General features: G+C 71.5%; 49 protein-coding genes, 2 pseudogenes and 1 riboswitch (2 of these 52 cut by a window edge). Of the genes and pseudogenes, 14 read left to right on the forward strand and 37 right to left on the reverse strand.

Features of this window, described 5'->3' with window-relative positions; all coding sequences use genetic code 11:
- Positions 1-103, reverse strand: the start of a protein-coding gene (locus QFZ58_RS11570; protein ID WP_307124840.1) for a 2-hydroxyacid dehydrogenase. 848 nt of this gene lie to the left of the window's left edge; 103 of the gene's 951 nt are visible here — the first part of the coding sequence; its start codon is at positions 101-103; the stop codon falls past the left edge of the window.
- A gap of 96 nt (positions 104-199) precedes the next feature.
- Here QFZ58_RS11570 and QFZ58_RS11575 point away from each other — a divergent pair, with 96 nt between their 5' ends.
- On the forward strand, positions 200-1,192 hold the full coding sequence (locus tag QFZ58_RS11575) for an aldo/keto reductase (protein WP_307124841.1): 993 nt from the start codon (positions 200-202) through the stop codon (positions 1,190-1,192).
- A 102-nt stretch (positions 1,193-1,294) separates the two neighbouring features.
- Positions 1,295-2,503, forward strand: coding sequence for a sorbosone dehydrogenase family protein (locus tag QFZ58_RS11580; RefSeq protein ID WP_307124842.1), 1,209 nt, complete (start codon positions 1,295-1,297; stop codon positions 2,501-2,503).
- 119 nt (positions 2,504-2,622) lie between these two features.
- On the opposite strand, the gene QFZ58_RS11585 is transcribed toward QFZ58_RS11580, so the two are convergent.
- The 15 genes from QFZ58_RS11585 to QFZ58_RS11655 form a co-directional block, all read right to left on the reverse strand.
- Complete coding sequence (locus QFZ58_RS11585; RefSeq protein WP_307124843.1) at positions 2,623-5,679, reverse strand: AAA family ATPase; 3,057 nt, start codon at positions 5,677-5,679, stop codon at positions 2,623-2,625.
- Positions 5,680-5,732: 53 nt separating this feature from the next.
- A complete protein-coding gene (locus QFZ58_RS11590) occupies positions 5,733-5,918 on the reverse strand; it encodes a hypothetical protein (protein ID WP_307124844.1) in 186 nt (61 codons plus the stop codon).
- A gap of 181 nt (positions 5,919-6,099) precedes the next feature.
- The gene (locus QFZ58_RS11595) at positions 6,100-6,759 is read right to left on the reverse strand and encodes a hypothetical protein (protein ID WP_307124845.1); all 660 of its coding nucleotides are present in this window, start codon (positions 6,757-6,759) and stop codon (positions 6,100-6,102) included.
- A gap of 64 nt (positions 6,760-6,823) precedes the next feature.
- Positions 6,824-7,375, reverse strand: a complete 552-nt coding sequence (locus QFZ58_RS11600; RefSeq protein ID WP_307124846.1) for a GNAT family N-acetyltransferase — start codon at positions 7,373-7,375, stop codon at positions 6,824-6,826.
- A gap of 317 nt (positions 7,376-7,692) precedes the next feature.
- Positions 7,693-9,801 carry a phosphocholine-specific phospholipase C gene (locus QFZ58_RS11605; RefSeq protein ID WP_307124847.1) on the reverse strand — a complete coding sequence of 703 codons (2,109 nt, stop codon included), beginning with the start codon at positions 9,799-9,801 and terminating at the stop codon, positions 7,693-7,695.
- Positions 9,802-9,938: 137 nt separating this feature from the next.
- Positions 9,939-11,177: an SLC13 family permease gene (locus tag QFZ58_RS11610; RefSeq protein WP_373428655.1), complete on the reverse strand. Its 1,239-nt coding sequence runs from the start codon at positions 11,175-11,177 to the stop codon at positions 9,939-9,941.
- Between the two features lie 186 nt (positions 11,178-11,363).
- Positions 11,364-12,872 carry an Asp-tRNA(Asn)/Glu-tRNA(Gln) amidotransferase subunit GatB gene (gene gatB, locus QFZ58_RS11615; RefSeq protein ID WP_307124848.1) on the reverse strand — a complete coding sequence of 503 codons (1,509 nt, stop codon included), beginning with the start codon at positions 12,870-12,872 and terminating at the stop codon, positions 11,364-11,366.
- Between the two features lie 17 nt (positions 12,873-12,889).
- Entirely contained in the window at positions 12,890-13,132 is a 243-nt protein-coding gene (locus QFZ58_RS11620) for a hypothetical protein (protein ID WP_136329351.1), read from the reverse strand.
- The gene (gatA, locus tag QFZ58_RS11625) at positions 13,129-14,631 is read right to left on the reverse strand and encodes an Asp-tRNA(Asn)/Glu-tRNA(Gln) amidotransferase subunit GatA (RefSeq protein ID WP_307124849.1); all 1,503 of its coding nucleotides are present in this window, start codon (positions 14,629-14,631) and stop codon (positions 13,129-13,131) included. The genes QFZ58_RS11620 and gatA overlap by 4 nt, the downstream gene beginning before the upstream one ends.
- 5 nt (positions 14,632-14,636) lie before the next feature.
- Positions 14,637-14,933 carry an Asp-tRNA(Asn)/Glu-tRNA(Gln) amidotransferase subunit GatC gene (gene gatC / locus QFZ58_RS11630; protein WP_014048481.1) on the reverse strand — a complete coding sequence of 99 codons (297 nt, stop codon included), beginning with the start codon at positions 14,931-14,933 and terminating at the stop codon, positions 14,637-14,639.
- Between the two features lie 310 nt (positions 14,934-15,243).
- Positions 15,244-17,388, reverse strand: coding sequence for a bifunctional diguanylate cyclase/phosphodiesterase (locus QFZ58_RS11635; protein WP_307124850.1), 2,145 nt, complete (start codon positions 17,386-17,388; stop codon positions 15,244-15,246).
- Between the two features lie 456 nt (positions 17,389-17,844).
- Positions 17,845-20,043, reverse strand: coding sequence for an NAD-dependent DNA ligase LigA (ligA, locus tag QFZ58_RS11640; RefSeq protein WP_307124851.1), 2,199 nt, complete (start codon positions 20,041-20,043; stop codon positions 17,845-17,847).
- A gap of 30 nt (positions 20,044-20,073) precedes the next feature.
- Positions 20,074-21,099 carry a methionine synthase gene (locus QFZ58_RS11645; RefSeq protein WP_307124852.1) on the reverse strand — a complete coding sequence of 342 codons (1,026 nt, stop codon included), beginning with the start codon at positions 21,097-21,099 and terminating at the stop codon, positions 20,074-20,076.
- Positions 21,100-21,242: 143 nt separating this feature from the next.
- Positions 21,243-21,932 carry an SDR family oxidoreductase gene (locus QFZ58_RS11650; RefSeq protein WP_307124853.1) on the reverse strand — a complete coding sequence of 230 codons (690 nt, stop codon included), beginning with the start codon at positions 21,930-21,932 and terminating at the stop codon, positions 21,243-21,245.
- A 15-nt stretch (positions 21,933-21,947) separates the two neighbouring features.
- Entirely contained in the window at positions 21,948-22,487 is a 540-nt protein-coding gene (locus QFZ58_RS11655) for a TIGR00730 family Rossman fold protein (RefSeq protein ID WP_307124854.1), read from the reverse strand.
- A gap of 75 nt (positions 22,488-22,562) precedes the next feature.
- On the opposite strand from QFZ58_RS11655, the gene QFZ58_RS11660 reads away from it, so the two are divergent.
- The gene (locus QFZ58_RS11660; protein ID WP_307124855.1) at positions 22,563-22,898 is read left to right on the forward strand and encodes a DUF427 domain-containing protein; all 336 of its coding nucleotides are present in this window, start codon (positions 22,563-22,565) and stop codon (positions 22,896-22,898) included.
- 84 nt (positions 22,899-22,982) lie between these two features.
- Entirely contained in the window at positions 22,983-23,795 is an 813-nt protein-coding gene (locus tag QFZ58_RS11665; RefSeq protein WP_307124856.1) for an alpha/beta fold hydrolase, read from the forward strand.
- Between the two features lie 124 nt (positions 23,796-23,919).
- Here the strand turns inward: QFZ58_RS11665 and mnmA are convergent, their stop codons facing one another.
- A complete protein-coding gene (gene mnmA / locus QFZ58_RS11670) occupies positions 23,920-25,056 on the reverse strand; it encodes a tRNA 2-thiouridine(34) synthase MnmA (protein WP_307124857.1) in 1,137 nt (378 codons plus the stop codon).
- A 61-nt stretch (positions 25,057-25,117) separates the two neighbouring features.
- Here mnmA and QFZ58_RS11675 point away from each other — a divergent pair, with 61 nt between their 5' ends.
- A complete protein-coding gene (locus QFZ58_RS11675; protein ID WP_307124858.1) occupies positions 25,118-25,789 on the forward strand; it encodes an N-acetylmuramoyl-L-alanine amidase in 672 nt (223 codons plus the stop codon).
- 38 nt (positions 25,790-25,827) lie between these two features.
- Here QFZ58_RS11675 and QFZ58_RS11680 read toward each other — a convergent pair whose 3' ends face one another.
- The 3 genes from QFZ58_RS11680 to QFZ58_RS11690 all read right to left on the reverse strand — a co-directional run bounded on the left by QFZ58_RS11680 (position 25,828) and on the right by QFZ58_RS11690 (position 27,750).
- Positions 25,828-26,997 (reverse strand): cysteine desulfurase family protein, encoded by a 1,170-nt coding sequence (locus QFZ58_RS11680; protein WP_307124859.1) that lies wholly within the window; start codon positions 26,995-26,997, stop codon positions 25,828-25,830.
- A gap of 189 nt (positions 26,998-27,186) precedes the next feature.
- A complete protein-coding gene (locus QFZ58_RS11685) occupies positions 27,187-27,558 on the reverse strand; it encodes a DUF4190 domain-containing protein (protein WP_307124860.1) in 372 nt (123 codons plus the stop codon).
- Between the two features lie 36 nt (positions 27,559-27,594).
- On the reverse strand, positions 27,595-27,750 hold the full coding sequence (locus QFZ58_RS11690) for a hypothetical protein (RefSeq protein WP_307124861.1): 156 nt from the start codon (positions 27,748-27,750) through the stop codon (positions 27,595-27,597).
- A 106-nt stretch (positions 27,751-27,856) separates the two neighbouring features.
- Between QFZ58_RS11690 and QFZ58_RS11695 the strand changes: the two genes are divergently transcribed.
- Positions 27,857-28,480, forward strand: coding sequence for a TetR family transcriptional regulator (locus QFZ58_RS11695; RefSeq protein ID WP_307124862.1), 624 nt, complete (start codon positions 27,857-27,859; stop codon positions 28,478-28,480).
- A gap of 352 nt (positions 28,481-28,832) precedes the next feature.
- Here the strand turns inward: QFZ58_RS11695 and QFZ58_RS11700 are convergent, their stop codons facing one another.
- The 10 genes from QFZ58_RS11700 to QFZ58_RS11745 form a co-directional block, all read right to left on the reverse strand.
- The gene (locus QFZ58_RS11700) at positions 28,833-29,699 is read right to left on the reverse strand and encodes a thioesterase family protein (RefSeq protein WP_307124863.1); all 867 of its coding nucleotides are present in this window, start codon (positions 29,697-29,699) and stop codon (positions 28,833-28,835) included.
- 51 nt (positions 29,700-29,750) lie between these two features.
- Positions 29,751-30,422, reverse strand: a complete 672-nt coding sequence (locus QFZ58_RS11705; protein WP_307124864.1) for a trimeric intracellular cation channel family protein — start codon at positions 30,420-30,422, stop codon at positions 29,751-29,753.
- A 19-nt stretch (positions 30,423-30,441) separates the two neighbouring features.
- Positions 30,442-32,103 (reverse strand): ABC transporter ATP-binding protein, encoded by a 1,662-nt coding sequence (locus QFZ58_RS11710; protein ID WP_307128830.1) that lies wholly within the window; start codon positions 32,101-32,103, stop codon positions 30,442-30,444.
- 5 nt (positions 32,104-32,108) lie between these two features.
- Positions 32,109-33,218, reverse strand: a complete 1,110-nt coding sequence (locus QFZ58_RS11715; RefSeq protein ID WP_307124865.1) for an ABC transporter ATP-binding protein — start codon at positions 33,216-33,218, stop codon at positions 32,109-32,111.
- Complete coding sequence (locus QFZ58_RS11720; RefSeq protein ID WP_307124866.1) at positions 33,215-34,204, reverse strand: ABC transporter permease; 990 nt, start codon at positions 34,202-34,204, stop codon at positions 33,215-33,217. Before QFZ58_RS11720 ends, QFZ58_RS11715 begins: the two co-directional genes overlap by 4 nt.
- 91 nt (positions 34,205-34,295) lie before the next feature.
- Positions 34,296-36,059 carry an ABC transporter substrate-binding protein gene (locus QFZ58_RS11725; RefSeq protein ID WP_307124867.1) on the reverse strand — a complete coding sequence of 588 codons (1,764 nt, stop codon included), beginning with the start codon at positions 36,057-36,059 and terminating at the stop codon, positions 34,296-34,298.
- 44 nt (positions 36,060-36,103) lie between these two features.
- Positions 36,104-37,096: an ABC transporter permease gene (locus QFZ58_RS11730; RefSeq protein WP_307124868.1), complete on the reverse strand. Its 993-nt coding sequence runs from the start codon at positions 37,094-37,096 to the stop codon at positions 36,104-36,106.
- 376 nt (positions 37,097-37,472) lie between these two features.
- Positions 37,473-38,261: an enhanced serine sensitivity protein SseB C-terminal domain-containing protein gene (locus tag QFZ58_RS11735; RefSeq protein ID WP_307124869.1), complete on the reverse strand. Its 789-nt coding sequence runs from the start codon at positions 38,259-38,261 to the stop codon at positions 37,473-37,475.
- A gap of 142 nt (positions 38,262-38,403) precedes the next feature.
- The gene (locus QFZ58_RS11740; RefSeq protein ID WP_307124870.1) at positions 38,404-39,198 is read right to left on the reverse strand and encodes an enhanced serine sensitivity protein SseB; all 795 of its coding nucleotides are present in this window, start codon (positions 39,196-39,198) and stop codon (positions 38,404-38,406) included.
- A 156-nt stretch (positions 39,199-39,354) separates the two neighbouring features.
- Complete coding sequence (locus tag QFZ58_RS11745) at positions 39,355-40,029, reverse strand: AAA family ATPase (protein WP_307124871.1); 675 nt, start codon at positions 40,027-40,029, stop codon at positions 39,355-39,357.
- A gap of 176 nt (positions 40,030-40,205) precedes the next feature.
- Positions 40,206-40,303, forward strand: a riboswitch (glycine riboswitch).
- 170 nt (positions 40,304-40,473) lie between these two features.
- Here QFZ58_RS11745 and gcvT point away from each other — a divergent pair.
- The 4 genes and pseudogenes from gcvT to QFZ58_RS11765 all read left to right on the forward strand — a co-directional run bounded on the left by gcvT (position 40,474) and on the right by QFZ58_RS11765 (position 44,898).
- Complete coding sequence (gcvT, locus tag QFZ58_RS11750) at positions 40,474-41,610, forward strand: glycine cleavage system aminomethyltransferase GcvT (protein ID WP_307124872.1); 1,137 nt, start codon at positions 40,474-40,476, stop codon at positions 41,608-41,610.
- 89 nt (positions 41,611-41,699) lie between these two features.
- A complete protein-coding gene (gcvH, locus tag QFZ58_RS11755; RefSeq protein WP_266748730.1) occupies positions 41,700-42,077 on the forward strand; it encodes a glycine cleavage system protein GcvH in 378 nt (125 codons plus the stop codon).
- An 18-nt stretch (positions 42,078-42,095) separates the two neighbouring features.
- Positions 42,096-43,355, forward strand: a complete 1,260-nt coding sequence (gene glyA / locus QFZ58_RS11760; protein WP_307124873.1) for a serine hydroxymethyltransferase — start codon at positions 42,096-42,098, stop codon at positions 43,353-43,355.
- A 156-nt stretch (positions 43,356-43,511) separates the two neighbouring features.
- Positions 43,512-44,898: pseudogene (locus QFZ58_RS11765) on the forward strand (L-serine ammonia-lyase).
- Between the two features lie 159 nt (positions 44,899-45,057).
- Here QFZ58_RS11765 and QFZ58_RS11770 read toward each other — a convergent pair.
- The gene (locus QFZ58_RS11770) at positions 45,058-46,431 is read right to left on the reverse strand and encodes a cellulase family glycosylhydrolase (protein WP_307124874.1); all 1,374 of its coding nucleotides are present in this window, start codon (positions 46,429-46,431) and stop codon (positions 45,058-45,060) included.
- 682 nt (positions 46,432-47,113) lie between these two features.
- Here QFZ58_RS11770 and QFZ58_RS11775 point away from each other — a divergent pair.
- From QFZ58_RS11775 to QFZ58_RS11790, 4 genes and pseudogenes are all read left to right on the forward strand, one after another.
- Positions 47,114-48,136, forward strand: a complete 1,023-nt coding sequence (locus tag QFZ58_RS11775) for a LacI family DNA-binding transcriptional regulator (protein WP_307124875.1) — start codon at positions 47,114-47,116, stop codon at positions 48,134-48,136.
- A gap of 781 nt (positions 48,137-48,917) precedes the next feature.
- Positions 48,918-50,048, forward strand: coding sequence for a lytic polysaccharide monooxygenase (locus QFZ58_RS11780; protein ID WP_307124876.1), 1,131 nt, complete (start codon positions 48,918-48,920; stop codon positions 50,046-50,048).
- Between the two features lie 120 nt (positions 50,049-50,168).
- A pseudogene (locus QFZ58_RS11785) lies at positions 50,169-50,662 on the forward strand (ABC transporter ATP-binding protein); the annotation flags it as partial.
- A gap of 638 nt (positions 50,663-51,300) precedes the next feature.
- Positions 51,301-52,278 carry a terpene synthase family protein gene (locus tag QFZ58_RS11790; protein ID WP_307124877.1) on the forward strand — a complete coding sequence of 326 codons (978 nt, stop codon included), beginning with the start codon at positions 51,301-51,303 and terminating at the stop codon, positions 52,276-52,278.
- Between the two features lie 208 nt (positions 52,279-52,486).
- Here QFZ58_RS11790 and QFZ58_RS11795 read toward each other — a convergent pair whose 3' ends face one another.
- The 6 genes from QFZ58_RS11795 to QFZ58_RS11820 all read right to left on the reverse strand — a co-directional run.
- Entirely contained in the window at positions 52,487-52,702 is a 216-nt protein-coding gene (locus QFZ58_RS11795; RefSeq protein WP_307124878.1) for an EF-hand domain-containing protein, read from the reverse strand.
- A 116-nt stretch (positions 52,703-52,818) separates the two neighbouring features.
- A complete protein-coding gene (locus tag QFZ58_RS11800; protein ID WP_307128831.1) occupies positions 52,819-54,003 on the reverse strand; it encodes a hypothetical protein in 1,185 nt (394 codons plus the stop codon).
- The gene (locus QFZ58_RS11805; protein WP_307124879.1) at positions 54,003-54,812 is read right to left on the reverse strand and encodes a polysaccharide deacetylase family protein; all 810 of its coding nucleotides are present in this window, start codon (positions 54,810-54,812) and stop codon (positions 54,003-54,005) included. The genes QFZ58_RS11800 and QFZ58_RS11805 overlap by 1 nt, the downstream gene beginning before the upstream one ends.
- 376 nt (positions 54,813-55,188) lie before the next feature.
- Positions 55,189-55,704 carry an ATP-binding protein gene (locus QFZ58_RS11810; protein ID WP_307124880.1) on the reverse strand — a complete coding sequence of 172 codons (516 nt, stop codon included), beginning with the start codon at positions 55,702-55,704 and terminating at the stop codon, positions 55,189-55,191.
- A gap of 251 nt (positions 55,705-55,955) precedes the next feature.
- The gene (locus QFZ58_RS11815; protein WP_307124881.1) at positions 55,956-56,723 is read right to left on the reverse strand and encodes an enoyl-CoA hydratase/isomerase family protein; all 768 of its coding nucleotides are present in this window, start codon (positions 56,721-56,723) and stop codon (positions 55,956-55,958) included.
- 269 nt (positions 56,724-56,992) lie between these two features.
- Positions 56,993-57,236 carry the final stretch of an Ig-like domain-containing protein gene (locus QFZ58_RS11820; protein WP_307124882.1) on the reverse strand. The gene runs 1,010 nt beyond the window's last position, so the window shows 244 of its 1,254 coding nt (coding positions 1,011-1,254); its start codon lies beyond the right edge, outside the window — the gene reads right to left on this strand; it ends in the stop codon at positions 56,993-56,995.

Consider the following 57,236-nt stretch of genomic DNA (forward strand, 5'->3'; position numbering starts at 1 on the left):
CCCGGCCGCCGTCCCAGAAACGGTAGTTGAGACCCTCGGGGAGCCCGTCGATCTCATCCGCCGCGATGGGCAGCCACACGTCGTTCGCAGGTGTCGAAGTCATGGTCAGGAGGCTATGCGAAGGGCGCGAGGCGGCAGAGGTTACTTTTGGGGTGCGGTGTGGTCCCGTGATCATGGGGCCGAGGGAGGGTTCGGGGAGTTGGAGCGCAGGACTATCGGTGCGGCGGCGCTCGCCGTCGGCGCGGTCGGGCTGGGCTGTATGCCGATGAACTGGGCCTACAGCACGTCGCAGCAGCGTGGTGACCGTTCGCTGCGGACGGTGCACGCCGCGCTGGACGCGGGTGTCCAGCTGCTCGACACGGCGGACATGTACGGCCCCTTCACCAACGAGCTGCTGGTCGGGCGCGCACTCAAGGGACGCCGGTCCGAGGCCTTCCTGTCCACCAAGTGCGGGCTGCTGGTGGGTGATCAGCACGTCGTCGCCAACGGGCGCCCCGGTTACGTGCGCCGGGCCTGCGACGCCTCGCTGCGGCGGCTGCAGACCGACGTGATCGATCTCTACCAACTGCACCGGGCCGACCCCGAGGTACCGGTGGAGGAGACCTGGGGTGCGATGGCGGACCTGGTCACCGCGGGCAAGGTGCGGGCCCTCGGCCTGTGTGCCGTGGGCGCGCGCGCCGGACGCAGGCCCGGGGCCAGGACGCACGACACCACCCTGCGCCAACTGGAGCGGGTGCAGCAGGTGTTCCCCGTCAGCGCCGTGCAGGCCGAACTCTCCGTGTGGTCGCCCGATGCGCTGGAGGACCTGCTGCCGTGGTGTGCGGCCCGGGGTGTGGGGGTGCTGGCCGCCATGCCACTGGGGAGCGGGTACCTGACGGGGACGCTGAAGCCGGGGCACGGATTCGAACCGGACGACCCGCGCGCCAGGCACCCGCGCTTCACCGCGGAGATGATGGCCGCCAACCAGCCGGTGGTGGCGGGCCTGCGGCGGATCGCGGAACGGCACGGCGCGACCCCGGCTCAGGTGGCGCTGGCCTGGGTGCTGCGGCAGGGCCGCCACGTGGTGCCCGTGCCCGGTGCGAAGCAGGAGCGGTGGGCCGTCGAGAACGCCGGGGCGGCAGAGCTCGTCCTCACGGACCGGGACGTGGCGGAGATCGCCGGGCTGCCGAGGGCCCGCGAGTCCTGGGACTGATCCCGGACGCGACGCCCGCGGGACAATGGGCGAAGACCGGGGCCCTGGGCGGAGCGGCAGTGTAAGAACAGTGGTCGGGCTACCGTCGAAAGGATCTCTGCTGTGCGCGGTGCTGCGTTCGGATCGGTGCGAACTCCTGTGGTGCGCAAGGGGGTGGTGGCCGTGCTCGCCTCGGCCTCCCTGCTGCTCTCCGCCTGCTCGGCCGACGGTGGCCCGGGGCCCCGCGAAGGGCACTCCCCGCCCCCGGCGAGTGCCGCGGCGACTCCCTCGGTGAGCGCCTCGCCGAGCCCGCCGGCCGACCGGCCGCCGGCCAAGGGCTCGGTGGACGTGGTGTCGGTCCTCACGGAGGACCTTGCCTCACCGTGGGGGCTGGCAGCGCTGCCCGGGGGTGACCTGCTGGTGACCTCGCGCGACGAGGCGACGGTCAGCCGGATCGACGGCGAGACCGGGAAGAAGACGGTGCTGGGTTCCGTACCCGGGGTGGCACCGGCCGGCGAGGGCGGGTTGCTCGGCGTGGCCGTCGGCCCGGCGTACGGCGCGGACCACCAGGTGTACGTCTACTTCACCACCGAGTCGGACAACCGCATCGCCCGCCTGCAGTACGACGAGGCGAAACCGGCCGGTCAGCAGCTCGGCGCTCCGGACACCATTCTGCGGGGCATCCCGAAGGGCACCATCCACAACGGCGGGCGGATCGCGTTCGGTCCCGACCGCATGCTGTACGCGGGCACGGGTGAGACGGGAGACACGGGACTCGCCCAGGACAGGAAGTCCCTGGCGGGCAAGATCCTGCGGATGACACCCGACGGCGAGCCGGTGCACGGCAACCCGGAAGCCGACTCGGTGGTGTACACGTACGGGCACCGCAACGTGCAGGGGCTGGCCTGGGACGGGCAGAAGCGCCTCTGGGCCTCCGAGTTCGGCCAGGACACCTGGGACGAGCTGAATGCCGTCGAGCCGGGCGGCAACTACGGCTGGCCGGACGTCGAGGGCAAGGGGGACGATGCCTCGTTCGTCGACCCCGCAGCACAGTGGAAGACGTCCGAGGCGTCCCCGAGCGGAATCGCCTACGCCGAGGGCTCCATCTGGATGGCGGGGCTGCGCGGGGAGCGGCTCTGGCGGATTCCGCTGTCGGGCACGGACAAGGAACCTCTGGCGGCGCCCCAGGCGTTCCTGGAGGGGACGTACGGCAGGCTGCGCACGGTCCTCGCCGCGGGCGGCGACCGGCTGTGGCTTGTCACCGGCAACACGGACGGCCGCGGCACCCCGAAGACGGGCGACGACCGGATTCTGCTGCTGAAGGTGCGTTGAGGCTTCCGAAGGTGCGTCGGGCTGCTGACGGTGCTCGGGCTGTCGAAGACGCGTTGAGGCTGCTGGAGGCGCGCCGAGGCCGCCCCGGCCCGGCCCGGCCGGGGTGAGCTTCCCCGCTCTCAGCCCACCGGGTACAGCCGGAAGCGGTGGGCGAGCGCTGCCGCCTCGCCCCGGCTGGAGACGTTCAGCTTGCCCAGGATGTTGGAGACGTGCACGCTCGCGGTCTTGGGCGAGATGTACAGCTCCTCCGCGATCCTCCGGTTGGTGTAGCCGGCGGCGACCAGCCGGTGCACCTCGCGTTCCCGTGACGTCAGGCCGAACGACTCGGCCGCGTCCACCCCCGGGGCCGGTGCGGCGGCTCCGGGCCCCTCGGATGTGGCCCGGCCGTCGCCTGCGGCGGCCTCGGTGAGCTCGATCCGGGCGCGCCCCGCCAGCAGTTCGAGGCTCTCCACGAGCGGCCGGGCCCCGATCCGCTCGGCCACCGCGTGCGCCGCGCGCAGGAGTGACGCCGCCGGGCCCCTGTCGCCGGTGCCGGTGAGGACCGCCTCCGCCCAGCGGTGCCGGATCACAGCCAGCTCGTAGGGGCGCTCGAGCGGGGCGAAGGCCTCGGCGGCCCGGGACCAGTCGTCCGGGGTGTCCGCACCCTCGGCCCGGGCCAGTTCCGCCTCGACCAGCACACCGTGGGCCGCCCATACGGGGACGAGCATCGGCAGCCGCTTCAGGTGTCCGCGGATCCGCGCCAGGATCGCCGGCCGCCCGGCATCCATGGCGGGCAGACCCCGCGCGTCGGCCTCGATCGCGGCCGCCATGTGCAGCAGCGGCAGGGCGTAACGCTGCGTGCCGGGCGGGAAGCCCTCGTCGGACAGCGCTTCGAACGCGGCCCGCGCCTCGGCGAGCCGGCCCTGCTGGGCGGCGATGGCCATGGTGTGCCGGACCGGGTTGATCAGGTGCTGGGGCTGCGGGTCGTGCAGGCCCAGGAGACGTCGGTTGAGGGCCAGCTGCTCCTCCGCCTCGGCGATGTCACCGCGCGCGAGGGCGAGTTCGGCGCGACGTGAGGCGAGCAGCCCGTCGGTCTTGCGGGAGCGCGACAGCGGAACTGCGGCGTCGAGGGCCGCACGGGCCTCGTTCCAGCGTCCCAGGGAGAAGTACGACTGCGCCAGGTTGGCCCGGACCCACGCCCCGGAGTCGGGCAGGCCGTGGGCCTGGCATATCGCGACGCCGTGCTCGGCGGCGGCCACCGCTGCCAGGGACCGGCCCGTGGATTCGAGCGAGGAGGGCAGATTGATGCCGGCCCGGCCCATCACTCCCACCAGGTGCAGCTCTTCGGCGCGGTCGCGGACGGCGTACATCTCGGCCAGGCCCTCCTCGACCCCGCCCGCGTCGATGGTGAGCCAGCCACGGGTGAGCCGGGCGTGCAGCTCGATGTGCTCGTCGCCGACGAGCTGGGCGTACTCCACGGCCCGGTCGGCCGCGGCGAGCGAATCGGGTCCGGGCCGGTGCAGGGCGCCCCAGCTCGCGACGTTGGCCAGGACGTCGGCGTGCACGGCGGAGGGGGCCATACCGCGCACGAGCTCCTGGGCGGTGGCCAGTTCATGCCATCCGTCACCCCGGGACAGGTTCTGCGTCAGGAGGGAGCGCTGCACCCAGAACCACGCGGCGCGCAGCGGGTCCGTGTTCGTGTCCAGGACGCGCAGGGCCTTCTTGGCGATGGCCAGGGCCCGTTCGCGGTCGCCGCCGACGCGTGCGGCGACCGTGGCCTCGGCCATCAGGTCGAGGTAGCCCAGCGGTGGCATGTCCGACTCGCAACCGCAGCCCGGGTAGGCCTCGGCGTAGTCGAGGGGCCGCAGCGTGGCGCGCACGTCCTGTGGTACGTCGTCCCAGAGCTCCATGGCCCGCTCCAGCAGCCGCAGTTGCTCGGTGTAGGCGTAACGCCGGCGGGCCTCGACGGCTGCCCGGAGCACGGCGGGCAGCGCCCGCGCCGCGTCGTGCGCGGCGTACCAGTAGCTCGCCAGCCGTGCCGCGCTCTCGTCGGTGCGGACGAGGGAGGGGTCCGCCTCCAGCGCTTCGGCGTAGCGGCGGTTGAGGCGGGTGCGTTCGCCGGGCAGCAGGTCGTCGCTGACGGCCTCGCGGACCAGGGAGTGCCGGAAGCGGTACCCCTCGGAGTCCGGCGCGGGAAGCAGCAGGTTGGCGCCGACGGCGACCCGTAGCGCGGCGTCGAGTTCGTCCTCGGCCAGGCCGGCGACGGCTGCCAGCAGCCGGTGCTCGACGGTGGAACCGCCCTCGGCGACGACCCGGGCGATCCGCTGGGCGTCCTCCGGCAGCGCCTCGACGCGTACGAGGAGGAGGTCGCGCAGCGAGTCGGAGAGCCCGGAGCTGTCGCCGCAGCACTCCACGCTGCGGGCGAGCTCCTCGACGAAGAAGGCGTTGCCGTCCGAGCGGTCGAAGATGTCGTCGACCAGGGCGGCCTCGGGGGTGGCGGCGAGGATGCCGGTGAGCTGACGGCCGACCTCCGCCCGGCTGAACCGGTCGAGCTCGACGCGCCGGACCGTGCGGAGCCGGTCCAGCTCGGCGAGGAGCGGGCGCAGGGGATGGCGGCGGTGGACGTCGTCGGCGCGGTACGTACCGATCACGACGAGCCGGCCACTGCGCAGCGTACGGAAGAGATAGGCGAGCAGGTTGCGTGTGGAGGCGTCGGCCCAGTGCAGGTCCTCCAGGACGAGGACGAGGGTACGGGCGGCGCAGACGCGTTCCAGCAACCGGGCCGCCAGTTCGAAGAGGCGCGCTGTGCCGTGCTCGTCGCCCGGCGCCCGGCCGGCCTCGCCCAGTTCGGGCAGCAGCCGGGCAAGTTCGCCCTCCTGGCCCGCCAGCGCCTCGGCGAACTCCTCGGGCAGCGTGCGGCGCAGGGCGCGGAGCGCCGTGGAGAACGGGGCATAGGGCAGGCCGTCCGCCCCGATCTCCACGCAACCGCCGACCGCCACGACGGCCTCGCGCCGGCAGGCCGCCGTGAGGAACTCCTCGACCAGCCGGGTCTTGCCGACCCCCGCCTCACCACCGATGAGCAGCGCCTGCGGTTCCCCGGAACACGCGCGGACGAGAGCGTCTGTCAGTACGGCCAGTTCACCGGCTCGGCCGACGAAGACGGGGCTGACGGTGTTGGTCTCCACAGCGCCGAGCATCGCATACGGGTGCGACACCGTGGTGGTGGCCGCCGCAGGACGCGGGTACACCGCTACGCGGCGCGCGTGAAACGGTCCCGGCGCCCGCTCACCCGCCCCTCCGTGTCGTCGCGTCCGGCGAGGCGGGCGGCGCGGCGGACGGCCCGGCGGGTGACCAGCGCCTCGCGGACGGTGCGCTCGTGGTCGGCCCGGCGGATGAGTTCGGCGACGTTGAGCTGGTGCAGTTCGTAGTGGTACACGGTCTTCTCCCTGATGGCCGGCCCCGGTCGGGGCCACGGCTCCTTGCCGTGACTCCGACTCTCGTCCGCCAGAGGGTGCCGCCGCATCAGGCGTGTGCCGCATTCTCTGCGGCGTGAGGGCCTTAGGCCCGGTCGGCGGATGCCTTAGGGCCTCAGGCCTTAGGGCCTCAGGCCTCAGGCCTCAGCCGCCTGCGTTGGGGAGGGAGACGATGAGGTCGAGGTACATGCCCGCGGAGATCAGCACACCGAGCACACCGAGCGCGACGCCGGCCAGGGCGACGGAGCGGATCCAGCCGGGCCGCGGGCGCCCGGCGGGGGCACCGAACGCGGGCCGTACCAGGACGAGGACTCCGATCAGCAGGGCCAGCAGGGCGAAGAGGCCGTTGACGAGAGCGGTGCTGTGCCAGGCGTCGCCGTAGATCTCGGAGATCTGCTGGGCCGCGCTGCCGCCGCCCGATGTCTTGATCTGCCCGATCAGGGTTTCGCGCTCGGCCGCGACCCGGCCGGTCCAGGCCCCGGAGAGGGACACGATGCCGAGGCCGGCGGCGACGACGGCCGCCGCGCCCGAGCCGGACCCGGTGGAGGCCGCGGCCTCGGCCTCGTCGTAGGGGTCCGGCCCCAGGTCCTCGTCCTCGGTGGCGTCGCCCTCGGTGGCGTCGTCCTGCGGGGCTACCGCGCCCGGGGCGTCGGTGGCCTTGGTCGAGCGCGGTGCGGCGTGCGCGTCCGTCACCGTCCTCTTGTCCTCGGTCGCGTCCTTGGTGACGTTCTCGGTGGGCTCCTCGGTGACGTCTGCGGTGGCGTCGTCGGTGGCGGGAGAGGTCGTGGAGGGGGTGGTCTTCATGCGTCGCACGCTAGGGGCCCCGTATGAGAACCCCCTTAAGACCGGCCCCGATCGGCGTGCGGTCTCAGCGCCGCGCGCGCCACTCCTCGGCCAGTACGGCCCAGATCTCCTCGTCGTGCCGCACGCCGTGGTGCAGGTACGCCTGGCGCAGCACGCCCTCGCGTGTCATGCCGAGCCGCTCGGCCGCCGCGGTGCTGCGGGTGTTGGCGGCGGACGCCCTCCACTCCACGCGGCGCATGCCGCGCACGTCGAAGGCCCAGTCGATCAGCCGGCGGGACGCGCGGTTGACCAGACCCCGGCCCTGCCCGGCCGGCTCCAGCCAGACGCCGATCTCGCAGGTGCCGCTCTCCGCCTCGAACACCCGGAACAGGACGCCACCGACGAGAGTGCCGTCGAGCCAGATCCCGTGGATGCGTCCGGTGTCCGCGGCCTGTTTGTCCGCGTACCTGCGCAGAAGCGCCCGGGCGCTGTCGAGGTCCGTGGCGGCGGCTGCGAAGGGGATCCAGGGGTCGACGAGGCCGCGCGCCCGGTCCATGTGGGCGAGGAACTCCGCCGCCTGCCAGGGTTCCAGCGGGCGCAGCTGCGCCCCGTCGTCGCCCAGGGATATCGCGAACATGGCGCTCTTCTCCTCGCGGAGGCGCACGCGTTGCGCGACGGGCCGGTCCGCGTCGCCGGTGCGCTCCCCCTGGATCGTGGCACGGGCTGCCGGCGGCCCGGCTGTGCGATGGGGAAGGACAGCAGCAGGAGCAGGCAGCCGGGACACTTCTCCGGAATCCGGCGGGGCGACTTCCGGAGAGCCTGTCATGGCCTGAGAAGGCTCACTGCGCCGACCGGCGGCTGTGGTCCTCGCCCCTTTCGTGGCCATGGTCACACTGCTGGAAGCCTCACCTCGCGCCCCGCAGTCGCTCCCCTCTCCCCGCCGCCCCGGCCGGGTCAGCCCGAGACGCTCGCCCTGCCGTTCTCGATGTGTCCCATCAGCCGGCGCCGGAAGGAGGCCTCGCCCTCGGCCGTCACCGCGAGGTCGTACCAGCCGTGCGCGTCGGCAGCCGAGTGCACGACCGTGCGGCTGCGTCCCGGCTTCACCGTGATCCTCCGGCTCCAGCCCCGCAGGTCGTCCTCGTCGGCGTACCCCAGTGGGCGCACGGTGAAGGTCAGCGACCGCCTGCCGTTGTTCCGCAGCGTCAGGTGCAGGTCGCGCTCGTGGGCGTCGATGCGGGAGAAGAGCTCGGCGCCGCCGTCGACGCCCCCTTCGAACTCCCGCCGGAAGCCGTTCGGCCCGGTCACGGTGAAGCGGTACCCCTCGCCGGTCAGCGGCAGCGTCCACTGCGCGGTGCCCCGGACGTCCCGGTGCTGCGGAGCGGGGAACTCGTTCGCGTAGGGGTAGAGCGTGAAGTGCGCGGAGGACCGGCCGGTGTTGCGGAGGGCCACCCGCAGTTCTCCGCCCACGCGCCTCGCCTGCGCGTCCGGCTGGTAGGGCAGGGGCCTGGCCGGGCGGGTCCCCGGCTCCTGGGCGGGCATGTGCTGGACGGCAGGCGGCTCCGGTTGCCAGCGTCCGCCGAACGGCGGGATCGCGGCGGGATGCTCCGTCTCCGGCTGCCGCCGTGCCCGGGTGAAGTCGAAGGCCGAGGTGAGGTCGCCGGTGACCTGGCGTCGCCAGTCGCCGATGTTGGGCTCCTTCACCCCGGTCCAGCGCTCCAGGAGGCGGATCACGGAGGTGTGGTCGAAGACCTCCGAACAGACGTACCCGCCGACCGTCCACGGCGAGACCACCAGCAGGGGCACCCGCACCCCGAGCCCCGTGGGCTTGCCCTCCCACTGCTCCTCGGTGACCTCGGCGGGGGCGACCGGCGGCGGGACGTGGTCGAAGAAGCCGTCGTTCTCGTCGTAGTTGATGAGGACCACGGTGCGCCGCCACACGTCGGGGTGCCGGCCGAGGGCGTCCAGGACCTTGTAGACGACCGTCGCGCTGTGCGCAGGCGAGGAGACGCTCGGGTGCTCGGAGTCCACCGCCGAGGGGACCAGGTAGGAGACCTCGGGCAGCGTCCCCGCCGCCACGTCCTTGGCGAACTCGTCGGCGAGTGTGCCCGACTCGACCCGGCGCAGCCCTCGTTCGAACAGGCTGCGCTCGGCCGCCGTCAGCGTGGCCACGCCCTCCTCCAGCAGGCCCAGCAGCCGCTCCCGCTCACCCGCCCCCTCCGCGTCGCGCACGGTCGCGTAGAAGGACTCCATGTAGGTGTGGCCGCCGGTCCTCACCAGCGCCTTGCGGGCGATGGCCTTGAAGGTGGTGAAGAACTCGATCTGGTTGTCGGTGAAGTTCTCCCACTCGGTGTACGTCCTCCAGCTCCGCCCGGCCTTCTCCAGCCGCTCCGCGTAGGTGCCCCAGTCGTATCCGGGGTGAGTGCCCTCGTCGTACGCGTCGTTGCCCACGGCCCGCCCGCCGCCTGGCTCGTCCCCCGTCCTGCCGCTCCACAGGTGGTTGCGGTTCGGGCTGGTGGAGGAGTGGATCGAGGAGTGGTAGGCGTCGCAGACGGTGAAGGTGTCCGCGAGTTCGTAGTGCAGCGGGATGTCGCGGCGGTCGTAGTACGCCATGGTCGCGGCCGTCTTCGCGGTGACCCAGCCGTTCATCCAGCCCCCGGCCCAGGCCTCGGCCCCACCTCTCCAGGAGTGGTCGAGGGCCCCGATGTACTGCAGGTCCTGCCGCTGCTTCTCCGCCGCCTCGCGCACCGGGAACGGCAGCACGGTGCTGCCCGCCGGCCCGGGCTGCGCGAAGACCGGCCTCCCGGAGGGCAGTTCGATCGCGTTGCGGTCGCCGAAGCCGCGTACCCCGCGCAGGCTACCGAAGTAGTGGTCGAAGGAGCGGTTCTCCTGCATCAGGATCACCACGTGCTCGATGGCGTCCAGCCCCGCCCCGCCGGGCCCTGCGGCAGGCTGGGCGGCGATCGCGGCCTGGAGCGACGGGGGCAGGAACGACCCCGCCGCCGCGGCCCCGAGCGCCCCGCCGCCGAGCGCGAAGAGCCGACGCCGTGTCATGTCCGTGGTCAAGTGAGCCTCCCGGTTCCGTTCCTACGGCGGGAAACTAGTCACGTCGGATGGCGGCGGGAAGACCGCCGTAGGGCCTGACGGTGAACGTCCGGCAGGCCGTGACGGGCAGTTCGGGCAGCCCCCGGCCGGGTCGTTCGTCACACCCCGATGACGCGCAGGGCCCCCCACAGCGCGACCGTCGACACCCCGAGCGTCGCCGGGACCGTCAGCAGCCCGAGCCGGGTGAAGTCACCGAGCTCGACGTCGGTGCCGTGGGCGTGCAGGATGCGGCGCCACAGCAGGGTCGCCAGGGAGCCGACGTACGTGAGGTTCGGGCCGATGTTCACCCCGATGAGTGCGGCGAGCAGTGGTCCTGGGCCCGCCGCCGCGACGACCGGGAGCAGCGCGAGGACGGCGGGCAGGTTGTTGATCAGGTTGGCCAGCACGGCGGCCACCGCCGCCACCGCCAGCAGTTCGGGCAGTGAGGAACCGTCCGGCAGGAGTTCGCCGATGCCGGTGCCCAGCCCATGGTCGACGAATGCCTTGACCACTACGCCCAAGGCCAGCACGAAGAGGCAGAACAGCAGGTTGGCCGATCGCACCACGCCCCTGACCGTCGTCCTGCGCTGCCCCAGCGCCCGGACCGCGAGCACCGCGGCACCGGCCAGCGCCGCCCACAGCGGCTCGGCGCCCGCGAAGGAGGCGATCACGAAGCCGGTCAGGGTCAGGAGGAGGACGACGAGCGTGAAGACCGGGACGCCGGGCCGGTTCTCCTCCGGCTCCGGCGGATGCGCCCCGGCCGCCAGGTCGGCGGCGAACACCCGGCGGAAGATCACGTATTCGACGGTGACGGCGGCCAGCCAGGGCAGGGCCATGAGCGCGGCGAAGCGGGTGAAGGAGAGCCCGCTCGCGGCGAACGCGAGCAGATTGGTCAGGTTGGAGACCGGGAGCAGCAGGGACGCCGAGTTGGCCAGGTGCGCACAGGCGTAGACGTGCGGCCGGGGGCGGGCGCCGACGCGGACGGCGGTCGCGAGGACGACGGGGGTCAGCAGGACGACCGTGGCGTCCAGGCTCAGCACGGCGGTGATCCCCGCGGCGACGACGAAGACCCCGCCGAGCAGGGGCCCGGTCCGGCCGCCGCAGGCCCGTGCGACCAGGTCCCCGGCCGCCGCGAAGAGCCCCTCGTCGGCGCACAGCTGGGCCAGGACCAGGATGGCGGCGAGAAAGCCGACCACCGGCAGCAGGCTCTCGATCTGTGCCATGGCCTCGTCGAACGGCACCGCACCGGCCAGGACGACCAGGACCGCGGCCGGTACCGCCACCGCCGCCTCCGGCCACCCTCGGGGGCGTGCGACGGCGAACGCCAGCACGGCGAGGAGCAGCGCGACGGAGAGGATCCCGGCAGCGACGGTGTTCAGCGGAGGCTCCGGAGCGGCAGAGGTGGTGGGGGCGGGATGGGGAGTGAGAGCGGCGCGGGCCGGGGAAAGCGATGCGCGGGGCGAGAGCCGTGCGAGTGAGTGACACGGTGAAAAAGGGGCGGCGCACCCGGATCACGGATGCGCCGCCCCCAGGGCCTGGCAGGATCAGCCCTCGACGCCGAGCTTCTCCAGGATCAGCTCGCGCACGCGCGCCGCGTCCGCCTGACCACGGGTGGCCTTCATGACGGCACCGACGAGCGCGCCGGCCGCGGCGACCTTGCCGCCGCGGATCTTGTCGGCGATGGCCGCGTTGGCGGCGATCGCCTCGTCGACGGCCGTACCGAGTGCGCCCTCGTCGGAGACGACCTTCAGGCCGCGCTTCTCGACCACGGTGTCCGGGTCGCCCTCGCCCGCGAGGACACCCTCGAGGACCTGGCGTGCCAGCTTGTCGTTGAGGTCACCGGAGGCGACGAGCTCGGCCACCCGGGCGACCTGCGCCGGGGTGACCGGCAGTTCGTCGAGGCTGCGGCCGGTCTCGTTGGCGTTGCGGGCGAGCTCGCCCATCCACCACTTGCGGGCCTGGTCGGAGGGGGCGCCCGCGTCGGTCGTGGCGACGATCAGGTCGACCGCGCCCGCGTTGAGGATGGACTGCATGTCGTGCTCGTTGACACCCCACTCCTCCTTCAGCCGCTTGCGGCGCAGCCGGGGCAGCTCGGGAAGCCCCTTGCGGAGCTCCTCGACCCACTCGCGGGACGGCGCGACCGGTACGAGGTCCGGCTCGGGGAAGTAGCGGTAGTCCTCGGCGTTGTCCTTGATGCGGCCGGCCGTGGTGGAGCCGTCCTCCTCGTGGAAGTGCCGGGTCTCCTGCACGATGGTCCCGCCGGCGTTCAGCACCGCGGCGTGACGCTGGATCTCGAAGCGGGCGGCACGCTCGACGGAGCGCAGCGAGTTGACGTTCTTCGTCTCGGAGCGCGTGCCGAACGCCTCGCGGCCGTGCGGGCGCAGCGACAGGTTGACGTCGCAGCGCATCTGGCCCATTTCCATCCGGGCTTCCGAGACACCGAGCGCCTTGATGAGCTCGCGGAGCTCGGCGACGTACGCCTTGGCGACCTCGGGGGCGCGTGTGCCGGCTCCCTCGATCGGCTTGGTGACGATCTCGATGAGCGGGATGCCCGCACGGTTGTAGTCGAGCAGCGAGTGGGAGGCGCCGTGGATGCGGCCGGTGGCACCGCCGACGTGCGTCGACTTGCCGGTGTCCTCCTCCATGTGGGCGCGCTCGATCTGCACGCGGAAGATCTCGCCGTCCTCCAGCTGGACGTCCAGATAGCCGTCGAAGGCGATCGGCTCGTCGTACTGCGAGGTCTGGAAGTTCTTCGGCATGTCCGGATAGAAGTAGTTCTTCCGGGCGAAGCGGCACCACTCGGCGATCTCGCAGTTCAGCGCGAGGCCGATCTTGATGGCGGACTCGACGCCGATCTCGTTGACGACCGGGAGCGCGCCCGGCAGCCCGAGGCAGACCGGGCAGGTCTGCGAGTTCGCGTCCTGCTTGAGCTCGGTGGAGCACCCGCAGAACATCTTGGTCTTGGTGCCGAGCTCCACATGGACCTCGAGGCCCATGACGGGGTCGTACGTCGCGAGGGCATCCTCGTACGACTCCAGGTCGATGACAGTCACGATGAAAACTTTCCCTCTCAGCCCAGCAGGACGTCGTCGTCGCCGAGACGCTTGAGCTCGCGGTAGAGGATCGCGAGTCCGGTCACGATCGCGGCGGCGGATACGGCGGCGTCGATCAGCCGCAGCGTGTCGTTGTCCTGGCGGGCCATCCTCGCCTGCTTGACGACGCTGAGCGCGCCGAAGGCGGTGGTGCCCAGGGACACGTACACGCCGGACTTGGACTTCTTGAAGTTCTTGGCCTTCTTAGCCATTGCGCTCATAGTGACGGAGCCTCCTCAAGCAGCGGGTGCCCCCACTTTTCCACGAAAGCGGCCTCGACGGCGGCTCCGACCTTGTAGAGCCGGTCGTCCTTCATGGCGGGGGCGATGATCTGCAGCCCGACCGGCAGGCCGTCCTCCGGGGCCAGGCCGCAGGGCAGCGACATGGCGGAGTTGCCGGCGAGGTTGGTCGGAATGGTGCACAGGTCCGCGAGGTACATCGCCATCGGGTCGTCGGCGCGCTCGCCGATCGGGAAGGCGGTGGTGGGCGTCGTCGGCGAGACGATGACGTCCACCTGCTCGAACGCCTTCTCGAAGTCCTGGGTGATGAGGGTGCGGACCTTCTGCGCCGAACCGTAGTACGCGTCGTAGTAGCCGGAGCTGAGCGCGTACGTACCGAGGATGATGCGGCGCTTGACCTCGTCGCCGAAACCGGCCTCGCGGGTGAGCGCGGTGACGTCCTCCGCGGACCGCGTGCCGTCGTCGCCGACCCGCAGGCCGTAACGCATGGCGTCGAAGCGGGCCAGGTTCGAGGAGCACTCGGACGGCGCGATCAGGTAGTACGCCGAGAGGGCGAGGTCGAAGGACGGGCAGTCCAGCTCGACGACCGTGGCACCGAGGGACTTCAGCAGCTCGACCGACTCGTTGAACCGCTGGACGACCCCGGCCTGGTAGCCCTCGCCGGAGAACTGCTTGACGACGCCGACGCGCATGCCCTGGACGGAGCCGTTGCGCGCCGCCTCGACGACCGGCGGGACCGGGGCGTCGATGGACGTCGAGTCGAGCGGGTCGTGTCCGCCGATGACCTCGTGCAGCAGCGCCGCGTCCAGGACCGTACGGGCGCAGGGGCCACCCTGGTCGAGGGAGGACGAGAAGGCGACCATGCCGTAGCGGGAGACCCCGCCGTAGGTGGGCTTGACGCCGACGGTGCCGGTGACGGCCGCGGGCTGGCGGATGGATCCGCCGGTGTCCGTACCGATGGCCAGCGGTGCCTCGAAGGAGGCGAGCGCGGCGGAGGACCCGCCGCCGGAGCCGCCCGGGATACGGGTGAGGTCCCAGGGGTTGCCGGTCGGGCCGTAGGCGCTGTTCTCGGTGGAGGACCCCATGGCGAACTCGTCCATGTTGGTCTTGCCGAGGATGACGACGTCGGCCGCCTTCAGCTTCTTGGTGAGGGTCGCGTCGTACGGCGGGACCCAGCCCTCGAGGATCTTCGAGCCGACGGTGGTCGGCATGTCCTGCGTGGTGAAGATGTCCTTGAGCGCGAGCGGGACGCCGGCCAGCGGGCCGAGCTTCTCGCCGGCCTCGCGCTTGGCGTCGACGGCGCGGGCCTGGGCGAGCGCGCCCTCGCGGTCGATGTGCAGGAAGGCGTGGACCTTCTCGTCGATGGCCTCGATCCGGGCCAGGTGGGCCTCGGTGACCTCGACGGCGGTCAGCTCGCCGGAGGCGATCTTCGCGGCGATCTGGGCAGCGGTGAGCTTGATGATGGTGCTGATGTCCGTCATGGCGGTTAGTCCTCCCCCAGGATCTGCGGCACCTTGAAACGCTGCTGCTCCTGGGCCGGGGCGCCGGAGAGCGCCTGCGCGGGGGTGAGCGACGGACGGACCTCGTCCGCCCGCATGACATTGGTCAGCGGCAGCGGGTGGGAGGTCGGCGGGACGTCTTGGTCGGCGACCTCGGAGACGCGGGCGACCGCGCCGATGATGTCGTCGAGCTGACCGGCGAAGTGCTCGAGCTCTTCGCCCTTCAGCTCCAGACGTGCCAGCCGGGCGAGGTGGGCGACCTCCTCGCGCGTGATGCCAGGCATGCAGCGATCCTCAGGGGTTGGTGTGTGGTTTTGGACCAATCCTATGGGGTCACCGCCCCCTCCCCTGCCTGCTTCCCCGCCCACCGCCCCGCAATCGGGCTCCGGCCGCGTCGGCTCCGTGCAGCGATTGAGGACAAAACGGCCGCAGGCGTCCCCGGTACGTATCCTCCGAGCGCCCACTCCCGCCCGCTCCCGCCCGCTCCCGCCCGTAGAACGCGTACGCGCCCCCGCGCCCCGGCGGCCCGGCGGCCGCCGGCCGGTACCCGCCCACCCCCCGCGCGCCCGCTCCCGCCCGCCGGGCGGATGCCGCTCAGGCCGTCGCCGGCCCCGGCTGCACCGCGTGTCCGGCCGCCCGCTGCTCCGGCTCGCGCGCGGTGCTCGCCGCCGCGGCGGCCTCCAGCTCCGCGGGCCGCCGCCACCCGTGCTCGCCCCGGGCCCGCAGCCATGCCGTGGTTTCCTGAGGCGGCATCGCGGCGGCGACGAGCCAGCCCTGCACCGCGTCGCAGCGCAGGTCCCGCAGCCGCTCCCAGGTCTCGTCGTCCTCGACGCCCTCGGCGACGACCAGGAGACCGAGCGAGTGCGCCAGGTCGATGGTGCAGCGGACGATCTCCGCGTCCTCGGTGTCGACGGCCAGCCGCGCGACGAACGACCGGTCGATCTTGAGCTCACTGACGGGCAGCTTGCGCAGGTGCACCAGCGAGGAGTAACCGGTACCGAAGTCGTCGAGGGACATCTTCACCCCGTGTCCGGTCAGTGCGGCCAGGGTGTCGGCGGCCCGCTGCGGATCCTCCAGCAGGACGTGCTCGGTGATCTCCAGCTGCAGCGCACCGGCCGGGACCCCGTGCCGGGCGAGCCGGGCCGCGACGCTCCCGGCGAAGCCGGGGGTGTGGACGTCGCGCGGCGAGACATTGACCGCGACCGGGACGAGCAGCCCCTGGGCGCGCCACCGGGCCACCTGCGCCAGTGCCGTCTCCAGGACGTACTCGGTGAGGTGCGGCATCAGGCCCGAGGACTCCGCGATCGCGATGAACTCGTCCGGGGGGACGCTTCCGCGCTCCGGGTGCACCCAGCGTACGAGTGCCTCGAGACCGGCGACCTGGCCGTCGAAGCGGACCTTCGGCTGGTAGTGGAGTTCCACCTCGCGGGCGTCCAGGGCGCGGCGCAGGTCCCCCAGCAGGCCGAGCCGGTCCGGGGTGTTGCTGTCGCGCTTGGACTCGTACACCTCGACGCCCGTGCGGTCCCGTTTGGCCTGGTACATGGCCACGTCGGCGCGCCTGAGCAGTCCTTCCGCGTCGAGGGCGTGGTCGGGGTGGACGGCGACCCCGGCGCTCGCCTCGAGGACCAGGGTGAGCCCGTCGAGGTCCAGGGGCGAGGAGAGCTCGGCGACCAGGTGGCGGGCGACGCGCTGGGCGCTGGTGGTGGAGTCCGCGGTGGGCAGGAGTACGGCGAACTCGTCGCCCCCCAGGCGTGCGGCCTCCGCACCGCGCGGCAGGGCGACCCGGAGGCGTTCGGCTATCTGGAGCAGCAGCCGGTCCCCCGCCAGGTGGCCGAGGGTGTCGTTGACGGCCCGGAAGCGGTCGAGGTCGATGAGGAGGAGGGCCGTTCGGGTGCCGGTGCTCTCGGCCTCCTCCAGCGCCGCCCATGTGCGCTCCAGCAGCCACTGGCGGTTCGGCAGCCCGGTCAGCGGGTCCTTCAGCTGCTCCTCCGCCCTGGCACGGGCGATCCAGAGCGTGGAGTCCAGGGCGATCAGCGGGACCGCGAAGAGCGGCAGCAGGACGGGCATGGCCGAGGCCACGACGCAGATCAGCGGGGCGATGCCTAACAGGGCGACCGCGACGAGGCCCTGGCGCAGCAGCGCGGTACGGGCGATCGTCGGCAGCGCGCCGCTCTGCGACGCCCTGGCGCACCACAGGAGCGCGCGGGTGACCAGGAGGTAGGCGGTGGCGGCCAGCAGCACTTCCGGCAGGGCCCCGATCCCCCAGTGGAGCGGCCGCCAGGGCGATGCCACGGTCGGTACCTCACCGAACGCGGCCAGGACGAGCGCGGCGGCCCCGACGCCGAGTATGTCCGCGGCCCCGTGCAGCACGCCCTGCCACCAGCGGTGCCGGCGTGCCGTCCCGACGAGCACCACGACGACGAGGCTGACCAGCCCGGCGGGCACCCAGCCGTAGAGCAGGAGTACGGCGAGCGTGAGGGCGGCCCCCGAACCGGTGCCGCCCCACCAGCGGTCGCGCCCGAGGGCGACCAGGTGGCCGACGACGATTCCGGTGAGCAGGGCGAGCGACCAGCCCGGGGTGCCGTCCGGGAAGAGCGCCTCGCCGTCGCGGACCGTGCGGTAGAACCCGGTCGCGAGCTGCACCGCGGCGACCGCCACGACCGCGGCGCCCACTTTCGATGTGACGCCCACGAAACCTTGCAGCCGCGCCACCGGTGCGGCGCCCTCGGTCGGTTCCATTCCGTCCCTCTCACAGCCGGCGGTGCCGATGTCCCACGGTGGCCCCCGCTCCCATGCCACCACGGCCCGATTCCCACGACGCGGCCGGGCACGGCAGGTGCACGTTCAACAGTAGGCCGCCAACGGCCCCCGCGTGCAGCGCTCTACAGCTCTTGCCCGAATGCGGACCTGACCTCTTCCACCCTCTGATATGCGCCGAACGGGTGGTGCCGGTCAGGCGGCCAGAGCCTCTCGTTTCCCTCTGTCGGCATTCTTCGTTCTTCCCCTCCCACCCACGGCCACTCCCCGGCACGGTCTCGATCGCGCCTCGATACGCCACGTGCCCCACGTCCGGAACCCGGCCGGACGAGGCCCTGGGCAACCCGCACGGCCCGCACGGCCCGCACGGGAGGGCCGGCTCCGTCGGGGAGAGCGGCCCGGGGTGTCCCGGACTAGAGGTCCCCGGGGTGTCCCGGACTAGAGGTCCTGGACGGGCACAGCGGCCTCCCGGGCGGCCTCCGGCCCCTGGTCGAGGAGGACCGCGAAGCCCTCCTCGTCGAGGACGGGCACCTTCAGCTGCACCGCCTTGTCGTGTTTCGACCCGGGGTTCTCGCCCACGACGACGAAGGAGGTCTTCTTCGAGACGGAGCCCGTCACCTTCGCGCCGCGGCTCTGGAGCGCATCTTTCGCGCCATCCCTGGTGTGGGACGCCAGCGTGCCGGTGACGACGACGGTGAGTCCCTCCAGCGGTCGCGGCCCCTCCTCACCCCCGGCAGCCACGTCCTCCATACGGACCCCGGCCTCCCGCCACTTGCGCAGGATCTCGCGGTGCCAGTCCTCGGCGAACCACTGCTTGACGGACGCCGCGATGATCGGGCCGACCCCGTCCGCGGCGGCCAGCTCCTCCTCGGACGCCTCGTCGATACGGTCGATGGAGCGGAACTGCCGGGCCAGCTCGGCTGCGGCGACCGGTCCCACGTGCCGGATCGAGAGTCCGGTGAGGATCCGGGCGAGCGGAGCCTGCTTCGCCGCCTCGATGCCCTCCAGCATCCCCAGTGCGTTGCTCTTCGGCTCACCCGCCTTGTTGGAGAAGACTCTCGCGATCTTCTCCTCGCCGGTCCCCGGATCGCGTTTGGGCAGTCCGCTGTCCTGGTCCAGGACATAGGCCCGGATCGGGAGAAGCTGCTCCACCGTGAGGCCGAAGAGGTCACCCTCGTCGAGCAGCGGCGGCTCGGCGGGCTCCAGCGGCTTGGTGAGTGCCGCCGCGGCGACGTAGCCGAAGTGGTCGATGTCCAGGCACTTGCGGCCCGCGAGGTAGGCCACGCGCTCCCGCAACTGGGCGGGGCAGGAGCGGGCGTTGGGGCACCGGAGGTCGATGTCGCCCTCCTTCATGGGGCGCAGCGCCGTCCCGCACTCGGGGCAGACGGACGGCATGACGAACTCCCGCTCGCTGCCGTCGCGCAGATCGACGACGGGCCCGAGGATCTCCGGGATGACGTCACCCGCCTTGCGGAGGACCACCGTGTCGCCGATGAGGACGCCCTTGGCCTTCACGACGTTCTGGTTGTGCAGGGTGGCGAACTCGACTTCGGAGCCCGCCACCTCGACCGGCTCGACCTGGGCGTACGGCGTGACCCGGCCCGTACGCCCGACGCCGACCCGGATGTTCACCAGCTTGGTGTTGACCTCCTCCGGCGCGTACTTCCAGGCGATCGCCCAGCGTGGGGCGCGCGAGGTGGAGCCCAGCCGCCCCTGGAGCGGGATTTCGTCGAGTTTGACCACGACCCCGTCGATCTCGTGCTCCACGGAGTGGCGGTTCTCCCCGAAGTACGCGATGAACTCCCGCACACCGTCGAGGGAGTCGACGACCTTGTTGTGCCGGGCGGTCGGCAGGCCCCACTCCTTCAGGAGGTCGTACGCCTGCGAGAGGCGGTCGATGTCGAAGCCCTCGCGGGCGCCGATGCCGTGGACCACCATGTGGAGCGGGCGGGTGGCGGTGACCTTGGGGTCCTTCTGACGCAGCGAACCCGCCGCCGCGTTGCGCGGGTTGGCGAAGGGCTTGTCGTCCGCCTCGACCAGGCGGGCGTTGAGTCCCTCGAAGGCCTCCATCGGGAAGAAGACCTCGCCGCGGATCTCGACCAGGTCGGGAATCCGGTCGCCCGACAGCCGGTGCGGGATCTCGGCGATCGTACGGACGTTGGGGGTGATGTCCTCGCCCGTACGGCCGTCGCCGCGGGTCGCCGCGCGGGTCAGCCTGCCGTGCTCGTAGGTGAGGTTGACGGCCAGGCCGTCCACCTTGAGCTCGCACAGGAAGTGGTAGCCGGGGCGGCCCACGTCCTTGGCGACGCGCTCGGCCCAGGCCGCGAGCTCCTCGTCGTCGAACGCGTTGTCCAGCGACAGCATGCGCTCGCGGTGCTCGACGGAGGTGAATTCCGTGGTGTAGGGCCCCGCGACCTTCTGGGTCGGCGAGTCCGGCGTACGCAGCTGGGGGTGCCGCTCCTCGATCGCCTCCAGCTCGCGCATCAGCCGGTCGAAGTCGGCGTCGCTGACGACCGGCTGATCCTTCACGTAGTACCGGAAGCGGTGTTCCTCGATCTGCTCGGCGAGGAGAGCGTGCTGCTCCTGTGCCTCCGCCGGCACCGTGGTCAGCTGCTGTGCCTGCTGTTCGCCGGCCATCGTCCGTCCTCCCGTAAGCCCGTCGTGCCGTTACTCAGGGTTGTCTGCGAGCGACCTCGCGGCCCGGGCGCAGTGGGCGAGCGCGGCGCGTGCGTACGCGGGCGATGCTCCCGCCAGCCCGCAGGACGGGGTGATCACGACGGACTCGGCGAGAGTCCCCGGATGCAGCCCCAGCCTGCTCCACAGTGTCCTGACACCCATGACGCTACCGCCCGGGTCCGACAATGCGTCCGAGGCGGCGTCGGCGCCGGGGACCACCCCGAGGACGAGCTGTGTACCGCCCTCGACGGCTTCCCCGATCGTCTCCTCCTCACGCTCGGTGAGGAGGGAGAAGTCGAAGGAGACGGCATCGGCTCCGGCGCGGCGCAGCAGTGCGAACGGCACCTCGGGGGCGCACGAGTGGACGGCCGTCGGGCTCTCGCCGTTCACCCCGAGCAGCTCGCGCAGGGTCCCCTCGACGACCTGGCGGTCGACGGCGCGGTAGGTGCGGTAGCCGCTCGCCGACCTGACCCGCCCCTGCAGTACGGCGGTGAGCGAGGGTTCGTCGAGCTGGAGCACGACATCGGCGCCGGGCACCCGGCGCCGCACCTCCGCGAGGTGCCCGCGCAGCCCCTCCGCCAGGGAACCGGCCAGGTCACGGCAGGCCCCCGGGTCCCCGAGCATCGCCTCGCCGCCCCGGAGTTCCAGGCCGGCGGCCAGGGTCCAGGGGCCGACCGCCTGGACCTTGACGAGCCCCTCGTAGCCCTGCGTGAACTCCTCCAGGGCGTCGAGGTCCTCGCCGAGCCAGGAGCGGGCCCGGCGGGTGTCGCGGCCGGGCCGGTCGCTGATCCGCCAGCCGCTGGGCTCGACATGGCCGTACATCTCGACGAGGAGTCCGACGGTCCGCCCGATCATGTCCGCGCCGGGGCCGCGCGCGGGCAGTTCCGCCAGGTACGGCATGCCCTGCCCGTCGGCGAAGGACCCGGTGACCGTTTTCGCGGCCTCGCGGGCGTCACCCCCCGGCATGGACCCGATACCGGTGGCTGCACACGCGCTGAACTTGCTCTTCTCGCTCACGCGGAAAGCCTACGGGCCCCGGCCGGCCGGGTCTCGGGTGGCGCCTCGGCACCGGCCCTCCACGGCCGGGCACGAGGAGCCGGAGCCCGGCACCCGGTCGCGGCAGCCGTGTCGGCGGCCGGAGGTCAGCGGCCCGGAAGGTGTCAGCGGCCGGGGCGGACCGTCAGGTCGTTGATCTCCGCATCACGGGGCAGGTCGATCGCCAGGAGGATCGTGGTGGCCACGGACTCCGGGTCGATCCAGCGGGAGGCGTCGTACTCCTTGCCCTCCTGCTGGTGGACCTTGGCCTGCATGGGACTGGCCGTACGCCCCGGGTAGACGGACGTGACCCGGACCCCGTTGCCGTGCTCCTCGTGGCGCAGCGAGTCCGCGAGCGCCTTCAGGCCGTGCTTGCTCGCGGCGTAGGCACCCCATTCGGCATGCGCGGCCAGGCCGGCACCCGAGTTCACGAAGACGACGTGACCCCGGCTGACCCGCAGCTGCGGCAACAGCAGCCGGGTCAGCTCGGCGGGCGCGACCAGATTGGCGTTGAGCTGGAAGTGCCAGGCCTTGGGCGTGAGGTCGCCGATCCGGCCCAGCTCGACGACGCCCGCGATGTGCAGCAGCGAGTCGAGGCGTTCGGGCATGGGCTGCTGCCCGAAGGCCCAGGAGAGCCGGTCCGGGTTGCCGAGGTCGCCGACGAGGGTGCGCGCGCCGGGGTGGAGTGCGGCGAGCTCCTTGGCGCGGCCGGCGTCCCGTGCCAGCAGCACGAGCTCGTCGCCGCGCTCCAGGAGGCGGTGGGCGACGGCCGCGCCGATGCCGGAGCCGGCACCGGTGATGAGATGAGTAGGCATGGACTCATGCTCGCATCACTGCAGGCCGGCCGACTCCTCGAGGTAGGCGAGGGCCCCCACGCCGTCCTCGGCGAAGAAGACCAGCTCGGTGAGGGGGAGCGGCAGGAACCCCTCCTCGTCCATGCGCTGGAACTGCTGGCGCAGACCGTCGTAGAAGCCGGCGGTGTTCAGCAGGACGACGGGCTTGGCGTGCTTGCCGTGCTTCCTCAGTTCCAGGATCTCCGTGGCCTCGTCGAGCGTCCCCATGCCCCCGACCATGATCACGATTGCGTCCGCCTTCTCCAGGAGCAGCGCCTTGCGTTCGGCCAGGTCCTTGGCCACCACCATCTCGTCGGCGTCCGGCCGGGCCAGCGCGGCCATGAACTCCACGGAGACCCCCACCAGGCGCCCGCCGGCCTCCTGCACGCCGTCGGCGACGACCTTCATCAGGCCGCTCTCCGACCCGCCCCAGACCAGGGTGTGCCCGCCGCGGCCCAGCAGTTCGGCGAACTCCCGGGCGGGAACGGTGTAACGGTCGTCGAGGTCGGCGGCGGAGAGGAAGACGCAGATGTTCATGCGACCACCGTACGGGCCACCTCCGGCACCGCACCGGGCGGGAAGAATCCGGCCTCCGGGACGGCTGAACCAGATATGACCTCCACTCCTGGACACCGCATCACCGTCGAGCCCGCAGCCGTGCACGTCCGTGCGGTGCACGACGGCCAGGTGCTCGCCGAGAGCCGCCGCCCGCTGCTGCTGCGGGAGACGGGCTGTCCCGACCGCTACTACCTGCCCCCCGAGGACGTGCGTACCGAGTTGCTGACGCCGTCGGACACCCGTACGCACTGCCCGTTCAAGGGCGACGCGTCCTACTGGTCGCTGCCGGACGCGGCGGACCTCGTCTGGGCCTATCCGGAGCCCAGGGAACAGGTCGCCGCGATCAAGAACCACTTCTGCTTCTACGACACGCATCTCATCGCCCACTGACGGCCGGAGCGGCCGCCGGCAACTTCTTCCGGCCTTCCTCCGCCGCGGCGATGAGTTCCGCGCTCCCCACGGGTCCACCTCCACATGGACGAGACTCTCTCCCGTGACGGCACCTCTATCGCGTATCGCCGCCGGGGTGACGGGCCGCCGGTGATCCTGGTGGGCGGGGCGCTGGGCACCGCCGCGACCGAGGCACCGCTGGCCACCCTGCTGGCGTCACGCTTCACGGTGGTCACGTACGACCGCCGGGGGCGGGGCGCCAGCGGCGACGGCGGGCCGTACGCGGTCCGCCGCGAGATCGAGGACCTGGCCGCGGTGGCGGCCCGTGCGGGCGGGCGCGTGTCCCTGTTCGGCATGCTGTCGGGTGGGGCGCTTGCCCTGGAGGCACAGGCGGCGGGCCTGCCCGTGGATCTCCTGGCCGTCTACGATCCGCCGTACACCCCCGGGGCGGCCGGGCTGCTGTACAAGTCCCGGTGCACGGCCCAGCTGCACCGTCTCCTGTCGCAGGGTGACCGGGACGGCGCCGTCGCGCTGTACCTCTCCCGCACGGGCCTCCCGGGGACGACGATCGCCCGGATGCGTCAGGCTCCGATGTGGCCCGGCCTCGTGGCCCTCGCGCACACGCTCGCGTACGACGACACGCTGCTCGGCGACGGCGCGCTGCCCGTCGGCCGTCTGGCGTCCGTGACCGCGCGGACGCTGGTGGTGAGCGGCGGTTCCGGCTCCGCCGGGACTCGCGCGACGACGCTCGCCCTCGCGGCGGCGATCCCCCGGGCCCGCCACCGCACCCTGACGGGCCAGACCCGTGAACTCGCGCCCCAGGTGATCGCGCCCGTCCTGGCGGAGTTCTTCGCCCGGGACGTGTTCGCGGGGCGGGCGACCGCAGAGGCACCCTGAGCTTGCGGGCCGGGCCGGGCGGGCGACGGCCGGAGCACCCTGAGCTTGCGGGCCGGGCCGGGCGGGGCGGCGATCCGGGCAACCGGCCGGGGCGGGCGCTGTCCACCCGGCAGGCCCTCTCCCGTCAGCCGGCGGCCGCCGGCTGCCCCTCACGTCGCACCGTCGTCGCGATCGTGGCCGAGCCGACCACACGCGTCCCGTCGTACAGCACGACGGCCTGCCCGGGGGCCACGCCCCGTACGGGCTCGGTGAAGGCGACGTGCAGGGTGCCGTCCACCAGCTCCGCCGTCACCTCCGTCTCGCCGCCGTGGGCGCGGAGCTGGGCGGTGTACGTGCCCGGCCCGGAGGGTGCCGTGCCGCACCAGCGGGGCTTGATCGCGGTCAGTGCCGTGACGTCGAGGGCCTCCACAGGGCCGACGGTCACCGTGTTGTTCACCGGCGAGATGTCCAGGACGTAGCGCGGCTTGCCGTCCGGGGCGGGGTGGCCGATGCGCAGGCCCTTGCGCTGGCCGATGGTGAAGCCGAACGCGCCCTCGTGGGTGCCGACCTTCGTCCCCGCCTCGTCGACGATGTCACCCTCCGCGGGGCCACCGAGGTGCTTCGCGAGGAAGCCCTGGGTGTCGCCGTCGGCGATGAAGCAGATGTCGTGGCTGTCGGGCTTCTTGGCGACGGCCAGGCCACGGCGCTCGGCCTCGGCCCGGATCTCGTCCTTGGTGGTGAGGGTGTCGCCGAGTGGGAACATCGCGTGGGCGAGCTGCTTCTCGTCCAGGACCCCCAGGACGTAGCTCTGGTCCTTGGCCATGTCCGAGGCGCGGTGCATCTCCCGGGTGCCGTCCTCGTTGACCACGACGGTGGCGTAGTGGCCGGTGCACACCGCGTCGAAGCCGAGGGCGAGTGCCTTGTCGAGCAGCGCGGCGAACTTGATCTTCTCGTTGCAGCGCAGACAGGGGTTGGGCGTGCGCCCCGCCTCGTATTCCGCGACGAAGTCGTCGACGACGTCCTCGCGGAAGCGTTCGGCGAGGTCCCAGACGTAGAAGGGGATACCGATCACGTCCGCCGCGCGGCGGGCGTCACGGGAGTCCTCGATGGTGCAGCAGCCACGCGCCCCGGTACGGAAGGACTGCGGGTTCGCGGAGAGGGCGAGGTGCACCCCGGTCACGTCATGGCCTGCCTCGGCGGCTCGGGCTGCGGCGACGGCCGAGTCGACACCGCCCGACATGGCGGCGAGCACGCGGAGGGGGCGCTGGGAGGTCTGAGTCATAGCCACTCCAGGGTACGGGTCGCCGGGAACCGAATGTGCGCGGATAAGCGTTGACCAGCACATGGGGAGCAAGGGGAACGCCGGAGCGCCGGGGACCGGGGCCGGGCACGGCGTCAGCCGCCGCACGCTGCTGATCGGCGGTGGTGCCGCCGTGGCCGCGGGAACGGCCGCCCTTGCGTGGGACGAGGCGCGGCGCGTCTGGTGGCGGGTCCCGGGCGTGGAGAAGCCCCGCAGGCCGGGAGAGCTGGACTACGCGGGCGCCCGCTGGATCGGGGCCTCCGAGGCGAACTGGCGCCGCGCCGACCGCCCGGACGACTACGGCATCGACCGCATCGTCGTCCATGTGACGCAGGGCGACCTGGGCAGCGCCGTCGAGGTCTTCCAGGACCCGGCCCACGGCGCCGCGGCGCACTACATAGTGGGCAAGGACGGCGGGGTCGTCCAGATGATCCGTGAGCTGGACGTGGGGTTCCACGCGGGCAACCGCTCGTACAACGAACGCAGCGTCGGCATCGAGCACGAGGGCTTCGTGGACCGCCCCCGGGACTTCACGACGGCCATGTACGCCTCTTCGGCCCGTCTCGCGGCCACGATCTGCAGGCACTACGGCATCCCGGTGGACCGCGAGCACATAGTCGGCCACGTGGAGGTCCCCGGTACGGATCACACCGACCCCGGCCCCCACTGGGACTGGGACCGCTACCTGAAGCTGATCCGCACGGTCCGGGCATAGGGCGCCGTGGCCCTCCGTCCTGGCTGCGGCCTGCCTTCCTAGCTGAGGCCTGCCGTCCTCGCCCGGGCGACGGCGGGGGCGATCGCGCGGGCGACGTCCTGGACGTCCTGCCTGGTGGAGGTGTGGCCGAGCGAGAAGCGCAGGGTGCCGCGCGCCAGGTCGGGGTCGGTGCCGGTGGCCAGCAGGACATGGCTGGGCTGGGCGATGCCCGCCGTGCACGCGGAGCCGGTGGAGCACTCGATGCCCTGGGCGTCGAGGAGCAGCAGGAGGGAGTCGCCCTCGCAGCCGGGGAAGGTGAAGTGCGCGTTGGCGGGCAGCCGGCCGCCGGGGGCCGGGTCACCGCCGAGCAGGGCGTCGGGGACGGCCCGCAGCACGGCCTCGGCCAGCTCGTCGCGGAGCGCGCCGATCTCGCGGGCGAAGTCCTCGCGCCCCTCGGCGGCGAGCCGCCCGGCGACGGCGAACGAGGCGACGGCGGGCACGTCGAGGGTGCCGGAGCGCACGTGCCGCTCCTGCCCGCCTCCGTGCAGGACGGGTACGGGGGCGTGGTCGCGGCCCAGGAGCAGCGCGCCGATACCGAACGGTCCACCGATCTTGTGCGCGCTGACGGTCATCGCGGCCAGCCCGGACGCGGCGAAGTCGACCTCGAGCTGCCCGAAGGCCTGCACGGCGTCGGCATGCATCGGCACGTCGAATTCGCGTGCCACCTCCGCGAGTTCGCGTATCGGCATGACGGTGCCGATCTCGTTGTTCGCCCACATCACGGTGATCAGCGCGACGTCGTCGGGGTCACGGAGGACCGCTTCGCGCAGCGCGTCGGGGTGCACCCGCCCGTACCGGTCGACGGGGAGGTACTCGACGGTGGCGCCCTCGTGCTCGGCGAGCCAGTCGACGGCGTCGAGTACGGCGTGGTGCTCCACGGGGCTGGCGAGAACCCTGGTGCGCCGCGGGTCGGCGTCGCGCCGGGCCCAGTAGAGGCCCTTGACGGCGAGGTTGTCGGCCTCCGTACCGCCGGAGGTGAGGACCACCTCGCTGGGGCGGGCGCCGAGGGCGTCGGCGAGGGTCTCTCTGGACTCCTCGACGGTACGGCGGGCAAGCCGCCCGGCGGCGTGCAGTGAGGACGCGTTACCGGTGACGGCGAGGTGCGCGGTCATCGCCGCGATCGCCTCCGGAAGCATCGGCGTGGTCGCGGCGTGATCGAGGTAGGCCATGGTGCACCCGATTCTACGAGCCCCCGGTGGGGCGCACGGCGGGCGCATGGCGTCGCGGGCCCGGAGGGTGCCGCCACGGCGCTCGGGCCTGCCGGAGACGGAGCCCGATCCGGTACCGGCGAACGGCGGGCAGCGGGCCGTCCGGCGCCCGCGACCCGGGGCTGCCCCGCCTCCGGAACTGCGGGCCGGTCAGCCCCCGAAGCTCCAGGAGACGGTGCCGTTCGCGGTGACCAGGACGGCGAGGACGACGAGGTCGGCGACGCCGAGGGCGAGTCCGAGCAGCGCGCGGCCGCGGCGGGCGGTGGAGCGGGCGAGAGCGATGAGTGCCATGACGATGGCGGCGGGCCCGAGCAGGATGTTCATCACCAGGAGACCGAGCAGTCCGAGCACGAAGGAGGCGACGGCCAGGCCGTCGGCCTCCCGGGTGCCGGACGTCCGGATTCCGGGCGTCGGCCCGCCGGTCCGGATTCCGGGCGTCGGCCCGTCGGTCCGGGTGCCGGGCGTCGGCCCGTCGGTCCGGGTGCCCGGGTGACGGTCGGTGCGTGCGGTGGTGAGTGCCATGGTGCGGGCTCCTTTTCTCAGCGGTGCGGCGGGTCCTCAGCGGGTGCGGCGGGCGAGGCGTTCGCGGACACCGAACACGGCCAGCCAGAGACCGATCACGGCTGCGGCGACGAGAGTCAGGGGCAACGGCAGGTGCGCCACGGCTCCGAGGACGACTCCCAGCAGGAGCAGGGCGGCGACGAGGACGAACATGTGCGGCCTTTCCGCTTGCGGTTGAGAGTACGACTGTTTACTGACTTTCGACTCTAGTACCCCTCGGCCCTTCCGATACTCGGAGAACGGTTGTTTACTGAATGGCATGAGTCACACCGTCGGCATCCGCCAGGCCCAGAAGCTGAAGACACGCCAGGCACTGCTCGACGCCGCACTGCGGCTGCTGGAGCACCAGAGCCTGAGCAGCCTGGGCCTGCGCGAGGTGACGCGGGCCGTGGGTGTGGCGCCGACCGCCTTCTACCGCCACTTCGACGGCACGGCGGCGCTGGGGGTGGCGCTCGTCGAGCAGACCCTGGGCAGCCTGCACGGCATGATCGGCGCGATCCTGGCCGACACGGGTGACAGCGAGGAGCGGCTGGACCGGAGCGTCGGCCTGATCAGCCGGCATGTCGCCGCCCAGCCCGCGCATTTCCGCTTCATCGCCCGCGAGCAGCACGGCGGCGTCGGCCCGGTCCGGGAGGCCATAGCGGCCCAGCTCCGGCTGTTCGCCGAGGAGGTGGCGGCGGCGCTCGCCGCGGAACCGGAGTCGGCGGGCTGGGACCCCGAGGATCTCCTGATGCTGGGCGGGCTGTACGTCGACCACATGGTGCTCACCGCGTCCGCCCTGCTCGACGCCGGACCCCGAGGGGAGCAGGAGGTCATCCGGGTGGCCCGGCGCCGGCTGCGCCTGGTGACCGTGGGCCGGGCCCACTGGCTGGACGCCCCCTGAGGCCGACACGGAAGAACCCGGGGCCGGTGGGCGGGAGCGGAGCTTCCCGCCCCGCTCGCGCGGACAACTCCTCGACGTCGCGGAAGGCGGCGCTTACGGAGCCCTCCGGGCACCCCGCGAGCTGAGGGGCCGGGTCCTGGCCGCGCGCGTCCGTGGCAGCAGGAGCACGCCGCGCGGGTCCGGGCCAGCTCGAGCACGCCGTACGGGTCAGGGGCAGCAGGGGCACGGAGAGTGATCGGCCTGCCGCAGCACCCCATGCCGGCTCGGGGCCGTCACGCCGGCGGGAGGGCCGGAGGCGCGACGGCCGGAAGGCGGGCCGGGACCGTCAGCTGCGGGGCGGGGGCCGGGGCCGTCAGCTGCGGGGTGCGCGGGCGAGCTGGCGGGACTGGGCCACCAGACGGCCGGCGCTGTCCCAGACGTCCGCATCCTCCTCGAGGAAGCCGCCTGCCAGGTTGCGGGTCGTGATGGAAACACGCAGGGGGCCGGGGGCCGGACGGCAGCGGACGTGGGTGGTGAGCTCGATGGTGGGCGTCCAGCCCTTCAGCCCCAGCTCGAACGAGGTCGGCGGCAGCGCGTCCACGGTGAGCAGCAGCGAGAGCGGGTCCGCGTCGCGGCCGTCGGCGAGGCCGAACCAGCCCCGCATCTCGCCCTTGCCGGACGGTGCGCCGACGGCCCAGCCGATCGTCGCCGGGTCGAGCCTGATGTCGAGCCGTTCGGTGATGGCGGAGCTGCCGGGGATCGGCGCGGATCCGTCGCCCGGTCCGAGGCACTGCTCCAACGGCGGGATGGCGGGCGGCTCGGCGGTCGTGCGGACGTCGTCGGGGAGGCCGTCGAGGTCACCGTAGGTGGCCAGCACCCGGATGCGCTCGATCTCGGTACCGTCCTGCGCGTACTGGAAGAGCGAGGCCTCACCGGTGGACAGCGTGCGCCCGGTACGGACGACCTGGGTGCGGATCACCGCCGGGCCGGGTACGGACGCGGTGAGGTAGTGCGCGGAGACCGAGAAGGGGTCGGGGTGCGGGAGTGCCTCGCCGAGCGCCCGGCCGAGCATGGCCAGGAGATAACCGCCGTTGACGGCGTGGATGATCGTCCAGCCCGCGGAGAGCTCTGCGTCGTAGACGCCCTCTTCGCGGAGCGTGACGGCGGTGTCGCGGTCGAACTCGCTGTCGCCGATGGTCGCCTGCGCTGCGCGCGGCGCCTGCGTTGCTGCCTGTGCCATGGCATGCACCGTACACCGACCGTATTACTGAGCGGTAGCTTTTTGTTGCGGTCAGATGACGGCGGGAGCCTCCTCCGCCGTGGCCGAGCGCCGGTTGTAGGCGCGCGGCGCGCGCCAGTGGAAGCGCATGGCCAGCAGCCGCAGGACGAACGCGGCGAGCGCGGCGGCGCCGCTGGTGTAGGCGTTGAGGGCATCGAAACGGATGCAGAGGACCGCCGTGACCGCGCCGACGATCGCCGGCACGGCGTACAGGTCGCGGTCCCAGCGCAGCAGCGAGGGCACCTCGTTGGCAAGGACGTCGCGCAGCACACCGCCCCCGACCGCGGTGGCCAGCCCCAGGGCGGCGGACGAGGTGAGGCCGAGGCCGTGCTCGTACGCCTTGATGGTGCCGGATACGCAGAAGAGCCCCAGCCCGGCCGCGTCGAAGACGTTGACGCCGACCTGGATCCGCTCGACGTGCGGATGGAGGAAGAAGACCAGGCCGGCGGCGAGCAGCGGGGTCACGAAGTAGCCGAGATCCGTGAAGGCCGCCGGAGGGAGCGCGCCGATCATCACGTCACGGAAGATCCCTCCGCCCAGCGCTGTCACCTCGGCGAGAACGGCGATGCCGAAGACATCGAAGTTCTTGCGTACGGCGAGCAGGGCGCCCGAGATCGCGAAGACGAAGATCCCGACGATGTCGAGCGCATGCTGGACGGAGGGGGTGAAGAGTTCGTTGAGCACCGGGCAATTGTGCCGGTACCTACTTCTCCGGTGCGTCCCCCGCCTTCGTGGACGGTGCGGCCGCGTCCTCCCCGCCGTCGCCGGCGGCAGCCCCGGCGGGCGCGTCCGGCTCCTCGGCGGGTGCCACGTCAGGGGTCACAACCGGCTCAGCAGACTCGACCGGCTCAGCAGCTTCAGTCGGCTCAGCAGGCTCAGTCGCTTCAGTCGGCTCGATCACCACGGCAGCCTCAGCCGGCTCGGCGGCCTCAACCGGCTCGGCAGCCTCAGCCGCTTCAGTCGGCTCGATCACCACGGCAGCCTCAGCCGGCTCGGCGGCCTCAACCGGCTCGGCAGCCTCAGCCGCTCCAGCCGACTCGGTCACCACGGCAGCCTCAGCGGGATCGGCGGGCTCAGCGGGCTCAGCAGCCTCGGTGGCCTCGACGGTCGTCTCGGGCACCCCAGCAGGCTCGACGCCCTCGGCTCCCTCGACGACCGCGACGCCCTCAGGGCCTTCGGCCGGCTTCTGCGGGCTCGCGGACTTCTCGGCCCCCACCACCCCGGCGGCCACGACCGGCTCCGCCGATGCGGGCGGCACCGCGGACTTCTCCGCGACCGCCGGCCTCACGGTGATGACGTCCGCGACCAGCGGCGCGTCCCCCGGCACCTGGTCCTCGCCGTTCTCCGGGTGGTGGCACGCCACCTGGTGCCCGGTCTTCAGCTGGAGCAGCGGCGGTTCCGTCGTACTGCAGACCTGCGTCGCCTTCCAGCACCGGGTGTGGAACCGGCAGCCGCTCGGCGGCGAGATCGGCGACGGGACATCACCCTTGAGCAGGATGCGCTCGCTCTTGGCTCCGCGCCGCCGAGGATCCGGCACCGGCACGGCGGACATCAGCGCCGTCGTGTACGGGTGCATCGGCGCCTCGTACAGCGAGTTGCGGTCCGCGAGCTCGACGATCTTGCCGAGGTACATGACAGCGATCCGGTCCGACACGTGGCGGATCACCGACAGGTCGTGCGCGATGATCATGTACGTGAGCCCGAGCTCGTCCTGGAGGTCGTCCAGCAGGTTCACCACCTGGGCCTGGATCGACACGTCCAGCGCGGAGACCGGCTCGTCCGCGACGACCAGCTTCGGGTTGAGCGCCAGGGCCCGGGCGATGCCGATGCGCTGGCGCTGTCCGCCGGAGAACTCGTGCGGGTAGCGGTTGTAGTGCTCGGGATTGAGCCCGACGAGCTCCAGCAACCGCTGGACCTCCGCCTTCACGCCGCCCTCGGGCTTGACGCCCTGGAGCCGGAAGGGGGTGCCGATGATCCCGCCGACGGTGTGGCGGGGGTTCAGCGACCCGTACGGGTCCTGGAAGATCATCTGGATGTCACGGCGCATCGGCCGCATCCGGCCCGCCGACAGGTGGGTGATGTCGCGGCCCTGGAACTCGACCTTGCCACCGGTCGGCTCCAGCAGCCGGGTCACCAGCCGGCCCATGGTCGACTTGCCGCATCCGGACTCGCCGACGACGCCCAGGGTCTCGCCGGGGCGCACGTCGAAGGTGAGCCCGTCGACGGCCTGGACGGCGCCGACCTTGCGCTTGAGGATGCCCTTGGTGATCGGGAAGTGCTTGGCCAGGCCGGTGACCTTGAGGAGCGGCTCGGACCCGGACCCGTCCGACCCGTCCGCGCCGGACGCGGGAGTCTTCTTGTTCAGATCAGTCACAGCTTCGGCGCAATCTCTTCGGTCCAGATCCGGTCCCGCTGCTCACGCGACATGTGGCACGCGGAGTAGTGCCCGTCGCTGACCATCTGCAGCTCCGGGCGTTCGGTGCGGGTGATGTTGTCCGCGGGGACGTCGGCGTACGGGCAGCGCGGGTGGAAGGCGCAGCCCGACGGGACGTTGATGAGGCTGGGCGGTGAGCCCTTGACCGGGACGAGCCGCTCGGTCTGCTCCCGGTCGATGCGCGGCATCGAGCCCAGGAGCCCCCAGGTGTAGGGGTGCTGGGGCTCGTAGAACACCTTTTCGGCGCTGCCGCGCTCGATGCAGCGGCCCGCGTACATCACGAGCAGGTTGTCCGCGATCTCGGCGACGACGCCGAGGTCGTGGGTGATCATGACGACCGCGGAGCCGAACTCCTTCTGCAGATCCCGGATCAGGTCGAGGATCTGCGCCTGGACGGTGACGTCGAGGGCGGTCGTCGGCTCGTCGGCGATGAGCAGCTGCGGATTGTTGACCAGGGCCATCGCGATCATCGCGCGCTGACGCATACCGCCCGAGAACTGGTGCGGGTAGTCGTCGTAGCGGCGGTGCGGTTCGGGGATGCCGACCCGGTCGAGCATCTCGATCGCGCGCTTCTTCGCGGCCTTCTTGTCGACCTTGTTGTGCACCCGGTGGGCCTCGACGATCTGCGCGCCGATGCTGTAGTACGGGTGCAGCGCCGACAGCGGGTCCTGGAAGATCATCGCCATCTTCTGGCCGCGGAGCTTCCGTACGCGCTCGGCGCCGGCGCCGATCAGCTCCTCGCCGTCCAGCCAGATCTCACCGCCGATCCGGGCCCGCTCGGACGTGTGCAGGCCCATGATCCCCAGCGAGGTCACGGACTTGCCGGAGCCGGACTCGCCGACGATGCCGAGGGTCTGGCCGGCCTTCAGGTCGAAGCTGACGCCGTCGACGGACCTGACCAGGCCGTCGTCCGTGTCGAAGTGGACGCTGAGGTTGCGTACGGAGAGGAATTCCTTCCCGTCGGCGGCCGAGGCCTCCCGGGGGGCGGGGACCGAGCCCTGCGCGGCGTCCGGCGCCGGGGCGTCCTTCTTGCTTACCTCGCTCATGAGAGCCTCACCCGGGGGTCGATCGCGGCGTACACGAGGTCCACCAGCAAGTTGCAGATGACGATGAAGAAGGCCGCGACCAGCGTCACGCCCATCACCTTGGGCAGGTCGGCCTCGGTCACGCCCTTGATGGCGAACTGGCCCATGCCCTGGAAGGAGAAGACGGTCTCGGTGATGACCGCGCCGCCGAGCAGCAGCGCGAAGTCCATGCCGAAGATGGTGACGAGCGGGGTGAGGGCCGACCGCAGGCCGTGCTTGACGACGACCTTGCTTTCCTTCAGGCCCTTGGCCCGCGCGGTCCTGATGTAGTCCTCACCCATCGTCTCCAGCATTCCGGCGCGGGTGAGCCGGGCGTAGAGCGCGGAGTACAGCAGGGCCAGCGTGCACCAGGGCAGGACGAGGCTGCCCGCCCATTCGACCGGGCTGTCGGTGAACGGTACGTACTCCCCGTTGCCGAACAGCGCGAGCACGGCGAGGCCGGTGAAGAACATCGGCAGCGAGACACCGGCGAGTGCGACGCCCATGGAGAGCCGGTCGAAGAGCGAGCCGCGCTTCAGCGCGGAGACCACGCCGATCGCGACACCGGAGACGACCCACAGGACAGCGGCGCCCACGGCCAGCGACAGCGTGACCGGAATGCGGTCGACGATCTGCGGCCAGATCTCGGTGTGGGTCTTGAAGGAGTAGCCGAAGCAGGGAGCGTTGCAGGTGACGGGATCGGGGCCGAACTTGTAGTCGGCACCGACGACGATGCCCTTGATGAACTCCCAGTACTGCAGATAGACGGGCTGGTCGAGCCCCAGGTTCCTCTTGACCGCGGCGATGACCTCCGGGTCGGGGCTCTTCCCGACGTACTGGGCGGCCATCGAGTCGGTGGTCTGCCCGCCGAGGCGGGGCACCAGGAAGAAGATCGCGAACGTGACTGCGCTGACCACCAGCAGCAGCAACACCGCGGCGAATACGCGTCGGATGATGTACGCAGCCACAGCCGTGCGGCGCCGGGCGGGCGGACGGGATAACGCCCGCCGGCCCGGCGCCTTCACCTGCCTTTCAAGGGATGCTGTTGATGAACAGGTGTTACTTGGTCGAGGTCATCAGCACGTAGTCGTACATGCCGAGGTACGCGTCGGTGACCGTGACGTTCGCCGCGGAGTCCGGGCGGTACAGCAGGTTCTTGCGGTAGACGAGCGGAACGACCGAGCCGTTCTCCATGACCTTCTGGTCGACCTCGCCCCACGCCGCGTTGCGGGCCGTGGTGTCGACGGTGCCGATGCCCTTGACGAGGAGGTCGTTGATCCCCTTGTCGTTGAGCTCCATCAGGTTCGTGCCGCCCGAGGGCTTGATGGCCGAGCCGTTGACGATCTGGTCCAGGAAGCCGAAGCCGGTGGGCCAGTCGGCGCCCCACTGCATCATCATCATGCCCGCGTTGTTCTTGTGGACCCAGTCCGGAACGCCCGCGAAGTCGGTGAAGTACTTGTTGGCCGGGAACTGCTTGATCTCGGCCGTGATGCCGATCTTCTTCAGGCTGTTCTGGAGCTGCGTGGCCGCGGTGATCTCGTCAGGACGGTCGGAGCGGGCCGTCAGCGTGGTCTTGAAGCCCTTCGGCTGACCGCACTTGGTCAGGTGCTCCTTCGCCTTGGCGATGTCACCCTTGTTGCCCGCGGACGGGTACAGGTCGAACTTCTTGTACCCGGCGACGGTCGGCGGGATGAGCGTGGTGGCCGGGTCGCCCTTGACCGAGCCACCGATGGAGTCGATCAGGCTCTGCTTGTCCACGGCGTACTGGACGGCCTTGCGGCACTCGACGTTGTCGAACGGCTTCACCTTGACGTTCAGCGCCATGTACTGCAGGACACCGGCGTACGGGTTGTCCGTCTTCGCCTTCTCGGCGGCCTTGACCAGGACCTTGGGCTGGGTCTTGGACTGCAGACCCGTTCCCTCGATGCCGGCGCTGATCTCGTCGTTGAGCAGGTGGTCGTCGATCGTCGTCGCGTTGACGTTGAACTTGAGCTCGATCTTGTCCGGCAGCGCCTTGCGGATCGGGTCCGTCTTGGCGTCCCACTGCGGGTTGCGGACCAGCGTCGCACCCTTGCTCTCGTCGTACGCCGAGAACTTGTACGGGCCCGAGGAGACCATCTTCTGGACGTAGGCGGCACCCTTGTCGGCCTTCTGCGGGACCGGAGCGGTCTGCGAGAAGGCGGCGAGGTAGTCCATGTCCGCGAACGGCTTGCTCAGCTTGAAGACGATCGTGTAGTCGTCCGGGGTCTCGATGGACTTGAGGCCCTCGGGGGACTTGTCCTTGTACGGGCCCTTGTACTTGTCGCCGCCGTCGAGGTACGCCTTGAAGTACGTCGGGCCGTTGGACAGGGCCTCCGGCGCGAAGTTGGAGCGCTCGACGGCGTACTTGACGTCCTTCGAGGTGATCTCGGTGCCGTCCTCGAACTTCACGCCCTTGCGGAGCGTGTACGTCCAGGTCTTGGCGTCCGCGCTGGCCTTGCCGAGGCCGGTGGCGAGGTCGGGAACGACCTCCAGGCCCTCCTTGCCGGCGGCCGGCTTGAAGGTCACCAGGGAACGGGCGTACAGGCGGGAGAAGTTCTGCACCCAGCCGTAGTACGTGTTGCCCGGGTCCAGGGAGTCCGGGCCACTGGCGTGCTCGTACGTGACCGTCCCCCCCTTCTTGTCGGTCGCGTTGACGATGCTCGTCAGACCGGCGTCAGCCTTGGCGTTGCCCCCAGCGCCCTTGCTGCCGTCACTGCCCGAGTCGCTGCCGCTGCAGGCCGACGCGCCGAGCGACACCGCTACGGCCACGGCTATGGCCGCTGCTGTCTTTCTGTTCTGCATGCTGAGAAAAACCCCCTCGCTTGTTCGGTGCGGCACAGCCGCGATTACTTGCCACGAGGGTCGAGTGCGTCACGCAGCCCGTCCCCCAGCAGATTGAAGGCCAGCACGGTGATGAAGATCGCCATGCCGGGAATGACCATGAACATCGGGTCCACCTCGTAGAGGTCGACCGCCTGCGTGAGCATGCCGCCCCAGGAGGCCTGCGGCGGTGCGATACCGACGCCGAGGAAGCTGAGGGACGCCTCGAAGAGGATGTTCGTGGGGATGAGCAGCGTCGCGTACACGAGGATCGGCGCGATCAGGTTCGGCAGCAGCTCGCGGAAGAGGATGAACGGACCGCGTGCGCCCAGCGACCTGGAGGCCTCGACGAACTCCCGCTCGCGCAGCGACAGGGTCTGCGCGCGGACGATGCGGCCGATGTACGGCCAGCTGAAGAAGCCGATCACGAAGATCAGGACCGCGATCCGCAGGGTGAGCCCTTCCATCCCGAACGCTTCACCCTGCAGGGAGGCGGAGATGGAGATCGCGAAGAGCAGCAGCGGGAAGGCCAGGAAGGTGTCCATCATCCGGCTGATGAAGCTGTCCACCCAGCCGCCGTAGAACCCCGCCACGACACCCATCACGACGCCGATGACGACGGAGAGGAGCGTGGAGCCCACGGCGACGACGAGGGAGACCCAGGAGCCTTCGAGGATGCGCGCCAGGATGTCGCGGCCGGTCTGCGGCTCGACACCGAGCGGGTGGTCCCAGCTCATCCCGCCGAAGTCGCCCTTGGGCGCCAGCAGGAGGGGGTCGACCAGGCTCTGGTTGAACGCGTCGGGGTCGAGACCGAGGAGCGACTGCAGGGGCTTGGACAGCAGGGCGGTGAGGATCAGCAGGATGACAACGATGCCGCCGGCCATTGCCGCCTTGTCCCGCTTGAAGCGGGTCCAGGCGATCCGGCCGAGGGAGCGGCCCTCGATCTGCTTGCGCCCGGCGCCTTCCAGCACCGCTTCGGGCTGCACATCCGCCCTGGTGGTCTCGATAGGTGCCGTCATTGCGCTGGAGACCCCTCTCGGCCGACGGTGGCCGGCCCATGACCGCCGCTGTAGCGGCTCGTACAAACACATGAGGCACGTGGTGATGCGTCGACTGAACCGCCCCTGTTTGAAAGGGGCGTGAGCCGGGCATGGACCACCTGCTGTGTGGAGTCTTCAACCACTTTGCGATCACCCGCCAGACCTGACGGGGAATGTTTGCGCAACCGTGATGCTGTCAATGGGTTTCCGTTATGCGGACAGCCGGGCCTGCTGAGCGCACCACTCGGTCACTAATCCGCGATAACGGGACATCACACCCAACAGGGCTCATCCAGTGGCGTATTGCCAGGGCGGCCCCTGTCGGCGGCGCCCGTATGACGTCGCCTCAGAAGCGTCAGTAGGCGTGCGGCGGATAGCCGTAACCCGGCGCGGCGGCGGGCGGCGGACCCGCCGGAGCGTGCGCCTCACGGTCGTAGAACGGACGCGTGTTGGCGCGCAGCCACATGGCGACGGGGTCGTACTCGTCGGACATCGAGACGGTGGAGACGGGCAGTCCGTCCGGGACGACGCCGATCGACTGCTGCATCATCGCGCGGACCGAGTCGACCGAGGGCCGGCCGGTGTCGTAGAGGTCGAGTCCGATCGCCAGGTACGGGACGCCGAGGGCGGGCTGCACCCAGGCGCGGCGCAACGAGCGGACGGCGGGGGTCCGGTGGGCGTTCTGCGACAGCAGGGCGTAGAACTGCGGGACCTGCAGCGAGGGTTCGGAGAGCCGCAGCGGTCCGGCGGGCAACCGGTCGAGGCCGGTGGCGATCCGGCGCAGGTCCAGCCACGGGATGCCGATGCCGCCGCCGGGCACGTGCGGATTGAGCCAGATGCCCCAGCGGTCGGGGAAGAGCGCGCGGGCGATGTCGCGGCCGGTGACGAGCTCGTGGGCCCGGTTCCAGCCGCTCGCCGAGAGCTCCTGGGCGGAGGTCACGCACGGGGCGTACCCCAGGCCGTCGACCTCCATGTTGCCGTACTGGGCGTCGGGCGAGCCCGCCGTGCCGTGCCACAGCAGCATCCAGATCCGGCCGTCGGACAGGGCCTGCAGCAGTGCCTCGTACGCGTCGAGGCGCCCCGGGGTCACTTGGCGCAGCATGTGCTCGACCTGCCCGGCCGCCGCGGTGCCTGACGCACTCACCCTGGTCCCGCCCCTCTTCGATCCGCTGTCCCGCTCGGTCGCGGTGCTGTCGTGTCACTCCCGGGCACACGGGGCGACCCGGCCATCAAACCAGCTTATGCGCCGCCCCTGACACCGGCTTGACGCCACGGGCGGCGCCGGCTCAGTAACCCTCGCGCCGGTAGAAGGGGCGCACTTTCTCCAGCATCCAGTCGCCCACCGGGTCCTGTGCCACGTCGAGCAGTACGAGATTGACCGGCCAGGGCACCGGGACCCGGCCCAGGGCGCGCCCCAGCGCGTCCATCGGGACGCCCTGTCCCGCACCGTCCCAGGCGGCGAACTGGACGCCCACGAACAGCACGGGGCTCTCGCCCTCGATGCTGGCCAGCGCCCTGCGCGCGGTGCTCACCACGCCCGTCTGCTCGAATTCGGCGGCCACCGCGGAGAGGAAGTCGACCGGGTCCTGCTTCCAGTCGGGTTCGTACAGCCGGACCCGGCCACCACCCGCCGGCCCGTCCAGCGGGCTGCGCCCGGCCCGGCAGAGCTCGGCGACGGCCGGCGGCGGGAGCGGCACACCGACCGCCCCGCCGGGGTTGACGGCGATCCCCAGCTGCGGGGGCAGTCCCCGGGCGAAATCCCGGGCCGGCGCGACGGTGAAGGAGAGATGGGGGCCGACGCAGGCCATGAACTGCGCCTCGGAGCTGAACACGGGCACGTAGGCGCCGCCGTCCAGGTCGATCGTCGGCAGGTCGAGGGCGGGGCTGTCGGGCCCCCCGCCGTTCGGCAGGGGCACCCAGACCGGGCTGCGGCCGAGCACCTCCACCAGCCGGCCGCCGGCTCCGGGCACGCCGAGCGAGGCGCCGAGCACTTCCTCGAGCTCGTTGGCCGGCCATCCGTGCTGCCGATGCGCCGGGTCCTGGGGCTGCCGGTGCGCCTGGTCCTGGGCCGGAATCTCCACAGTGTCTGTGTCCCTTTCTCGCCATGCGGTGCCGCAGAAACCTTAGAGGGTCCGGCGGCAGGCGGCACGGGTCCGCCGGCCGCGGGAGGGCCGGCGTCCAGGATCCGGACAGCCGGACCGGGGCCCTCCGTCTGTGCGTCTGCGAACGGCCGCGCCCTAGGCGCCGGTGAAGGAGATCCGTCCGATCGCCCCGGCGGCCTCCCGGTCGAGCAGCACCGCGGAGGCGCACCCCGGCGGCAGCAGACCGCTCTCGGTGTCGCGCAGCAGCCGCCCGACGGCCCGCCGGTGGCGGGCGAAGGCGTAACCGGAGACCCCCCTCCCGCGCTCACGCTGGCCCTCGCGGGCGACGTGAGGGGTGACGTCGAGGAGGACGAGGTGCAGGGTGCGGCCCCGGCGCCGGGCCTCACGCGCCAGCCAGCGCCGCACCCAGGCCTGCGTACCGCAGTCGTGGACGACGACGGATCCGCCCGAGCGCAGCGCCCGCCAGAGGCCGAAGTAGTGCGCGCCTCGCACCAGGGGGCGGTAGAGGGCGTACGGGAGTAAGGCGGGCAGGGAGTCCGCCCAGCGGTCCCGGGCGTCCTGCGAGTCGATCGCGTGTTCCCGGACGGCGCGCCGGATCAGCGTCGACTTGCCGCTGCCCGGCAGTCCGGAGACCACCACCACGTCGCCCGCCGTGAAGTCCAGGCCGCTCGGGAGCTGAGCACCGCGGCCCCGGAGGTCACGCACCACCGGTGCGCGCGGGCCCAGGCGCTCCCGAGCGGGCGCGCCGGGCTGCGCGGGCATCGCGTCGTGCGCCGCCCCCGTAGCCGTCGTGTGTGGCTGCAACGTCATCGCCGTCCCCCTGCACTCGTCACCCACACCTGACCTGCCCGAGAAGTGTAAAGAAAGGGTAATGCGCCACGACGGGTTCCGGCCGTTCGTGTCGGCCCGGCGTCCGGCGCGTCCTCGGGGAACCACTCTCCCGCAATGCGTGCGATGATGACCCCGCCAACTGCATACCGGCCGTTTGAATCCGCGCGGGAGAGTCCCGGTCACCGTGTGCGCCGGGCGCCGAAGGAGCAAGTTCCTCCCTTGAATCTCTCAGGCCCCGTACCGCGTGGATGAGGCAGATCTGAAAAGCGGGCCGCCGTGCGGCCCCACCCAAGGTGCAAGCCGACCCCTCCCGGGGCGGCCCTTCACGGGCCGACCCTTTCAGGGGCTCTCGGCGAACCTCTCAGGTTCCGATGACAGATGGGGAGGGACCGTCCTCTGTCGTCATGCCCTGGAGCCGTACCCATGAGCACTGCCCCGAGCGCCGCCCCGCGTCTCACCGCCCTCGATGCCCTGCATCGTTCACTGGGCGCGACCATGACCGATTTCGCCGGCTGGGACATGCCGCTGCGGTACGCCAGCGAGCGGGACGAGCACAACGCCGTACGCACCCGGGCCGGACTCTTCGACCTGTCGCACATGGGCGAGATCACCGTCACCGGCCCGCAGGCCGCCGCCTTCCTCTCCTACGCACTGGTCGGGAACATCGCCACCGTCGGGGTGGGCCGGGCCCGCTACACGATGATCGTCGCCGAGGACGGCGGGATCCTGGACGACCTGATCGTCTACCGGCTGGGAGCGGCCGAGGCCCCGGAGTACCTGGTCGTCGCCAATGCGGGCAACGCCCAGCTCGTCCTGGACACGCTCACCGAACGCGCCCGGGACTTCGACGCCGAGGTACGGGACGACCGCGACGCGTACGCGCTCCTCGCCGTCCAGGGCCCCGAGTCCCCCGCCATCCTGAAGGCCGTCACCGACGCCGACCTGGACGGGCTGAAGTACTACGCGGGTCTGCCCGGCACGGTCGCGGGAGTCCCCGCGCTCATCGCCCGTACCGGTTACACGGGGGAGGACGGCTTCGAGCTGTTCGTGGACCCCGGGCACGCCGAGCAGCTCTGGAAGGCACTCACCGAGGCCGGCGCCCCGCACGGTCTGATCCCCTGCGGCCTCTCCTGCCGCGACACACTGCGCCTGGAGGCGGGCATGCCGCTGTACGGGCACGAGCTGACCACCGCGCTGACGCCGTTCGACGCGGGGCTCGGCCGGGTCGTGAAGTTCGAGAAGGAGGGCGACTTCGTCGGCCGCGAGGCCTTGGTGGCTGCCGCGGAGCGCGCCGGGACCGCGCCGCCCCGCAAGCTCGTCGGCCTGGTCGCCGAGGGCCGGCGGGTGCCGCGCGCCGGCTTCCCGGTCACCGCCGGCGGCAAGGTCGTCGGCGAGGTCACGTCGGGTGCTCCGTCGCCCACCCTGGGCAGGCCGATCGCCATGGCGTACGTGGACGCGGCGTACGCCACCCCCGGGACCGAGGGCGTCGCCGTGGACATCCGGGGCACGAACGAGCCCTACGAGGTCGTCGCGCTGCCCTTCTACACGCGCCGCAAGTAGTCCGCGCGTCCCGGACGTGACGTAGTCGCGTCTCACACCGCAAGACCACCGTTCACCAGCACTCCCCCGCGTACAGGAGAATTCAGACCATGAGCAACCCCCAGCAGCTGCGGTACAGCAAGGAGCACGAGTGGCTGTCGGCCGTCGAGGACGGTGTGGCAACGATCGGTATCACCGAGTTCGCTGCCAACGCGCTCGGCGATGTCGTCTACGCCCAGCTCCCGGAGGTCGGTGACACGGTGACCGCGGGCGAGACCTGCGGAGAGCTGGAGTCGACCAAGTCGGTCAGCGACCTGTACTCGCCGGTGACCGGCGAGGTGACCGCGGCCAACCAGGACGTCGTGGACGACCCGTCGCTGGTGAACTCCGCCCCCTTCGAGGGCGGCTGGCTGTTCAAGGTACGCGTCGCGGAGGAGCCGAAGGACCTTCTCTCCGCCGACGAGTACACCGAGTTCTCCGGCAACTGAGACCCAAGGGACCCCCTGATGTCGCTTCTCAACTCCTCCCTCCACGAGCTGGACCCGGACGTCGCCGCCGCCGTCGACGCCGAGCTCCACCGTCAGCAGTCCACCCTCGAGATGATCGCCTCGGAGAACTTCGCTCCGGTCGCGGTCATGGAGGCGCAGGGCTCCGTCCTCACCAACAAGTACGCCGAGGGCTACCCGGGCCGCCGCTACTACGGCGGCTGCGAGCACGTCGACGTGGTCGAGCAGATCGCCATCGACCGCATCAAGGCGCTCTTCGGCGCCGAGGCCGCGAACGTCCAGCCGCACTCGGGCGCCCAGGCGAACGCCGCGGCGATGTTCGCGCTGCTGAAGCCGGGCGACACGATCATGGGTCTCAACCTGGCCCACGGCGGTCACCTGACCCACGGCATGAAGATCAACTTCTCGGGCAAGCTCTACAACGTGGTCCCGTACCACGTCGACGACACCGGTGTAGTGGACATGGCCGAGGTCGAGCGCCTCGCCAAGGAGTCCAAGCCGCAGCTGATCGTGGCCGGCTGGTCCGCGTACCCCCGTCAGCTCGACTTCGCCGCCTTCCGCCGGATCGCGGACGAGGTCGGCGCGTACCTGATGGTCGACATGGCCCACTTCGCCGGCCTGGTCGCCGCGGGTCTGCACCCCAACCCGGTGCCGCACGCCCACGTCGTCACGACCACCACGCACAAGACCCTCGGCGGCCCGCGCGGTGGCGTCATCCTGTCGACGCAGGAGCTCGCCAAGAAGATCAACTCCGCGGTCTTCCCGGGTCAGCAGGGCGGCCCGCTGGAGCACGTGATCGCGGCCAAGGCCGTCTCCTTCAAGGTCGCGGCGACCGAGGAGTTCAAGGAGCGCCAGCAGCGCACCCTGGACGGTGCCCGCATCCTGGCCGAGCGTCTCGTGCAGCCGGACGTCACCGAGGTGGGCGTCTCCGTCCTCTCCGGCGGTACGGACGTGCATCTGGTCCTGGTCGACCTGCGCAACTCCGAGCTGGACGGCCGCCAGGCCGAGGACCGGCTCCACGAGCTGGGCATCACGGTCAACCGCAACGCCATCCCGAACGACCCGCGGCCCCCGATGGTCACCTCGGGTCTGCGGATCGGTACGCCGGCCCTGGCCACCCGTGGCTTCCAGGCGGAGGACTTCACCGAGGTCGCCGAGATCATCGCGGCCGCGCTGAAGCCCACGTACGACGCCGACGACCTCAAGGCCCGTGTGATCGCGCTGGCCGAGAAGTTCCCGCTGTACCCCGGCATCAAGTAGTCACCCGCAATTTGCACGCAGGGTGGGGGCACCGCGCACACTGAACACAGTGAGCCCGGTGCCCCCACCCCTTTGCCCCGCGCTCCCGGGCCCACCGGCCCGTCCCCGCACCGCCCGGCGGACAACGACGTCCACCAACGCCTTAGGAGTACTCCCGTGGCCCTCTCGGTCTTCGACCTCTTCTCGGTCGGCATCGGCCCGTCCAGCTCCCACACGGTCGGCCCGATGCGCGCGGCCCGCATGTTCGCCCGCCGCCTCAAGAACGAGGGCCTGCTGGCCCACACCGCGTCGATACGGGCGGAGCTGTACGGCTCGCTCGGTGCGACCGGCCACGGCCACGGCACCCCCAAGGCCGTCCTGCTCGGCCTGGAGGGCGAATCGCCCCGCACCGTGGACGTCGAGGGCGCCGACGCCCGTGTCGAGGAGATCCGCTCGTCGGGGCGCATCAACCTCCTCGGCATGCACGAGATCCCCTTCGACGCCGACGAGCAGCTGGTCCTGCACCGCCGCAAGGCCCTGCCGTACCACGCCAACGGCATGACGGTCCTCGCGTACGACGACGAGGGCGCCCCGCTCCTGGAGAAGACCTACTACTCGGTCGGGCGGCGGTTTCGTCGTCGACGAGGACGCGGTGGCCGGCGAGGACCCGATCGTCCCGGACGACACCGTCCTCAAGCACCCCTTCCGCACCGGCGACGAGCTGCTGCGGCTCGCCCGGGAGACCGGCCTGTCCATCTCCTCGCTCATGCTGGAGAACGAGAAGGCCTGGCGCACGGAGGACGAGATCCGCGCCGGACTTCTGGAGATCTGGCGCGTCATGCAGGCCTGTGTCGCGCGTGGCATGTCGCGCGAGGGGATCCTGCCCGGCGGCCTGAAGGTCCGTCGCCGCGCCGCGAACTCCGCCCGCCAGCTCCGCGCCGAGGGCGACCCCCAGACACACGCGATGGAGTGGATCACCCTCTACGCGATGGCGGTCAACGAGGAGAACGCCGCCGGTGGCCGCGTGGTGACCGCTCCCACCAACGGCGCGGCGGGCATCATCCCGGCCGTCCTGCACTACTACATGAACTTCGCGGCCGGCGGCTGCACCGAGACCGAGAAGGACGACAGCGTCGTCCGCTTCCTGCTGGCCGCGGGCGCGATCGGCATGCTGTTCAAGGAGAACGCCTCGATCTCCGGTGCCGAGGTCGGCTGCCAGGGCGAGGTGGGCTCGGCCTGCTCCATGGCCGCCGGCGCCCTCGCCGAGGTGCTGGGCGGCTCGGCCGAGCAGGTGGAGAACGCCGCGGAGATCGGCATGGAGCACAACCTGGGCCTGACCTGCGATCCGGTCGGAGGCCTCGTCCAGATCCCCTGCATCGAGCGCAACGGCATGGCGGCCGTCAAGGCGGTGACGGCGGCGAAGATGGCGCTGCGCGGCGACGGCATCCACAAGGTCTCCCTCGACAAGGTCATCAAGACCATGAAGGAGACCGGCGCCGACATGTCGGTCAAGTACAAGGAGACGGCGCGGGGCGGTCTCGCGGTGAACATCATCGAGTGCTGAGCACTCGGCCTCCGACCGGAACGTTCCCGCTGCTGCTCGGTGCTGTCAGGACCTCCTGCGCCCACGCGGCTCGGGGCCCCAGGAGCGTCCCCGGACATCGGGCGGGGCTCCGGTCGGACATCGGGCGGGGCTCCGGCCCGGCCGGAGCCCCGCCCTGGGTCAGCTGGTGGGGAAGTTGTCAGCGGTACTGATCCGGTTCTTGAGCAGCGTCCCCGATTCGGTCAGCACACCGCTGCTGCTGTAGTCGCTGCCGCTGCAGGTGCCGGGTTTGAACGCCGCGCTGCTCTCGGAGGCGTCGGAGTAGGTCCAGTTCGCGTAGCCGATCTTCAGCTGATCGAGCAGGTCGAGCCAGGCCGTGGTGCTCGCCCGGTCCATCGCTCCACCGCCGGTGGCGCTCACTGTCCCGAACTCGGTGACGAAGAGCGGGAGTTTCGAGGCCGCCCGGCTCACTGCGGCACGGTAGTTGTCCTTGTGGCTGGCGGCGTAGAAGTGGAACGCGTACATGATGTTGGTGGCATTGACGGGGCTGTTGACGACCTCGCTCTCGCTGGAGCCGTCCGAGACCCCCAGCGAGGACCAGCCGCGGGTGCCGACGATGACGACGGCGTCCGGGTCTGCCGCCCGGATCACCGGGATGACCTGGTCTGCGTAGTTCTTGATGGCAGCCCAGCTCACGCCGTTGGGCTCGTTGGCGATCTCGTAGATGACGTTCTTCTTGTCGGCGTTGCGGGCGGCGACGGAGGCGAAGAACGTCTTGGCGCGGGCCAGGTTGTAGTTCGGGTCACCCGGGGTCAGGGTGTGGAAGTCGATCAGGGCGTACATGCCGCGGGCCTCGGCCATGTCGACGAGGCTGTTCACCCGGCTGGTGAAGCCCGCCGGGTCGGTCTCGTAGCCGTCCTCCTGCACGTACATGGCGATGCGCAGCAGGTCCGACTTCCAGTCCTTCGCCAGTGCGTCCAGGGACGCGGCGTTGTAGCACGCGTTGAACCACTGGATGCCGTGCGTGCTCATGCCCCGCAGCTGTATGGGGCGGTTGTACTGGTTGCACAGGTTAACGCCGCAGACGTGGACCTGTCCGTTGATGCTCACGGGGGTGCCGCCGCCCGGGGTGGGCGGCTGGGTCCCGTCGACGGAGCCCGTACAGGCGACGCCGTTGAGTGTGAACGCCGTGGGCGCGGGGTTGGTGCCGGTGAAGGAACCCACCAGCCCCACGTCGGCCGCCGCACCGGTGGCCAGCGTGCGGTTCCAGTCGACGCCGACGGCGGAGACCGTGGAACCGGACTGCGACCAGCCGGCGTTCCAGCCCTGGACGAGCTTCTGCCCGGCGTCCGGCATGGCGAACTTGAGCGTCCACCCCGAGATGGGTTCACCCAGATTGGTGATCTTCACCCCGGCCTGGAAGCCGCCCTGCCACTGGCTGGTGACCGTGTAGTCGACCTTGCATCCGGTGGCAGCCACCGCCTGTGGGCCGACCAGGGCGGTGAGCCCCAGGATCGTCGCGCAGGTCGCCAGTAAAGCCAGGAAACGTTTCACAGCATTCCTCCTCGTGCGAAGCGGGAACGGCTCTTCGGGAGCGCTCCCAACGGGCGTCGGCCCGAGAGCGTGGACAGCACATCGATGCCTCCGGGTATCCGGCCGTCACCGGCCTCCCGGAAACCCGATCCGAGGTGTTCGGGGCGCAGGGTCCGGTAGCGGCTGGTACGCCGCCTGCTCCGCCACCGGACCGACCGTAGTGACCGGAACCGAACGGGGATCCGGCCGGCCCCGCGATGTCACGGCACACCGCAGCCCTGACGGGAGGGGAGAGGCGCGCAGTGACGGGAGCACCGGATGCGCATCCGGTCGGGCACTACGGTTTGGGAGCGCTCCCAATCTCGGGGGTCGGGAGAGTGCCGTCAAGCTGTTCGACGGAATTCGCCGCCGCTGTCGCACGCAGCGGAGGCAGGCGCGGGCGCGCCGGGTACGAGGGCCGGCCGCGTCACCTGCACGGCCGTGCGGACGGTACCTTCGACACCTCCCCTACGAGATCTTCTGAGGGTCACGCGTGGCGAGGGCTGCGGGCCCGGCGGACGCGTGGCGCGAGGAGCGCTTCCGGTGCCCGCGTACGGATTGCGGACAGCGGCACCCCGCGGCGAGTGGTTCCCGCCGGTCGGTCGAAACATTCGGTCGCGCACCCGTCGGGTCCGTAGGATCGGGTGCTCTTGGGGGTGGGAACATGCTGAAGCGGAGTTCCGGCACACCGACGCTGGAGGAAGTGGCCGCCCTTGCCGGAGTGGGGCGGGGCACGGTCTCCCGGGTGATCAACAACGCGTCGGGCGTCAAGGCGTCCACACGCCGTGCCGTGCAGCGCGCCATCGACGAACTGGACTATGTCCCGAATCTGGCCGCACGTTCACTGGCCGGGCGGCGCGCGGGCGCCGTCGCGCTGGTGATGACCAAGTCGGACTGGCGGTTGTTCGGGGAGCCGTTCTTCTCGGAGGTCGCGCGGGCGGTCGGGGACGCGCTGACCGAGGCGGGCGTGCAGTTGCTGCTCACGCTCGTCCGCACGGACGCCGAGCGGCAGCGGCTCGTGGAGTACGTGCGCGGCGGCCGGGTCGACGGAGTGCTGCTGATGTCCGTGCGGGCCGGAGACCGGCTGCCGGACATGCTCGCCGACGCCGGGCTGCCCACGGTGCTGCTGGGCAGGCGCTCGGGTGACGAGCGGGTGACCTACGTGGACGCGGACAACGTCGGCGGTGCGCGGGCGGCGGTCGGCCACCTGGTGGACGGAGGCCGGAGGTCCATCGCCGCGATCACGGGCCCGCCCGAGATGTACGTCGCCCGGTGCAGGCTGCGCGGTTACCGGCAGGCGCTGGGTGAGGCCGGGCTCGACGAGGTGCCGTCCCTGGTCGTACAGGGCGACTTCACCGAGGCCAGCGGGCGACGGGCGATGGCCGGGCTCATCGAGCGGCATCCGGAGATCGACGCCGTCTTCGCCGCGTCGGACAGCATGGCCGCCGGGGCCCTGGCCGCCCTGCACGCGGCGGGGCGCCGGGTGCCGCAGGACGTGGCGGTGGTCGGCTTCGACGACTTCGAGCTGTCCGAGCAGACCGAGCCGCCGCTGACGACCGTCCGCCAGCCGATGGAGGAGATCGGCCGGACCATGGTGCGGCTGCTGCTGGAGGAGATGGACCAGCCGGAGGTGGCCTGGCGCCATGTGATCCTGCGGACGCGGCTGGTGGTGCGCGAGTCGGCCTGAGGCGCCTTCACGCGCCACCTCGGCCGCCGTGACGGCCGGGCTGGCGCAGGCCCGGCCCGAGCGGTCCGATCACCACGCCCGCCCCGGCCAGGACGCCGACGCCCCCCGCGTCAGGCCCGCCAGGTGACGTACACGCCGGCCCCTCCCGGGACACGACCGCCTCGCGCCGGGCCCGGTGCCACCGTGCCCGGCGGGAGGCTGGGGGGGCAACGGCACGGTTTCCGGAGCCCGGTGCGAACGGTGTTCCCGCACGGGCACCCAATGACGTCTTCGTACGACGCCGTACGAGCTCCTCAGGTCGTCGGCAGCGTCCGCAGCGAAAGTTTCGGGAGCGCTCCCAAGCGGCTGGCATATGCCGATCGGGCGGGGTCGCATCTTGTGACCACGCCTGACCTGCCTCTTCTGAATCCGTTCGACGCGGCCCGTTCCGACGGGTTGTCAGGGACACAGCACCGCTTCTACAGTCCCCTACTGAACCAACAGGTGGGAGCGCTCCCAGCGCTCCCGGAAGCAGCGGTCACACGCCCCGCCTTCGACGAGGCCGACGACTGCCCCCGCACGGCTGCCACGCCCCGCACCGACGTTCCGTCCTCCCCGCCCACCTTGCCGTCGAACCCGCCCGGAACGCGCCGCCCTCGTGATCCGCCCACGCCACCCCGGACCCCTCGCCCGCCAGAGGGCGCTTCCCCCCGGAGGGCGAGGACCTGGTCACCGGACGACGACCACAGGCAGGAGACAAGCCCCACCGGAAGACAGTCCCCACACAGGCACAGGAGAGACCATGGCTCGACGCAAGAAGCAACTCGCCTCCCTGGCGGCGGTGTTCGCGACGCTGCTCGGCGCAATCGCCCTGGCATTACTGGGCCAGGGCAACGCGCAGGCGCACGGCGTGACGATGATGCCGGGTTCGCGCACCTACCTCTGCTGGCAGGATGCCAAGACCAGCACCGGCGCCCTGGACCCCACCAACCCGGCGTGCAAGGCCGCGCTCGCCGAGAGCGGCGCGACCGCGCTGTACAACTGGTTCGCCGTGCTCGACTCCAACGCGGGTGGGCGAGGGGCCGGCTATGTCCCGGACGGGAAGCTGTGCAGCGCCGGTGACCGGTCGCCGTACAACTTCACCGGATACAACGCCGCCCGTGCGGACTGGCCCCGGACGCACCTGACGTCCGGGAAGACGATCCAGATCAAGCACAGCAACTGGGCGGCACACCCGGGCTCGTTCCGGGTGTACCTCTCCAAGCCGGGTTACTCGCCCAGCACCGAACTGGGCTGGGACGACCTCGATCTGATCGACACCGTCACCAACCCGTCGCAGACGGGCTCGCCGGGCACGGACGGCGGCCACTACTTCTGGAATCTGGGCCTGCCCTCGGGCCGCTCGGGCAACGCGGTGATGTTCATCCAGTGGGTGCGCTCGGACAGCCAGGAGAACTTCTTCTCCTGCTCCGACGTCGTCTTCGACGGCGGCAACGGCGAGGTGACCGGCATCCGCGGTTCGGGCGGCACTCCCACCCCCGACCCGACGCCCACCCCTGACCCGACACCCACGCCGGACCCGACACCCACGCCGGACCCGACGCCCACGCCGACCGATCCGCACACCGGCTGCATGGCCGTCTACAACGTGACCAACTCCTGGAGCGGCGGCTTCCAGGGCTCCGTCGAGGTCATGAACCACGGCACCACGGCGCGCGACGGCTGGGCCGTGAAGTGGACACCCGGTGCGGGCGCCAAGGTCAGCAGCGTGTGGAACGGTGCACTGACGACGGGGTCGGACGGCACGCTCACGGTCAAGAACCTCGCCTACAACGGGACCGTCCCGCCGGGGGGCAGCGTCACCTTCGGGTTCACGGCGACCTCGACCGGCAACAACTTCCCGGTCGGCTCGATCGGCTGCGTCAGCCCGTAGGTGCTGACGGAGCGGCGCCGGTTCCCGCATCGCGCGGGAACCGGCGCTGTCGTGCTGCCACGCCCGGGCGTCGCTGCTGCCACGCCCAGGCGCTGACGGCTCCGGGTCCGGCTTCCGGGCGCGTTCGCCCTGGCCTTCGGCAAGCGGCCGGACCTGCTGCTGCTCGGCGAGCCGATGTCGGACCCCGACCCGCCGGCCCGCGAAGAGATGAGCACCCTGCTGATGGCGGAGGCCGTCGAACGCGGAACCACGGTGATGATGTCGTCGCACATGCTCGCCGAGCCGGCGGACATGTGCGACTACCTGCTGGTCGTCGCCCAGGGGCGATAAGGATGGCCGGCGACGCCGACGCCCCCGCCCACGCCCTGGTGACCGGCGTGACCTGGGACGGCGCGCTGCCCTCCGCCCTGGACGGGCACACCGTGTTCGAGAACCGCGTGCAGGGGCGGCAGTTCCAGGCGATGGTGCGGCCGCACGGCCCGCTGCCGGGTGACTGGCAGGTCGCCGAGCCCAGCCTGGAGGAAGTGCTGCTCGCCCATCTCCGCTCGCCCGAGGCGCCGGCACTGTTCACGCCGGGCGCCCGCATCGACGCCGAAGGGACCCAGGCCGCGTGAGCACCACCCTGACCGCCACCCGTGGTGGACGCACCACCCGGCCGAGGATCCTGCGGGGGCCGGCCTGGCTGTGCGCCAGCACCGTGCCACCACGGCCGCCGTACTGGCCCTCGTCCTGCTCACCGCCGTCCGCACCGCGCTGAACGAGTGGATGCGCCAGGCGCCCGACGAAGGGCTTGACGGCGAGGAGGCCGGGCGCTCTTTCGGACCTCCTTCGCCGCCGCCTGTCCCTCCGACGGCCCAGAGGACTGAGCCGTCACGTGGGGCACCTGGTCTCCCAGGTGCCCCATACGCACATACATGAGCAAGCATTCACCGCGATCAAGCAGTTTCGGTCACAAACGACTTCCCTCGATCACCCGCAAGGGGTTCACTGGGCGTGACGCATGGTCACGCGACCCTCCCCCACCGGCTCGCGGATCCGGCTTCCAGGCCAGCCCCCCGGCGGAGGAGGAGGACGACAATGACCACCTCACCTCGGACGGTGACCCTCCGGCCGAACCCGCCGGGCCCCGGCGTCCTCATCGCCCGGGCCCGGCACCGTGGCGTCACCGCCCGTCCATTTCCCGTTCTCGTCATCATCCGCACCCATTCGATGAGGGGCACCAATGAGCCATATCGTTTTACCGGCGTTTCACATGCCGTTCCGGAGCGCAGGGTGCAATCCGGGCATGGAGGAAACCAAGGAGGCCGCCTGGAACTGGGCTGATGCCAATGGGCTCGCGCTCTCCCCGGTCGCCCGTAAGAAGATGCTCCGAACCCGCCCGGAGCTCTGGATCTCCCTGATATTCCCCGAGGCTTCCCAGCAGCATCTCGATCTCTTCTGCCAATGGCTCTTCTGGGCGTTCCTCGTGGACGACGAGTTCGACGACGGGCCGGCGGGCCGGGATCCCCGGATGTGCGAGGCCGCGATCGCACGCCTGGTCGACGTCCTGGACGGGGCCGAGCCGCACGGCCCCATGGAGCACGCCCTGGAAGGCCTGCGGGAACGAACGTGCCGGGACCGGTCGGCCGTCTGGAACCGGCAGTTCCGCCGCGACACCGTCTCCTGGCTCTGGACGTACTACGCGGAGGCGGTGGAACGGGCCGCCGGACAGGTGCCGAGCCGGGTCGACTTCGTCAAGCACCGCCGGGACTCCGTGGCCATGCAGCCGTTCCTGGATCTCCATGAGATCACCGCCGGAACGGATCTTCCGGAATCCGCCCGAAGCCTGCCCGCCTATATCGCTCTGCGCAATGCCGTGACCGATCACTCCGGTCTCTGCAACGACATCTGTTCCTTCGAGAAGGAGGCGGTCCTGGGTTACGAGCACAACGCTGTCCGTCTCATTCAGCGAGACCGCGGGTACACGCTCCAGGAAGCTGTGGACGAGGCCGGAATTCAACTGGCACGTATTACCGAGCGGGTTCAGCGCGCCGAAAAGGAACTGATCGAGGAAATAGAGGCCGCGGGGATCGACGGGCCTGTCCGGGCGGCGCTGGAGCGCTGTGTGCGGGACTACCGGGGTCTCGTGCGCGGGGATTTCGACTACCACGCGAGGGCGGAACGCTACACGCGTCCCGACCTGGTGGAGATCGACCGGCGGGACACGCTCTCCCGGCACTTCGCCGCCTGAACGGCCGAAACGGTCCGCACAGGGCTTGCCCGAGGGGACCCGGCGACGGGCCCCGGGCCCGTGGACGATGCCGAGGCCGGGCCCGGGGCGGAACCGCGGACGGAGCGCGGGCGGCCCGGGGACGACCGTGTGCGGCGCCGGACGGCCCACCTCCCCCGCGCCCGCCGGAGAGGCCGTGCCGGCCCGGCCCGCGCCGGGCCGGTGCGGGTCAGGCCTTGTTCTGGGCGGCCCAGAACTCGTCGAACGTGAGCTCGCCGTCACCGTTGCCGTCGTGGGCGTTGATGATGGCCTGGGCCACCGTCTCGGTGACGAACGGGTCACCCAGCTGCGCCATCGCGCTCTTGTACTCGGCGGCCGTTATCCGGCCGTCGCCGTTCTGGTCGAAGCGCTCGAATGCCCTGCGTGCCGACTCGATGTCCGCCACTGTTTCCGCCCCTTCGTTAAGCGTCGTTGACGGAGGTCAGATTAACGGGCGGTTTGCGCGGCCGGCGCGGCGGCCGGGGCGGCGGCGTCTCCCCGCCGCCCCGCACGGGACGGCCGTCAGCGGAAGACGCCGGTGTGGCCGAGCGAGTAGCGGCCGGGCTGCGGGTAGACCGCCAGCCCGTGCGGCCCGCTGCCCACCGGGATCCTGGCCAGCTGCTTGCCGTCGGCCGTGTCGATCGCGTACACCTCGGCGTCGTAACGCCCCGACAGCCACAGGACCTTGCCGTCGGCGGACACGCCGCCCATGTCCGGGCTGCCGCCGTCGGGGAGACGCCACGTGTCGGTGAGCTCGTTCCTGGCGAAGTCGAAGACCGAGACGGAGCCCTCGTCGCGGTTGGTGATGTACATCTGCCTGGAGTCCCGGCTGATGTAGAGCCCGTGGCACCCCTTGCCGGTGGGCAGCAGCTTCGGAGTGGTGAAGCCCTTGGCGTCGAGGACCCACATGCCGTCTGCCTTCATGTCGGCGATGTAGAAGGTCCGGCCGTCCGGCGAGAGCTTCACGTCCTGCGGCATCGCGCCGTCCAGCGGCAGCCTCTGCTGTCCGACGACCTTCATCCGCTCCGTGTCGACCTTGAGCAGCTCGCCGGAGAACTCGCAGGAGACGACGAAGTACCGCCCGTCCGCCGAGAAGTCCGCGTGGTTGACCCCCGCGCAGCTCACCGGGAGGGCCTTGACGCGGTCCATGGTCTTCGGGTCGCGGAAGACGAGCTCCCGGTCCATCGAGGCCATGACGACGGCGTACTTGCCGTTCGGGGTGAAGTAGAGGTTGTACGGGTCGGACACCTCGACCGTGCGGCCGGTCTTCCCGGTGGCGGGGTCGATGGCGGTGAGGGTGTCGCCGAGGTCGTTGTTCACCCAGAGCGTCCTGAGGTCCCAGGAGGGCACGACGTGCTGGGGCTGGTTGCCGACGGGGACGGTCTCGACGACCTTGTACGTCGAGGGATCGATCACCGACACGGTGTTGGAGTTGGTGTTGGGTACGTAGACCCGCGAGGGGAAGCCCTTGACGGCCGGTGCGAGCTTCCCGGGACGGTCGGCGGCGTAGATGTCCTTCGGGTCGAGCACGGGCGGCATCCCGGGCAGCCCGGGAGGGGTCGCGGCCCGTGCCGAACTGACCGGCGGGACGGCCGCCTCGGTGCGCGAGGATCCGGCCCCGTCCCGGTCCGCTGCCCCGCAGGCGGCGAGTGCGGCGACGAGCAGGCCCGCGAGCAGGGCGGTGGTGGTGCGCGTGGAGGGAAGCATCATGTCAGCAGCTCCGTCGTGGTCACCGCACGCAGTCGGCGCCGGTCGATTTCGGTGAGGAGGATGGGCAGCGCGGCGACGGTGTCCCGGTAACCGAAGTGCAGGCTCACCACCGACCCGTTGCGGAGTTCGCCGGCGACCTTGCGGGTGACGGCGGCGGCGCCCGGTGAGGTGAAGTCGAGGGAGTCGACGTCGTAGGACAGGACGTGCGGGTAGCCGGCCCTGCGGGCGAGGTCCTGCACGAGGGGTGTGGCCTGGCGGGCGCGCGAGGGCCTGAACCACGTGCCGATGGACCCGGTGAGCCGGTGCAGGCGGCGGGCGCAGCCGGTGATCTCCTCGTACGCCCGCTTCTCGTCCATGGCGTTGATGTCGAGATGACTCTGGGTGTGGTTGCCGAGATCGTGGCCGCCGTCGAGGATCCTGCGGGCCATGCCGGGGTGTTCGTCGAGCCAGGTGCCGACGGCCAGGACCGTGAGCCGGGCGCCGGCCCTCTCGGCTGTGGCGAGGACCGTACGGGCCAGGGCGGGGTCGCCCTGGCCGTGGAAGGTGAGGGCGACGCGGGGCCGCTCGCGGGGGCCGTGCTCGATCTGGACGGGCCTGCCGGGGAAGCGGTGCGGCGCGGCCGCGGGGCGGGCTGCCCCATGGGCCTTGCGCGCGGGCGGGGCGGGGGTCCGCGAGGGGCCGGCCGGCGGGGCGTGGGAGGCGCCGCCGTCCCGCGCGCAGGCCGCGAGGGCGGCGGCCGGCAGAAGGGCCCCGGCGGCGGCGCGCAGGGCGGAACGGCGGGCCACCGGGGTTGTGCGACCGTCCATGGCCGTCCACCTCGCGGGTCGGTTCGGATGCTGCTTCCAGCGGACCCGAGACACAGTAGGGCGCGAAGAACGGAAAATATGGTTGGGCGCACGTCCGGGATGATCAACGATTCATCCGGTGCAGCTCATGTATGCGCAAAGAAATCCAGGTGCGTGACCCATCGCACCTATGATTCAGAAGTCAAATATGGCACTGTGCACCATATTGCCCTGTTTACAGCTTTGGCACCGGGGTCGCCCGTATGCCATAGTCGGCGGAGCGACCTCCTCCGACCCGAGCCAGGTCCCACGAGCGGCCGTGGACACACCCCCCATTCCACGGCCCCCTCAGAAGCCCCCGAAGCGCCGCACCCCGGCCACCGGGGGCTTCTGTGTGTCAGCGGTCGAGGATGCGCATCTCGAACCAGGTGGTCTTGCCGCGCGGTAAGAGGTCGACGCCCCACCGGTCGGAGAGCTTGTCGACGAGGAACAGCCCGCGCCCGCTGACGTCCATCTCCCGGACCGGCATCAGACAGGGGAGCCCGCGCGACGGATCGCGCACCTCGACCCGGATCCAGCCGCGGCGGCGCAGCATGCGCAGCCCGAAGGAGCGCGCACCCGTGTGCCGGACCGCGTTGCCCACCAGTTCCGAGACGAGCAGTACGCCGTGCTCCACGGTCTGCGGGGGCAGGGCCCACTGGCGCTGCAGCACGCACGCGGTGAGCCGGCGGGCGGTCGCGGCCGACTCGGGGCGCGAGGGCAACCGGACCTCACCCTCCGTCGGATTCCCGAACAACTCCATTACTTGGAACGGCTGTTCGTCATCAACGGCCGCCATCCCGCGCGCCGCTGTCCCGCTGCTGCGCGGTCGCGGCTGCTCCACACCCTCCAGGCCCGCCATGCCCACCATCATGGCCGCACCCGAACGTCTCCGTGGCCGTTCCCGAGGAATCCCCACCCTGGAATGAAGCGTTCCGGTCGGGTCTTCCGGCATATGCCGGAGGCAGAACGGCCACGTCGGCAGCCAGGGCGACCTGCGTGGACGTACGCCGTGCGGGTAATTGCACGGAACCCCCGCGCGTGGAACCTTAAGGTTCTCTTAAGGTTCCACCGATCCGCCCGCACGGATGAACGCGCGTCCCGTTGTGCGCGGGTGACGTCCGGTCAGAGGAACTGCGCCTTGCCCGGCCCCTCTTCCACGAAGCTGCGCATCCCCCGCTCCCGGTCCTCGGTGGCGAACAGGCCGGCGAACCAGTTCCGCTCGATCGTGAGCCCCGTGTCGATGTCCGTCTCCAGCCCCGCGTCCACGGACTCCTTCGCGGCCCGCAGCGCCAGCGCGGGCCCTTTGGCCAGCCGGGCGGCCCAGGCGTGCGCCTGCGCGTACACCTCGGCGGCGGGCACGACGCGGTCCACCAGGCCGATCGCCGCGGCCTCCTCGGCCTTCACATGGCGGCCCGTGAAGATGAGGTCCTTGGCCTTGGACGGGCCGACGAGCCGGGCGAGGCGCTGGGTGCCGCCGGCTCCGGGGATGAGGCCGAGCAGGATCTCCGGCTGGCCGAGCTTCGCGTTGTCCGCGGCGATCCTGAAGTCGGCGCAGAGCGCCAGCTCACAGCCGCCGCCCAGGGCGTAGCCGGTGACGGCGGCGACGACGGGCTTGGGAATGCGCGCGACGGCGGTGAAGGCGTCCTGCAGGGCCTTGGAGCGCACGACCATCGCCGCGTGGTCCATCGCCTGCATCTCCTTGATGTCCGCACCCGCCGCGAACACCTTCTCGCCGCCGTAGAGGATCACCGCGCGCACGTCGTCGCGCCGGGTCGCCTCCTCGGCGAGCTCACGCAGCCGGTCCTGGGTGGCGATGTCCAGGGCGTTCATCGGCGGGCGGTCCAGGCGGATCGTCCCGACGCCGTCGCTTACTTCGAGGGTTACGGTCATGGGAGGCAGGTTAGAGGGTCCGGCGGCGGGCAGCGCGGGTGGAGGTACGGCCCGGGGGCGCACCGCGAGGCGGCGGATCGAGGCGTGGCGGAGCCATCGGGGTCTCCCCCGCCCGGTCGGAGCCGAGAGCGCCGGGAAGACCGACGACAACACCGCGAGGTGGGCGCCCCGGCACCGCGACGCCTGGTGCCGGCCCCCCCTCACCGCCGCTGACGACGACGGGCCCGGTGCCGTCGGTCACGGCACCGGGCCCGTCGCGGAGCGGGGAACTACGCGGTCCACTCCGACCAGTCCATGTTCCAGCCGTTGAGGCCGTTGTCCGGCTGGATCACCTTGTCATGGGAGTTCTTCACGATCACCACGTCGCCGATCAGGGAGTGGTCGAAGAGCCAGGCGGCCGGGGTCTTGCCGTCCCAGGCACCGCGCACGTCCCGCAGGCCGACGCAGCCGTGGCTGGTGTTGGTCGACCCGAAGATGCTCGACGCACCCCAGTAGTTGCCGTGGATGAAGGTG

This window comes from Streptomyces sp. B1I3, assembly GCF_030816615.1.
Taxonomy (GTDB): Bacteria; Actinomycetota; Actinomycetes; order Streptomycetales; family Streptomycetaceae; genus Streptomyces.

Bases quoted from the DNA above. Each gene is read 5' to 3' on its own strand.
- QFZ58_RS11730 (WP_307124868.1), bottom strand. From the start codon at position 37,096: ATGACGGCACCTATCGAGACCACCAGGGCGGATGTGCAGCCCGAAGCG.
- QFZ58_RS11650 (WP_307124853.1), bottom strand. From the start codon at position 21,932: ATGCCTACTCATCTCATCACCGGTGCCGGCTCCGGCATCGGCGCGGCC.
- QFZ58_RS11700 (WP_307124863.1), bottom strand. From the start codon at position 29,699: ATGGCACAGGCAGCAACGCAGGCGCCGCGCGCAGCGCAGGCGACCATC.
- QFZ58_RS11695 (WP_307124862.1), top strand. From the start codon at position 27,857: ATGAGTCACACCGTCGGCATCCGCCAGGCCCAGAAGCTGAAGACACGC.
- ligA (WP_307124851.1), bottom strand. From the start codon at position 20,043: ATGGCCGGCGAACAGCAGGCACAGCAGCTGACCACGGTGCCGGCGGAG.
- QFZ58_RS11665 (WP_307124856.1), top strand. From the start codon at position 22,983: ATGGACGAGACTCTCTCCCGTGACGGCACCTCTATCGCGTATCGCCGC.
- QFZ58_RS11805 (WP_307124879.1), bottom strand. From the start codon at position 54,812: ATGGACGGTCGCACAACCCCGGTGGCCCGCCGTTCCGCCCTGCGCGCC.
- gatA (WP_307124849.1), bottom strand. From the start codon at position 14,631: ATGACGGACATCAGCACCATCATCAAGCTCACCGCTGCCCAGATCGCC.
- gatC (WP_014048481.1), bottom strand. From the start codon at position 14,933: ATGCCTGGCATCACGCGCGAGGAGGTCGCCCACCTCGCCCGGCTGGCA.
- gcvH (WP_266748730.1), top strand. From the start codon at position 41,700: ATGAGCAACCCCCAGCAGCTGCGGTACAGCAAGGAGCACGAGTGGCTG.
- QFZ58_RS11635 (WP_307124850.1), bottom strand. From the start codon at position 17,388: ATGGAACCGACCGAGGGCGCCGCACCGGTGGCGCGGCTGCAAGGTTTC.
- mnmA (WP_307124857.1), bottom strand. From the start codon at position 25,056: ATGACTCAGACCTCCCAGCGCCCCCTCCGCGTGCTCGCCGCCATGTCG.
- QFZ58_RS11660 (WP_307124855.1), top strand. From the start codon at position 22,563: ATGACCTCCACTCCTGGACACCGCATCACCGTCGAGCCCGCAGCCGTG.
- gcvT (WP_307124872.1), top strand. From the start codon at position 40,474: ATGAGCACTGCCCCGAGCGCCGCCCCGCGTCTCACCGCCCTCGATGCC.
- QFZ58_RS11585 (WP_307124843.1), bottom strand. From the start codon at position 5,679: ATGCTCGGCGCTGTGGAGACCAACACCGTCAGCCCCGTCTTCGTCGGC.
- QFZ58_RS11810 (WP_307124880.1), bottom strand. From the start codon at position 55,704: ATGATGGTGGGCATGGCGGGCCTGGAGGGTGTGGAGCAGCCGCGACCG.
- QFZ58_RS11685 (WP_307124860.1), bottom strand. From the start codon at position 27,558: ATGGCACTCACCACCGCACGCACCGACCGTCACCCGGGCACCCGGACC.
- QFZ58_RS11655 (WP_307124854.1), bottom strand. From the start codon at position 22,487: ATGAACATCTGCGTCTTCCTCTCCGCCGCCGACCTCGACGACCGTTAC.
- QFZ58_RS11780 (WP_307124876.1), top strand. From the start codon at position 48,918: ATGGCTCGACGCAAGAAGCAACTCGCCTCCCTGGCGGCGGTGTTCGCG.
- QFZ58_RS11815 (WP_307124881.1), bottom strand. From the start codon at position 56,723: ATGACCGTAACCCTCGAAGTAAGCGACGGCGTCGGGACGATCCGCCTG.
- QFZ58_RS11745 (WP_307124871.1), bottom strand. From the start codon at position 40,029: ATGACGTTGCAGCCACACACGACGGCTACGGGGGCGGCGCACGACGCG.
- QFZ58_RS11690 (WP_307124861.1), bottom strand. From the start codon at position 27,750: ATGTTCGTCCTCGTCGCCGCCCTGCTCCTGCTGGGAGTCGTCCTCGGA.
- glyA (WP_307124873.1), top strand. From the start codon at position 42,096: ATGTCGCTTCTCAACTCCTCCCTCCACGAGCTGGACCCGGACGTCGCC.
- QFZ58_RS11725 (WP_307124867.1), bottom strand. From the start codon at position 36,059: ATGCAGAACAGAAAGACAGCAGCGGCCATAGCCGTGGCCGTAGCGGTG.
- QFZ58_RS11775 (WP_307124875.1), top strand. From the start codon at position 47,114: ATGCTGAAGCGGAGTTCCGGCACACCGACGCTGGAGGAAGTGGCCGCC.
- QFZ58_RS11620 (WP_136329351.1), bottom strand. From the start codon at position 13,132: ATGAGCGCAATGGCTAAGAAGGCCAAGAACTTCAAGAAGTCCAAGTCC.
- QFZ58_RS11800 (WP_307128831.1), bottom strand. From the start codon at position 54,003: ATGCTTCCCTCCACGCGCACCACCACCGCCCTGCTCGCGGGCCTGCTC.
- QFZ58_RS11680 (WP_307124859.1), bottom strand. From the start codon at position 26,997: ATGGCCTACCTCGATCACGCCGCGACCACGCCGATGCTTCCGGAGGCG.
- QFZ58_RS11595 (WP_307124845.1), bottom strand. From the start codon at position 6,759: ATGAAGACCACCCCCTCCACGACCTCTCCCGCCACCGACGACGCCACC.
- QFZ58_RS11715 (WP_307124865.1), bottom strand. From the start codon at position 33,218: ATGAGCGAGGTAAGCAAGAAGGACGCCCCGGCGCCGGACGCCGCGCAG.
- QFZ58_RS11790 (WP_307124877.1), top strand. From the start codon at position 51,301: ATGCCGTTCCGGAGCGCAGGGTGCAATCCGGGCATGGAGGAAACCAAG.
- QFZ58_RS11600 (WP_307124846.1), bottom strand. From the start codon at position 7,375: ATGTTCGCGATATCCCTGGGCGACGACGGGGCGCAGCTGCGCCCGCTG.
- QFZ58_RS11675 (WP_307124858.1), top strand. From the start codon at position 25,118: ATGGGGAGCAAGGGGAACGCCGGAGCGCCGGGGACCGGGGCCGGGCAC.